Source organism: Peribacillus sp. NPDC094092, assembly GCF_050279365.1.
Lineage (GTDB): Bacteria > Bacillota > Bacilli > Bacillales > DSM-1321 > Peribacillus.
The window spans coordinates 115,344-173,014 of the sequence record NZ_JBNNUC010000005.1 but is presented as its reverse complement, the minus strand read 5'-3'; the positions used below and the strand labels follow the sequence as shown (position 1 = coordinate 173,014).

The following is a 57,671-nucleotide window of genomic DNA, read 5'->3' as shown; positions in this document are numbered from 1 at the left end:
CATGAAATTTGATAGTAATCTTTCTGACTGTCAGGAATGCTTAAGAGTGAAGGATGATTTTATGAGGCAGCTTTTAGAAAGATTAAAAAAAGTGGAGCCTGCTATATCATTTCTATACTAAATAGGGAGTGTATTAAGCATCTTGCATTAAATTTCGACTATTAGTAGTGTAGGGGGAAATGGAATGGCAAACAAAGATTTGAATAGGGACTTGAAAGGTCGTCATATTCAGATGATCGCTTTGGGCGGAACTATTGGTGTCGGTTTATTCATGGGTTCTGCCAGCACGATTCAATGGACAGGTCCGTCGGTAATGTTAGCTTATGCGATCTCTGGGATTTTTATATTCTTAATCATGCGTGCAATGGGGGAAATGTTGTATTTAGAGCCAAGTACAGGTTCATTTGCAACATTTGGTTACAAGTACATTCATCCATTGGCAGGGTATATGACTGCATGGAGTAACTGGTTCCAGTGGGTTATTGTCGGGATGGCGGAAATTATTGCAGTTGGGACGTACATGCAGTATTGGTTCCCTGATCTCCCGGCTTGGATTCCGGGTCTAATCGCAATGGTGATTCTTGGAGCGGCGAACTTAATTTCCGTTAAATCCTTCGGGGAAATTGAATTTTGGTTTGCACTGATCAAAATCGTAACGATTATTTTAATGATCGTTGCAGGATTTGGACTTATTTTCTTTGGAATCGGTAATGGAGGGGAAGCCTTAGGATTATCGAATCTTTGGGAGCATGGTGGCTTATTTACAGGTGGTTGGAAGGGCTTCTTCTTTGCTCTCTCACTGGTGGTTGCCGCTTATCAAGGTGTAGAATTAATCGGGATTACGGCTGGTGAAGCTAAAGATCCTCAAGAAACGATAACCAAAGCGATTCAAAGTACCATTTGGCGTATTTTAATTTTCTATATCGGTGCGATTTTCATAATTGTAACCGTTTACCCTTGGGATCAATTAAGTGCGATTGGCAGTCCATTTGTTGCCACTTTTGCGAAAGTTGGTATCACGGCAGCAGCTGGAATCATTAATTTTGTCGTAATCACGGCTGCTATGTCTGGCTGCAATAGTGGAATTTACAGCGCAGGACGTATGCTGTACACATTAGGGATGAATGGCCAAGCGCCAAAATTCTTTGCGAAAGTATCTAATAGCGGTGTACCTCTATTCGGTACGTTCGGAGTGATAGTCGGGTTAGCAATTGGGGTTGTTTTAAGTTATATTGCACCAGAAAATTTATTTGTTCATGTATATAGTGCGAGTGTACTTCCTGGTATGATTCCGTGGTTTGTCATACTGATCAGCCAAATTAAATTCAGGAAAATTAAAAAAGCTGAAATGCACAATCATCCATTCAAAATGCCTTTTGCACCTGTTACAAATTACCTGACCATCGCTTTCTTGATCATGGTATTAATCGGTATGTGGTTTAATGATGACACACGCATATCATTAATGGTTGGAATAGGTTTTCTGGCTATCGTTGCCATTAGTTATTTCGCTTTTGGAATAGGGAAGCGTGTACAAGCCGAGGCTCAGACAATGGCTCGGAAGGAAGATAAAGTGGGTTAACCCATAATTCACTTGGTTTTGCAAAGGGGTGCTTCGGCAGCCCTTTTCCAATGTAAAAGGGTAGTTTAGTTTTCACAGGAGATGATAAAATGATAGTTGAAGTTGAAAGTTGTGCTATAGATATTGCTTGTTGGATATAAGAGGTGTATAGTGACCTTGGATATCCCGAGAGCAACTGAAAACAGTAAGTAAGGTTCTTGTTGAACTCCTTAGTTAATTAAAAGCTTTCTGGGCTATGATGAATGGGTTCAGGGCAATTTAGTTAATGACATCAGGATACGCTTCCGCCAAAGGTTAGTGTAAGTTAACTGCGATGTTATTACTTCTTAAGATGGAAAGTTAACAATCATAAGAAAAGGAGACATTGACATTGACAACTTCAAAGAAGAATTTGAGGACTTGCGAAAAGGGCCACAAATACCATAAATCCAGCGACTGTCCGACCTGCCCTGTATGTGAGCAAGAACGAAAACCTGACACCGGATTTCTTTCATTGCTTTCTGCACCAGCCAGACGGGCATTGGAAAACAATGGGATAAACTCTTTGCATCAGCTATCAACATATAGTGAAAAAGAAATCTTGAAGTTTCACGGTATGGGACCAGCTTCTTTACCTATACTTAGGGATGCTCTGGAGACAGGTGGGTTATCATTCAAGGATTAACCATTTAACCTTAACAGGAACGCCTTTTATGCCTGCTGGTTCCATACATTCAATTTCTTTCATCAAGTCATAGGGTCTTTATGTAAGGGATCGGGAACATCTTTTTTTATGGACATCATCCTTGTTAAACTGATAGTAACTCTAAAAAGTGAGGTAACGAAAAATCATGGGTTCCTATACTCCCTATCATGAATTCAATCGAAAAAAGTGGGCATCTTTGCGAAACCATACCCCTCTTCCTTTAACTGAAGAAGAATTGGATAACTTAAAAGGAATTAATGAAGAAATATCCATTGAGGAAGTAGAAGAGGTATACTTGCCCTTGACTCGTTTAATCAATTTATATGTTGAAGCATCTCAACAGCTTAATACAGCCACTTCTTCATTTCTAAAAACTACTGATAAAAAAGTACCTTATATCATTGGTATTGCCGGGAGTGTTGCTGTAGGAAAGAGTACGACAGCAAGGTTACTTCAGACCTTATTATCTAGATGGGATAATCATAGAAACGTAGGTCTTGTCACTACCGACGGTTTTTTGTACCCAAATGATCTTTTAGAAGAAAAAGGACTGATGAAAAGAAAAGGGTTTCCTGAAAGTTATGATACGCAAAAATTAATTAATCTTATCGGGGATGTAAAAGCAGGAAAAAATAAAGTGGAAGTTCCAATCTACTCACATTTGAAGTATGACGTTTTGCCAAATGAAGTGCAGACTATCTGTAATCCGGATATTTTAATAGTGGAAGGTATTAATGTTCTTCAAGTTGATAAGGAAAATCAAGTATTCGTCAGTGACCTTTTTGATTTCTCACTTTATGTAGATGCAGACGCAAATGATATAGAGCGGTGGTATGTTGAAAGGTTCCTTTTACTTCAAAAGACCGCATTTCAAAGTCCCGAATCCTATTTTCATCGTTATATTGACTTGTCTAAAGAACAAGCCATTAAACAAGCGACCCAAATTTGGGAAGAAATTAATTTGAAAAATTTACATGAAAATATACTGCCAACAAAAGGACGGGCAAAACTCGTTTTAAAAAAAGGATCGGATCACAAAGCCGAAAATATCTATTTGCGAAAATGATAACGTAAATAATGTTTTTTTATAATAATAATAAAGGGTAAAATTTCTTTTTAAGGGCCTATTCGATAAGTCTTAAAATTAAGAATATTTTCAATGTCCATACCTAATATTGGTTTAATTATCAGTAATTATTGGTATTGTTATAATATCTAATTATTGGGTGGAATTTATGATCCAAGTTAAAAAGGTAGTTGTTTAGCATTTTCAGGAAGGTCCATGTTTTTTCGGGAAATGGTTACAGAAACTTCTAATTCCACTTCCGATTTTGTCAATAAATGTGTATTTTCGTTGCTTTTTCTGATGTGTCAATATTATTTCGCTAACAGTTTCTTCCTTCAATAAGAGGGAGCTCCTGAAGAAATCTTACTCTTCGACCATCATGGCGGATAAGTTTAAGCTAAATTCTTAACAAAATCAATTTTTTAGCAAAAAAAGTAATAGTAGAATATTTTAATCTATGAAATAATAATAATAGATTATGATATAGTTATAAGGAGACAGAAAAGGTGTGTTCCTAGTTCGTGCCTGGCTTTTGGTGACACCTAAACAGGAGCGCCTACATCTTTTTTGCAAATATAGGGGATAAGGAAGGTTATAATGAGCAACATACAGAAACAAACAGACGTTATCTTAATTGGCGGCGGAGTCATGAGCGCGACTTTGGGATCATTACTGAAAGAGTTAGCACCGGAATGGGAAATCAAAGTATTTGAGAAGCTTGCAAACGCAGGAGAAGAAAGCTCTAACGAATGGAATAATGCGGGTACGGGACATTCTGCACTGTGCGAGCTTAACTATACATCCGAAAAATCTGACGGATCTATAGATATTAGCAAAGCAATTAAAATTAATGAACAGTTCCAAGTTTCATTGCAGTTTTGGTCGTATCTTGTAAACTGTAAGCTGATTGATAATCCACAAGACTTTATCATGCCATTGCCTCATATGAGTATGGTACAAGGGGATAAGAATGTAGCGTTCTTAAAGAAACGTTTTGAAGCGCTGTCAAAAAACCCTCTGTTCCAAGGTATGGAGTATTCCGATGACCCAGCAAAACTGATGGAATGGATTCCACTTATCATGCAAGACCGTCCATCGAATGATTCTATAGCGGCAACAAAAATTGATTACGGTACAGACGTTAACTTTGGTGCTTTAACACGCATGTTGTTTGACCATCTAAAGACTAAAAACGTCGATATCAAATATAAACATAGTGTTGATAATGTTAAACGGGCCAGCGATGGCTCATGGGAATTAAAAGTGCGTAATGTCGATACTGGCAGCGTGGAACGCCATAATGCTAAATTCGTCTTTATCGGAGGCGGGGGCGGAAGCTTGCATTTGCTGCAAAAATCCGGCATTCCTGAAGGGAAACATATCGGCGGATTCCCAGTAAGCGGATACTTCATGGTATGTAATAATCCTGAAGTTGTTGAGCAGCATCATGGAAAAGTATACGGAAAAGCTAAAGTTGGTGCTCCACCAATGTCTGTTCCGCATCTTGATACACGTTTTATCGACAATAAAAAATCGTTGCTATTTGGACCATTTGCGGGCTTCTCACCGAAGTTCCTAAAAACGGGTTCAATGTTCGATTTAATAACTTCCGTAAAACCGAATAATGTTTTAACTATGTTGGCGGCAGGTGCAAAAGAGATGCCATTGACAAAATACCTGATCCAGCAAGTTATGTTATCGAAAGAACAGCGCATGGAAGAGTTACGAGAGTTCATCCCGAACGCTAAGAGTGAGGATTGGGATTTAGTAGTAGCTGGCCAGCGTGTACAAGTCATTAAAGATACTGCAGAAGGCGGCAAAGGTACACTTCAATTTGGTACGGAAGTTGTCAGTGCATCCGATGGCTCGATTGCAGCATTGCTTGGTGCATCACCAGGTGCTTCTACTGCTGTTCACGTTATGCTTGAGGTAATTAATAAATGCTTCCCGCAACGTATGAAAGAGTGGGAACCAAAAATTAAAGAAATGATTCCTTCTTATGGGGAGTCACTAATGGAAAATTCAGAGCTTCTGCACGAAATTCAAACTTCTACTTCAGAGACGCTTGGTCTGAGCAAAAAAAAAGAGCTAGTTTATAGTTAATTTTTGGAAATGGAAGTAACGTTGAAATTAAAAACAACAGAACCTTTAATCAATCTTTGATTGAAGGTTCTTTTTTTGTTCGAAAAGGAAGGTTGCTGGGGCAGACTTTTTCTTATGACGAAAGGGCGGAGTATAGTTTAATAATGAAAAGGGATGCTAGTAGGCATCCCAAAAGATTCTAATGTGTATGTGAATTAATTTGGGAAATGGTCTCTTTATCGCAAATGACGAAAAGCTGTGCATCGTCAGGAATCCGTTCATCTAATTTTTGGTTTATGTTAAGATCGCCACGATCTGCTACCAGTGTGGCTCCTTTGTTAAGAAGATCTATGAACGCATCACGATAGGTTCGCCATTCATCTTGTTTAGAAATCTCATACATGGTTTCTTCATACTTTGTGCTCATAAGTTCAGAATACATATGAATGACTCCATGAGAAAATAATGATCGGACTGCAGCGTGGGAGATCATTTCTTGTGTAGGAATAAACTCATCCACCTTTACACGCTCGAATAAGCGAATATGCTTTTGATTGATCACTTCGGCGGTGACATGAATGGATGTACTCGTTTTTTCCTCAATGTCCGTTATGGCAGTGGCAACTAATAATGTCTTTCCATCGACAAGCAACGGGTCTTTCGTTGCATAATTATCTTGTGTTATTTGGTCAGCGAAAATGATAACGCCTTTTGCTCTAGGCAGATTTGCACGGAGTAATGTTTCTTCATCGGTAGCGTCCCCGCGAACATAAAACAGACGCTCCTCCAACATAGGAGCTTTTTCCAAGTTATCAATGATCACAAGATCAATGGTTTCATCGGATTTGAAAATTTCTTGGAGTGCCGATTTTGACTTATCACTCCATCCAATCAAAATGATATGATTTTTACCTGTATATTTCATTTTTCCACCAACTTTACGTTTTTCGATAAGATATACAGATTTAATGATTTTTCCAATGAAAAGACTAACAAGTCCAATACCCGTGATGTAAAGACCAATGGTAAATGCCTTTCCAAGGTCGGTGACCGGTGCATAGTCTCCAAAACCAACCGTAGCAAGGGTTGTAAGAACCCAGTAAACTGATGTTAAATATGATTCGAATGTCTGTGGCTCTATAGAATAAGCAATAAACGCAGCAATTAATATGTATAAAATGGCAAATGGTATAAAGATTCTACCTCTTACTTTAATCAGGTAATATATGATTTTTTTTACCGTAATTCTCATCATACCCATCCTAGTTTTCAAGTCATCATCGATTAAATTTATATTTCCCCAATTTAACAATTAATTAAACGTAAGTGCAAAAACTATTTTTTACCCAAGCAGGGAGCAAAAAGCATATAAAAGTGAGCCAAGTTCTTTAAAAATCTGTGATCAGCTCTTTTCTTATGCATAAAAAGGGCAGGAACGTTGAGAATTCCATTGAATCTTATTGCACCTATCGCAATATTGCTGCTTAAGCGACGAACCTTAATTCGATTCACAGGTGCGTTCGTATTCTTAAGGCCGAACAGTAAAATTACTGGCCGACCTTTTTTAATAGAATCTTTTATATCAGTAGCCAGGGCAGGACGAATGGGTGCGCTGGACTTTTGAAGGCTTGTTGGGACGTAGGATAAATTATTTGGGGTAGCATCTTCACAGAAAAGGATATTGAATTTATATGTTTCTAACAAAACAAATTTATATCTTTCGAGAATTTCGACATTATATTGACAATAATATAGTTACTCATTAGAATTGAAAATGATTCTCAATATGGTACTGGAGGCACCAATGTTATGTCAAAAAGAAGAAGCAGCAAACAAGTGTTATTTATATCCGCAATCGTTTTAATTTTATCAACGCTTTTACTTGGATGTACAAATGAATCAAAAGAAAATTCAACTTCAAATAAAGACAATAAAGACATGCTTACCTTTGCTTGGCCAAGGGATATAGGTGAAATGAATCCGCATGTCTATAATCCTTCTCAATTATTCGCTACATCAATGATATATGAACCATTGGTTAGCTACCAAGATGGGGGAGAACTGAAACCGCATTTAGCTGAATCTTGGGAAATTTCCAAGGATGGGAAGGAATATACGTTCAACCTGCGTCAAGATGTGAAATTCTCTGACGGTACAAGTTTTAATGCTGAAATTGTGAAAAAGAACTTTGATGCTATATTGAAAAATGTTGATTTACATAGTTGGTTGGGCTTTATTCCGAAAGTGGATCAAACGGAAGTGATTGACCAAAACACGTTTAAACTAACATTAAAAGAGCCATATTATCCTACTATTCAAGAGTTGGCCGTCGTTCGTCCAGTCCGTTTCTTAGGTGAGGCTGGATTCCCTAAAGATGGTGACACTTCTAAAGGTATTACAAAACCAGTCGGTACAGGTCCATGGATTTTGGAAGAATATAAAGCAGATGAATATGCTATTTTCAAACGTAATGAAAATTATTGGGGTGAACTCCCTAAAGTAAAGAAAATCAAAGTCAAGATCATTCCCGATGCTGAAACCCGAGTTCTTGCTTTTGAAAAGGGTGACCTAGACCTAATTTATGGTGAAGGCGTTATCAGTCTGGATGCTTTCAAACAATTAGAAACAACAGGTAACTATGAGACTAGTATTTCTGAGCCGGTTGCGACAAGACAACTAGTTATGAATACGAAGAAAGAGCAGCTTTCGGATTTACGTGTTCGTCAAGCGTTACAATATGGGTTTAATAAAAAAGCAATGGTTGAAGGAGTGACTTCTGGGTTGGAAGAGAAGGCAGATTTCATTTTACCGAAAAACTTCCCTTATACTTCAGACATTGATGTAAAAGCGATTGATTATAATGTCGAAAAAGCAAAAGCTTTATTAGATGAAGCAGGATGGAAGCTTCCAAAAGGAAAAAGCGTCCGTGAAAAAGACGGAAAACCACTTGAAATCGAGTTAATGTACGACTCTGCAGAATCGATTCAAAAAGCAATGGCAGAAACATTACAATCTGAGTGGGCGGCACTAGGAGTTAAATTAAATATCGTCGGAGTTGAGCTTACGGTACAAATTGAAAGATTTAAAGCTAATGATTTTGAATTGAATTTCTTTAGTAACTACGGAGCACCTTATGATCCACATACTTTCGTAAACATCGTTGGTTCGGAAGGATTTGGTTTTAACGAAGCCATTTCATCCTATCCGAACAGAGATAAGTTGTTGAAACAAATTGCAGATGTTCCTAGAACAACAGATGAAAAAGAACGTCAAGAACTTTACTCAACTATTTTGGTATCACTACAAGACCAAGGAGCGATTGTACCTATTTCTTATATTAAGAAAATAGCTGTTTACCAAAAAGATGTATCTAATTTTACATTCCCTGCTAACCGGGATGAACATCCATTCACAGGCATTAGCATCGAGAAGTAAGTTACAGGAGGGTTTTTCATGGGCACTTATATCTTGAAACGAATTATGGCCATAATTCCCATCTTTCTTTTGGCCACTCTTCTAACGTTTGGAATGATTCACCTTTCACCCGTGGACCCAGCTGAGGCATATTTAACTGCAGCACATATCCAATCCACAGATGAGATATTGGCTCAGAAAAGACATGAGTTTGGCTTAGATCAACCCCTCCATGTTCAATATGTAGACTCCATCATTAAGATATGCCAATTTGATTTTGGCATATCTTATGTTTCGAATAAACCTGTTTGGGACGAGGTTACATATCGAATGCCAGCGACCATTCAGTTAGCCATAGGTAGCATCATATTAGCTATCCTGGTCAGTGTCCCTCTTGGATTTTTGGCAGGCATAAAGAAAAACAGTGGTATTGACCATTTCAGTCGCCTTCTCTCTTTTTTCGGGGCATCCATCCCCTCTTTTTGGCTGGGTTATTTATTGATATTTTTCTTTTCTGTTAAACTCGACCTATTCCCTGTTGAAGGAATCGGGACTTGGCTACATCTAGTTCTTCCTTCCGTTACTTTAGCTTTGCCATTAATAGCTTTGTATACTCGACTATTACGTGCTAGCGTTCTTGAAAATTTACAGGAGCCTTATGTACTTTTTGCTCGCACAAGAGGAATTCATGAAAAAGTCATTATGGGAAAACATGTATTGAGAATAGCCATATCCCCAATGATCACTGGATTAGGGATGAATTTAGGAAAGCTGCTGACAGGAACCATTATCGTCGAAGCGGTCTTTTCCTGGCCAGGATTTGGCCGTTATTTTATTGAAGCTATTTTTAATCGGGATGTTCCTGTCATTCAATGCTATGTGCTTTTAGCAGCGGGACTATTCATTATCAGCAACTTGGTTGTTGACCTTATTCAAATGTGCATCGATCCACGCATCTCCAGAAAAGGGGGGCAACGTCAATGATAACAAGTATTCGCATTATGATAAGAAGTCAGAAAGTGTTTGTCCTTTGTTCAATAATACTGAGCTTCCTATTTATCATCACCATTTTGGCTCCTTGGATTGCACCTAATGATCCTATTGCTGTCAATTTAGCTAATAAACTACAGCCCTCTTCCTTTCAGTATCCATTGGGAACTGATCATTTAGGAAGATGCACGTTATCACGCATCTTATATGGAGCTCGCATTTCGTTAGGATTTGCCACATTAATCTTTATTTCATCTTTGGGCATCGGTTTGATTGTTGGAACCATTGCTGGTTATAAAGGTGGTTGGGTGGACCAGGTGCTAATGAGACTTTGTGATGGTGTGATGGCATTTCCGAATCTTTTGCTCATTCTTGGACTTGTTGGTATATTGGGACCTGGCCTTAAACAAGTCATCTTAGCTTTGATGCTTGTGCAATGGGTATATTACGCAAGGATCTTCCGAGGAATGGTACTTAGCCTGAGAGAACAAAACTATATAGCGGCAGCTAAAATAAGCGGTTCATCTCAATGGAAGATAATAAAGAAACATATTGTTCCAAATGTTCTCCCGCCGCTTGCTGTTATGGGTACATTGGAAATGGGCTGGGCGATCATGGATATATCCGCCATGTCGTTTCTAGGTTTAGGTGTGCAACCCCCTACACCAGAATGGGGGGCAATGATTCATGAAGGGAAATCTTATATTCGGACGAATCCAGAATTAATGCTATATCCAGGTTTGATGATCATGCTCGTTGTCATCACCTTCAATTTATTAGGTGAAGCGCTATCAGAACGTTTTGGAGTCAAACGTCGTTAATGAAAAAGGAATGAGAAGATTGAAAACAGAACGATCGAATGTATTAACAGTCAGCGATCTACATGTGCAAGTACAAACAAAAAAGGGTGCTTCCACCCTCGTTCAGGATATTAATTTTGAACTGGAAAAAGGGAAGGTGCTGGGGCTTGTTGGGGAAAGTGGGAGTGGCAAAACCGTTACGAGTATGTCCATACTACAGCTTCTTGATCGGAAAACAACGACGATTGAAGGCAGCATTACCCTCCAAGGACGTGAATTGAATGGGTTAGACCATAAAGAAATACGTGGAATCCGTGGCAAGGATATTGCCTTTATTATGCAAAATCCGATGAATTCATTTACGCCTGTTTTTACTATTGGCAATCAATTTATCGAAACGATCAGGTCTCATACCTCATTGAGTAAGCAAGAAGCAAAAGAGCTTGCCATCGATGCGATGCAAAATGTAAACCTGCCAGATCCCGCGAAACTATTAAAAAGCTATCCTTTTCAATTGAGTGGAGGTATGCTTCAACGCGTGATGATTGCAATGGCTGCATGTTTACATCCTTCCGTTATTATTGCTGATGAGCCGACAACTGCACTCGATGTTCATAACCAATTACAAGTACTTCGCCACTTGGATAAAATTCGTTCTGAATATGGAACATCCATTTTACTCATTTCTCATGATCTGGGAGTCATTTCTGAAATGGCAGATGATGTAGTCGTCATGCAACATGGCAGAATTGTAGAAACGGCAAATGTATTTGAACTATTCGATAATCCGCAGCATGAGTATACAAAGAAACTGCTAAATGCCCGACTTACCTTAAATCTTGAAGAACCTATCGCCCATATGTTGTGATATATAGTTAGCATTCTTTTGAGGGGTGAACAAATGAGTTTATTACAAGTAAAAGCAGTAACTCATAGCTATAATTCTCATACGTTTTTTAAATGGAAAGACCATTCTAAAAAAGTGCTCACTGACATTTCCCTCTCTATTGACGAAGGAACATGTTTAGGACTGCTTGGTACGAGTGGAGCTGGAAAAAGCACATTAGGTAAAGTGATTCTTGGCTTAGAACGTCCACAGCAAGGACAGGTTCTGTTTCAAGGGCATGATATCTATACTGCTGATAAGCTTATTCGGCAAAAGATACGCCGAGATCTACAGGTTGTTTTTCAAGATTCGCATTCATCTGTCAATCCACGAATGACGGCCGAACATATTATAGGCGAGCCATTAGAAAACTATGAAAAACTAACCGTAGCCGAACAAAAAAGAACGGTCATTGAGTTATTGGAAAGAGTGGGCCTAAGTGAGAAGGATTTAAAAAAATACCCACACCAATTTAGCGGTGGACAATTGCAAAGAATTAATATTGCCAGAGCTATTTCTCTTAAGCCGATGCTGATCGTCTTAGACGAATCCGTAAGCAGTTTAGATATGGTTAATCAAACACTAATTTTAGAATTATTAAGCGAGTTGAAAAAAGACTTCGGCTTATCTTATCTTTTTATTACCCATGATATTAAAGCGGCCTATTCAATCGCTGATACTTTGGGTGTACTGGAAAAAGGAGAATTAATCGAACTTTACGATTCTAAAAGTCAGTTTTTTTCGTCAGAACACCCTGTCATTAAACAGATGAGGGGCTCTATCCTTGCTGGGCATCCGCGTTTTCGTTCTCTGCCGACGAGGGCTAACAAGACCTAGTCTGGAATCTATATTTATTGATAAGAAGGCCTCGATTTCTGTTTCATAATCGAGGCTATTATTATTTTTTCTGAAGAACATATGGGAGGGAATTTGGATGAATCATCGAACATACCTTGCTTTAGCCATCCCCTTAACGATTTCAACGATGACAACCCCTTTATTAGGGGCTGTGGATACTGCAGTTGTTGGTCAGCTTCCAGATCCGGCGTATATTGGGGGAGTTGCAGTAGGTAGCGTTATTTTTAATACTTTATATTGGTTATTCGGATTTTTGCGAGTTAGCACTTCTGCGTTTACCGCTCAAGCTAATGGGGCAAACGATCAGGCTCAGGGAGCACTCGCTTTGTTTCGCCCTTTTTTATTAGCTGTCATTGTAGGTCTTGGTTTTATCCTCCTGCAATGGCCGATTGAATATGCGGCTTTAAAACTAATTGCTCCTGATTACATTGTTAGCAAATTTGCAGCGGAATATTTTCGAATTCGAATTTGGGGAGCGCCCTTCACTTTGATGAATTATGTCATTCTTGGTTGGTTGATGGGCATGTCGAAGATTAAAGCATCTTTATTCTTACAAGTGTTCATGAATGTTCTAAATATGGTTCTTGCCATTTTGTTTGTTCATGTATTTTCTTTGGCCGTAAAAGGGGTGGCTATGGCAACTTTAATCGCAGAAATCACAGCCTTCTTAATTGGCTTACTCCTTTTATTGAAGGCATCACCGATTCGATGGAAAATGCCAGCTGTGGGAACGCTTATAGATTCACATTCCATGAAAAAGATGTTTATCGTTAACCGGGATTTATTTATTCGAACGATTTGTTTATTAGCTGTTTTTAACTTGTTTACAGCAAAAGGTGCTACTTTTGGTACAGAACTATTGGCTGCCAATGCTGTATTGATTCAGATTCATTATATTATGGCTTATTTCTTTGATGGGTTTGCGAATGCATCTAGCATTTTAGTAGGTAAAGCGATTGGTTCAAATGATGAAAAATTATATAAAAAGACGCTCACCTTGTCCTGGCAATGGTCAATTCTATCCGCTTTCTTCATTGCATGTGCCTATGCGATATTTCAAGAACAGATTATTGGACTCTTCACGAATTTACCTAGAGTGATCGAGCTTTCGAATACATATGGAGCTTGGCTAATTATTTTCCCATTCACAGCCTGTTTCGGACTCGTCATTTACGGTGTCTTCACGGGAGCGACTGAAATTGTACCGGTCCGAAACTCTATGATTTTCGCGTTGATGGCGTATATTATTGTACAAGTCACTGCAACCCCGATCTGGGATAATCATGGCTTATGGCTCGCCTTCATCTTCTTTAGTTTGGGTAGATCTGGTTTTTTAGTTATGTATATCCCTAGACTGAACAAGAAAATTTTTCATGTTAAACAAGAATTGTGAATGCCCCTCCTTAATGAGGAAGGATAAAAGGTTTAGTTATTCTATTAACAGGGAGAAGAGTTCAATAAGAAAAGCTAACCATCCAGATTATAAGGCGTTGTTTTGTAATGGGATTGTTTTTTGAAAAAAGAGAAAGTACAAGAATCATTAATGCTTCCACTAACTTTTTTATTTGTTCAAGATTACTAATGTTTATCAGAAAAAGGGCTGCCCGGAAAGTCGTCGAATTCCTCCGACATTAGGACAGCCCTTTAACTGAGCCTCATCTTTCTTGTTGCAATTCTGCATGCTTCCAATGACCGTATTATAAAGGGGTATTTCCTATTACTGGTGGCATGATCGGCCATTTTATAGTGAAGGATTCCATATCCTTTTTGAATTTCCATCACTGAAACAATATTAGGAAAAACATCCATAAAAATTATTTGGAGAAAATATTATTTATTCTAAAAATTCATATAATAATACTTTATTCTTATGCTATATTATAGGGAGAATTATTTATTATCACGTATAATCTAAGAATTGGAGTGATTTGAATGAAGAAACTTGGTTTACTGAGTATGTTTTTGATTCTAACTATCTTTATCTCGGCTTGTGGAACCAATGAAGAAAAAAATGCAGGTGAGGAAAAGGAACCTGAAAAGGTATATAAAGTTGGTGTGGATACGACTTATCCTCCTTTTGAATTTAAAGAGGGGAATGAATATAAAGGCATTGATATTGAATTGATCAATGCAATTGCAAAAGACCAGGATTTTAAAATCAAATTGTCTCCAATGGATTTCGGCGGAATCATTCCGGCTATGCAAGCCAATCAGCTGGATGTGGCCATTGCGGGCATGAGTATTACAGAGGAAAGAAAAAAGGTAGTGGATTTCTCAACACCTTATTTTGATGCAGGATTAACAATAGTTGTTAAAAAAGATAATACAAGCACTAAAACGGTTAAAGATCTTAAAGGGAAAACCATTGCAGTCAAAAAAGGAACAACAGGTGCTAAATATGCTCAGGATAATGCTACGAAGCTAGGAATTAAAGTAGTTCAATTCAATGATAGTCCAGCGATGTTCCAGGAAGTGGCCAACGGTAATGCGGATGCTCTTATAGAAGATTACCCGGTTATCTCCTATGCGATCGCCCAAAAAGATCTTGGATTGAAAATCGTAGGTGACCGTTTGAATGGTGACCAATATGGAATTGCTGTATTAAAAGGACAAAACAAGGATTTATTGAAGAAAATAAATGATGGTCTTGCCAATCTGAAAAAAGATGGCACATATGATGAAATTATTAAAACGTATCTTGGTGAATAAACAATAGATTAAAGTTCGATAGGCGCGCTTATGGCGCGCTTTCTTTTTCAAAGGGGTGAAAGAAATGGATATAATTGTTGCGGCATTGCCTATTTTATTAAAAGGACTTCAGGTGACACTTTATATCTTTGTGATTGCCATTATCCTAGGGTTTTTGATTGGTTTACTGGTCGCTTTGCTGCGACTTGCCCCCATCAAGGTCTTGAACTGGATTGCAAAGGTTTATGTGGATGCGATACGAGGGACACCGTTCATCGTTCAGCTGTTTTTTATCTATTTTGGAGTGAATTCACTGAATTTGATTTCTTTGGACAGTACAACAGCTGGAATAATTACCGTTGCCATCAATGCAGGTGCATATTTTGCTGAAATAATAAGGGCGGGGATACAATCCATCGATAAAGGACAAACGGAAGCGGCAAGATCCATCGGGTTCACGGGTACTCAAACGATGAGGTATGTCGTGCTGCCGCAAGCCTTTAGAAGGATGCTCCCTACCATTACGAATCAATCGATCATCAGCTTGAAAGACACTTCGCTATTATCCGTCATTGGCATTGCCGATTTAACCCAGCAAGGTCAGATTCAAGCTTCGGCAACCTTTGAAGCATTCAAGATTTGGCTGGCAGTTGGTGTTATTTACTTTATCATCATCTATTTGTTAACCCTAATTGCTAATTTCATAGAAAGGAGGGTACAAGTTCGATGAGCATCATTACTGTAAAAAACCTGAGAAAATCATTTGGAGCTGTCGAGGTTTTAAAAGATATTAATGCAGAAGTGCAGGAAAAGGAAGTAATTTGCGTAATAGGCCCTTCTGGATCTGGAAAGAGTACATTTCTGCGTTGCCTGAATCTCCTAGAGGAAATTACGGGCGGTGAGGTGGTCATTAACGGACATGATATAACCGATCCTAAAAAGAAAATCAATATAAACAAAGTACGGCAAGAAGTTGGGATGGTTTTTCAACATTTCAATCTATTTCCTCATAAAACCGTCCTTGAGAACATAACATTGGGCCCTATTAAAATTCGTGCCACCGAGAAAGCGGAAGCAGGAAGGTTGGCGCTTGAATTATTGGATAAGGTTGGCCTTAAGGAAAAAGCAAATAGCTATCCGGGGGAACTTTCCGGGGGACAAAAACAGCGGGTCGCCATCGCAAGGGCATTAGCGATGAATCCGAAAATCATGCTATTTGATGAACCGACTTCTGCGCTTGATCCTGAGATGGTCGGCGATGTTTTGGAGGTAATGAAACAACTTGCCAAGGAAGGCATGACAATGGTCGTCGTTACACATGAAATGGGCTTTGCCCGGGAAGTCGGGGACCGGGTCATATTCATGGATGGAGGGTATATCGTGGAAGAAAATGAGCCGAATGAATTATTCGGCAACCCTCAGCACGAAAGAACGAAAGCCTTCTTGAGCAAAGTGCTTTAATGGGATGACTGTAGGGAGCGGGAGTCAGTCAGGCCCTGGTTATTAATATCATCGGGCAAGCACTAAAAAAACCTATGCATTCGCCATATGCATAGGTTTTTTTCTTATTTACTTGGCACCATAACTAATCAAGTTCGTCATGATTCGATATCCGCCTGGAACCTGGCCTTGAATTTGCCTGTATAGGACAAGGTTGGTGTAGAGGTAGGTGCCATTGCCGTATTTAGCCATGAGGATTCCGCCATCAAATGGTTCTTCATTTGGATCGGCCATGGAAATGAATGTTTCAAACCGTTCATCCCATTCCATTGGGAAATACAATCCTCTTTCTTGGACCCAATTGCTCCAGTCATCACTTGTTATTTTATTTGGATAGTTAAAGAGAGCCGATTCTGGTTTCAAGACGTTTACCGTGGCATTTTCATCGGTTACCCGCCAGCGAATGGAAGGATTCCCAAGGGTAAGGGGGTATGGGGCTGTCTTCAGGGCATCCCACCCATCACCCGGTTTATGGTACTGAACGACGAGATGACCGCCGTTTTCCACATATTCAAGTAAGCGCGCGTTATTTGCCTTTAAATCTTCCCTTGATAAATAAGCGCGGATGCCTGTAACGATCGTGTCATATTGACTTAAATCACCTTCAGCTAAATCAGCTGCAGTTAACTTCGTAATGTTCAGACCTGCATTGCTTAAATAATCTGCCACTTTATCGAATCCACTTTCAATGTACCCCACTTTTAATGAAGCTGGCTTCAAAAGCTCAAATGCAACGGTATTGATAGCTGCTGGGTATTGGTAATAGAATGTTCCGATATGGTCATAGGAAATCTCCTGAATGGTCGAATCAAAGGTTTTCCCATTGACAGTAGCAGCTGCCTTAACCTGATATTCACCATTTTGAATTGCTTTCGGCGGTCTGAGGGTGAATTTTACTTGTTTTTCTTCTGACTTTCCATTAAATGATACAGTGGCATTTTTGGGATGAACTCCCCAGTTTTCAGGGACTTTTAAAGCGACCTTTACTGATGTTTTTCCTTCTGTGTAGTTTTTCAAGGTTACGGTCACTGGGATTTCTTCTTTTACATCTGCTGTATTTACGACGGTATCTTCAGGAGATAGGGTAAGGCCAACGTCGGGAAGGACAGCGATCGTTCCATCCAATTCTTCCTGGATGGCGGTTTTTGTGCTGCCGTATTTATAAGAAATGCTCGTTGTAATGGTTGATTCATCGTAGGCATGGTAATAGGCTGCATTTTCAGGGACTTCAACCAGGTAAGTCATCGTCGCTGATTTATTTGGTGCCAGATTGACATCTTTAGCTTTTGTTTTGATCTTCCATCCTTTAGGCACGTTCAATGCAGCAGCTACTTTTTTCAATGTTTGTTTCCCGTTATTTTTCACTGTAACGGTTACATTCGTCCTTTGGCCTTTTGTAAGGATCTTTGAAGCCGCGTTAGCTTGAACTTCAAGTCCTGAAGAGACATAACTGACGTTTTGCAATTGCTCTTCTTTTAAAGAGAGTTTATGGAGCAAGTCGTTTTTAATGGCAAGGCTTAGCTTTGACTTTTTGACTTGCGCAGTAATTGAACGAACATTGGAGAGAGCTGTCTGGGATTTTGTAAAAACACGTTCTTCATTTGGATAAGCCGCAATAACAGCGTCCAAATTCCGTTGCAGGTATTTAAATCCATCTTTCAATTTTGAAGCTGAGTGAGGGAGTTTTTCAGCCCATTCAGTAAAATTGTAAGGCACACCTGCAAAAAGGTCCGACTGATTTTTTGTATCAACGGCGCTTTGCTTCAAATTAAGATGGATCTGGCGAGGTGCTGCAGGGATATCAGAACCCATGCCTTGGCTTTTATGCAAATAGCGAGATTGTTCTCCAAGCTGCGGGTAAGTCATATTGTATATTGGGTCAAATTTACCAATTTCAATCGAAGTGGTTGCTTGATCTGCCGAGGAAACGGGCAAATATAGCTTTTTCACTTGCCATACCGATAGACCTTGTTTCAATTGTTGTGGAAACACGGTTGGGTCGGCGGCATCCTTGAAGGCACGTTCACTTAAGATTGTCATTGTTCGGTGATGTCCATGCTGGGTATCATCATTTTGAAAGGAGGGCATCAATATATCCGGCTGATATGTTCGAATAAAGCGGATTAGCCTTTCATAGGTGAGTTCCTCGCCCCATTTTTCCAATGTTTCCTCTGGTGTTTTAGAGAAGCCGAAATCATAAATGGGATCTGAGGTCGTTTCACTTAAATGATAGGCCTTAACCCCGGTGATTTTTGCAGCTTCTATCATTTCCCTCGAACGGATGATTCCAAGAGCATTGTCCAGTTCATCCCCGATTTCATTTTGTCCGCCTTCACCACGGTTTGCAATCAGGCTGGATGTCTTAACCCCTAACCCTCTCGATAGATAAGCGAGAAAGTCACTGCGTTCATCATCCGGATGGGCACCGCTGTTCAAAAATGTTACGGTCGTCTCGAGCGGCTTGACCGAATTCCATAACTCAACGTTGGCTTCCTCAGGATTTGCAGCGCTACCTCCAAGCGGCAATAATGCAAGGACCAACAAAAGGGAAAGCAGCGATAACAAAGCTTTTTTCATTATTCTTTTAACCCCCTTCAATTTTATAAAACACCTAAAAAAATGTAGGTTAGTAATATTTTCTAACTAACCAGGCGAAAAAAACTTATCTAATAAATAGCACTATTGGGTATAAATGTAAATGATGCGAAGTAACTATTAAAAATTGAACATTTTAAAAGTTCAGAAAAATAACTTGTGTACAGGGTTTATTTAAGTTATATTTTTACTTAATTAGGAAGATTTACTAACTAAATAATGTAAGGCCGTGATGTGATGAGTTTTAAAAGACCACCCAGTCATCAAAAATATGTCAATAAGAAAAGAGTCATTCAATGCATCAAGGAATGTTCGCCCATTTCAAGAGCTGAAATCGCCGTTAAGCTTCAGCTAAGTAAACCAACTGTTTCTCTGGCTGTGGATGAACTTATACAGGAGAAATGGGTATTTGAGAAAGGAATAGGTGAATCCTCCTCTCAAGGCGGGAGAAGGCCTATCCAGCTCTTTTTTAATGAAAAGGCTGCCTATATCATTGGGGTCGATATAGGCGGGACGAAAGTGAAAATCATTTTAAGTGATTTAAGCGGCAACATTCTTGCCGACACTAGTTTTTCAACTAACACCTATTTACAATCAGGGCTTCTTAAACAAATGGCGGTTGAAACGGAACGGTTAATTGCAAAGAATCAGATTGCGAAAGACAGGATATTGGGAATGGGGGTCGGGATCCCTGGTATAACGCAAACGGCAAGCGGATTGGTAATAGAGGCACCGAGTTTAGGCTGGGTACAATATCCGTTCATAGCCGAAGCGAAACGGTATTTTGATTTCCCCATTTTTCTAGACAATGATGTAAACGCGGCTGCGCTAGGTGAACAGTGGCTGGGCAATGCACAAAATAAGCGGAATTTGCTGTTCATTGCGGTAGGCACGGGGATAGGAAGCGGCATTATCTTGAATAACCAGTTATACAGGGGGGCTTCAAGTGCAGCTGGGGAAATGGGATATATGGTAACGGACAAAGAGGATATAAAGCGGGAATTCAAACCGATTTTCCATAGATACGGCTATTTGGAAAGTGTCGCAGGAGGAAAGTCGATTGGCAGTCATTTTACAAGGGAGGTTCTCAAGGATCCCCATCATTCTTTATACGAACGGGCCAAATCTTCCGAACTATCGGGGGAGGATGCATTTTTGTCAGCAAAAAAAGGAGACACCACAGCCATGACCGTCATAAATGAAGCCATCGAGCATCTGGCCTGCGGCATTGTGAATGCGGCAAGTTTACTAAATCCAGAGGTGATCATTTTAGGAGGTGGTGTTTTAAATTCATCTGAATACATTTTACCTAGAATTCAGGAGATCGTTGATCGATATCTTCCTAGTTTAGTAGAAATGAAAACTTCACAACTTGGAGAAAACGCAGGAGTACTTGGAGCGGTATCCCTTTTCTTAAGGGAACACGATGGCATTTTGAATTTTCGTGATGAGGGGGAGTATTAATGAAAAATAGGAAAAAGTCGCTTGTTTCAGTATTGGCCTTATCGGCAGCGTTATTGATTTCGGGATGTAACGGTGCAGATACGAAAACGAATTCGGATGCTGGCGGTGCCAAGGGAAAAAAGGGTGAGCTGGAAGATAAGATCGTTGTTTATTCACCGCATGGCAAAGATATTTTATCAAAATTCGAAAAACAGTTCGAGGATAAGTATGGTATTGACGTTGAGTGGCTTGATATGGGGTCTCAGGAAATCCTTGACCGCGTTCGATCAGAGAAAAGTAATCCACAGGCAGACGTATGGTGGGGGGCACCTTCCACGAACTTCAATCAAGCAAAGAGTGATGGGCTGCTGGCTGCTTATAAGCCTAGCTATTCCAATAGTCTGGATGAAGGATTCCACGATCCGGAATGGTATTGGACTGGAACGAGCCAGACACCGGAAGTCATCATGTATAACAACAAAGAACTATCAAAAGACGAGGTACCGAAAGATTGGGATGAGCTGATTGATCCGAAGTGGAAAGACGAAATCATCATCCGTTATCCGTTAGCCTCCGGAACGATGAGGACAATTTTTTCTGCGATGATCTATCGTACGTATAAGGATACAAATGATCCAAAAGAAGGGTATGACTGGTTAAAGAAGCTAGACCAAAACACAAAGGAATATTCAGCAAACCCGGAAATGATGTATAACAAGGTGGCCAAAGGAGAGGGCTCACTTTCCGTTTGGGCAATGCCGGATGTTGTCATGCTTAAGGAAAATAAAAATTATCCATTCGAGTTCGTCATTCCAGAAAGCGGAACACCAGTATTGACAGAAGGTATCGCCATCGTTGAAGGTGCCAAGCATCCAAAAGCGGCAGAAGCCTTTTATGAGTTTGTGAATTCACCGGAAGCCGCAAAAACCTTGGCAGAAGAATTTTACAGGATTCCGACCAGAAATGATGTGAAGGATTTACCTGAATGGATCACGGAAACGGAAATTAAACCGATGGATATTGATTGGAATGCATTCGAGGAAAAAGGTGACGAGTGGATGAAATATTGGGACGAAAATATTAAAAGTGGAGATAAAGAAATTAAAGAATAAGGAAGTGTCGTTGGGATGGCGTCAATAAAAATAGAGAATGTCCAAAAAGCCTTCGGGAAAACGATAGCTGTCGACCATTTAAATCTGGAAATCAAAGAAGGGGAGTTTTTTACCTTTCTTGGACCGAGTGGCTGCGGTAAAACGACAACGCTTCGGATGATTGCCGGTTTTTATTATCCGACAAAAGGTGTCGTCCGATTTGGCGACAAAGATATGACGCGTGTACCTCCGGAGAAAAGAAATACTGGCATGGTTTTTCAAAACTATGCCCTCTTTCCCCACATGACTGTTTTTGAAAATGTAGCATTTGGCTTGCGTGTAAGAAAAGTTTCTTCTGCTGACTTAAAGAGGAGAGTGCTGGATGCCCTCCAAAAGGTCAGGCTGGAGAGCTACTCGAATCGTCAAGTTAGCCAGTTAAGCGGAGGACAGCAGCAGCGGGTGGCCCTTGCGAGAGCACTGGTCATTGAACCGGAAATATTACTGCTGGATGAACCATTAAGTAATCTTGACGCCAAGCTTCGTGATGAAATGAGGGTGGAAATCTTAAGGCTGCAGCGTGATTATAAGATTACCACCATTTATGTCACACATGATCAGGCCGAGGCATTATCGATGAGTGATCGAATCGCTGTGTTCAATTATGGTGTATGTCACCAGGTCGGGACGCCGGCAGAAATTTATAATCAGCCGACCAATGATTTTGTGGCGAGTTTTATAGGCGAGATTAATCTATTGCCCATTCAAGTCGAAAACGTTCAACAAGAGAAAATACTTGTTGCCCTTAAAAACAGTGAACAACCGATTAAATTGAATGTGGAAAACCAAGCTAGAGAAGGAATTTCAATTTTACAGACTGATGAGGACCTTGCTGTTTCGATTCGTCCTGAAGCAATCAGAATTCTGGATGTAGCCGAAGAAGGAATGAATATCTTTAAAGGTCAAATAAATTCCGTCCAATTCTTTGGATCTGTCGTGAATGTCATGGTGGATGTTCAAGGCGTGTTACTAAGGGTGGACGTATTCAACACTCAGGATTTTGGATACTTTCATCAAGGAAAGGAAGTGTATGTCCAGCTTCCTGAGAAACAGCTGCGTCTTATCCCTATCATAAGCGGTGATGCCCCATGATTAAAAATCGTGATACGAGATTGACGATTTTGCTCCTTATACCAGTTGTTATGGTGCTCGTTGCGTATGTTCTTTACCCATCGTTGAGGACCTTTATCGAAAGTCTGCAAAAAGACGGAACGATATCCCTTGGAAATTATCAGGACTTCTTCGTGCAGGAATCGAAAACGAACCTAGAGGCGCTATGGAATTCCGTTTATATATCCTTATTGAGTGTATTGGTCAGTGCCTTGATTGGCATTCCGCTCGCATTTATTTTTAACCGTTATGATTTTCCCGGCAGAAGCTTCTTTTCATCGGCAGCGATTTTGCCGATTGTCCTTCCATCATTGGTAGGGGTCATGGCTTTCATGTTTTTGTATGGAGAATCGGGATTGATTCCAAATGCCATCAAGGATCTGTTTGGACTCGATAAAGTTCCATTTAAAATTGGCGGGGTATCGGGAATCCTTATCGTGCATGCCTATACGATGTATGTCTATTTTTATATGACCGTATCCGCTGCAATCAATAAAATAGACCCATCCCTTGAAGAAGCTGCTTATAATTTAGGTGCAAATAAATTCAAGGTTTTTTGGAAGGTGACATTTCCATTGTTGACACCTGCCATCGTTGCCGCTTCTTTGCTTGTTTTCATGATATCAATGGCTTCATTCAGTGCCCCGTTTTTATTGGCTGGCGGATACAGGGTGTTGAGCCTGCAAATTTATTTTTCAAAAATAAATGGTGATATGGAAATTGCCGCTACACAATCCGTCATTCTATCCATCGTTTCGATTTCATTTCTATTATTCATGCGTTGGTATCAGAATAGGAAAGATTATCGAATGGCTTCGAAAGGGATTGGGGCACACAGGAGTGAAGTGAAGAACCCGATCATGAAATGGGTGATGGTCGTAACGGGCATCATTGGTGTAATTATTTTGCTATTACCGCACTTTACGATTCTTTTGCTTTCACTTGTGCCGGATGGAACCTGGACTTTTCAAACGTACCCAACAGTATTTAATGTGGAAAATTACAGGCTTTTGTTTGAAGATCCCAATATCTTCAAACCGTTACGAAATAGTTTATTGATGGCGGTTATTGCAACGTTGGCAAATCTGGTGTTCGGGGTCATAGCTTCCTATGTGCTTGTCAAACGGAAATTCGTCGGGAAAAGCTTTGTCGATATTCTTGTCATGATTCCTTGGGCGTTGCCTGCAACGGTCATAGGGATGAACTTGATATTCGCATTCAATGAACCTAGCGTTTTTTCTTTCGGTCAAATATTGGTAGGGACATTTTGGATTTTGCCTCTTGCCTATTTCGTCAGACATATTCCACTCGTTGTCCGCTCGACTAACGCCGTTCTGGAGCAGCTCGATGATTCGATTGAAGAAGCAGCCAGAAATTTGGGAGCGAAGTGGTTTTATACCTTCAGAAAGGTCATTTTTCCGATTATTATGCCAGGCGTTTTATCAGGTACATTATTGGCATTTATCGAATCCGTGGGTGAATTCCCGACATCGGTCCTGTTGTATACGATTTCAAACAGGCCCATATCCATTGAAATCATGAATCAGCTTCGAATGTTCAATATGGGGCAGGCAGCTGCCTATGGGATGATTCAAATCACGCTGATTGTAATCGTTCTCTTTATTTCAAACAAGTTTTTTGGAATCAAAGCGGAAAAAGCTTTATAATTTGGGGGTTTAAAGATGAGCAGGCTTGAAGAATTTATCAAAGATGAAGGTAGTGTCTTTCCAGGAAAAACATATGCTAGAGAGCTTCTGATGCCTGTTTTTAATGATCAAAGAGATTACTTATTTCATGCAATGTTCGATATTCATCGGGCGCATGTCATCATGCTTTCGGAACAAAAGATCATTAAAGAAGAAGAGGCGAAAACCATGCTTGATGGGATTCGGAAAGTGGCCAAAACAGATCTCAAGCAGTTAACCTATCAGCCCCAATTCGAAGACTTATTTTTCATGATGGAGGCAAAGATCGGTGAGGAAATCGGTCATGAACTTGCAGGGAAGATTCATATCGGCCGCAGTCGTAACGATATGGGAGTCGCGATGTACCGGCTTGTGTTGAGAGGTCATCTGCTCCAATTGATTGGCTATGCAAGCCATTTGAGTGAGGCATTCTTGGTGCAGGCTGAAAAACATACAGAAACCTATATAACTGGTTACACGCATACCCAACCGGCTCAGCCGACTACGATAGGGCATTACTTCTTAGCCATTTATGATGTGCTCCAACGGGATATTGGCCGGTTATGGGCAGCCTATGAAACGGTTAACCAATCTCCTTTGGGCGCTGCCGCGTTAACGACCACCGGTTTTCCGATCAGTAGGAACCGTACTGCGGAACTGCTTGGGTTTGATTCGGTGATCGAGAATTCCTATGACTCGATAGGCGGGGCGGATTATTTATTGGAAACCGCGACGGCCATCATGACGTGCATGGTCAATACAGGGAGATGGATTCAAGATTTCCTGCAGCATGTGACAAGGGAGTTTGGTACATTTCATGTGGCCGATCCTTATGTTCAAGTGAGCAGCATCATGCCGCAAAAAAGAAACCCAGTTTCCATTGAACATTCCCGTTCGATTGCTAGCAGTGCGTATGGTGATGCACTCGCTGCAATGAATATGATCCACAATACACCATTTGGTGATATCGTCGATACGGAAGATGATTTACAGCCGCATTTATATCGAGCTTTTTCGAATGCAGGACGTGTAATGAAACTAATGTATGCCGTCATATCGACGTTGAAAGTTAATGAAGAACATGCAAAGAAAATGGCTGCAAAATCAAGTATAACGGTTACTGAATTAGCGGATACCCTCTCAAGAGATTACGAAATATCATTTAGAAAAGCTCATGCCATCGCCAGTCATATTGCAAAACGGTCGATTGGTGAAGGGAAAGAGCTTTATGATTGGGATACACAAGACATCAACAAGATCATCAATGAATTCGTTGCAGTCAATTTAACTGAAGACGAATGGAAAAAGATCATCTCTCCCGAATACTTTGTGGAGATTAGAAGCGTTCAAGGCGGACCCAGCCCGAAAGAGGTTACGCGGATGATTGTAAATAGAAAACAAAAACTGGATCAACAGCTGCATGAATATAAGGGAATCGTTAAAGCGATGAATGACGGCAGGAAGGCTTTAGTGGATTACAAAAAATGAATTTTAACGGGCATGAAATTCACGAGTATTTGCTCCAAACCCATGAAGAAAAGAAAGGCTCAGTCTTTTGACTGAGCCTTTCGTTGTTCTTCTATTGTTTCATTAGCCAAAATAACCAGCATAAGAGAGTGTTTCATATATCGTTAACGGATTTAGGTTCCAAACGAACTGTGTGCTTTCTGAAAGCAAGACTTACCGTGATCATCACAATGAAATTGACCGCCAAGGCGATGATTCCCACATTCAAATCTTTCGCTGCTTGCGGGAAGGATGGAAACAAGGTTCCTATAGTTGAAGAGCTGAGTGTAATGCAGATTACAATGAATAATCCGGTGATGATGCCTGCGATTGCACCATATTTATTGATGGGATTATTCTTCTTCAGACTAAAGAGAAGGGACGGGAATAGCTGTGTGATGAGACTGTATCCCATAAGAATTAATGCTGACATCGTTTCGCCGCCGTTTAAGGTGAAGTAGACGGCTATAAGGGCAATGACCGGAACAAGGAACTTTGCCAATCGTACAACGTGGCGATCGGATACTGCAGGTGCAAATGCCTTATAGACGTTTTTCGCGAGCAGTGTAGCGACGCTCATCAATAGCATGGATCCCGGCACCAATGCGGTCAACAATCCAGCTCCGCCGATTATGCCTATAAACCATGGATCAAAGGTCTCGATCGAAAGGCGAAGCAATGAGAGGTCTGCATCTGCCCCCACGAGTCCTGGCACTTTCAATATAGCTGTAAACCCAACGAAAAAAACGAATAACAGCATGAGTGTATATAAAGGGCTAATGATGGCATTTTTACGAAATACCTTGCCGCTGCGTGCTGAATAGACTGCACTGAAAACTTGTGGCCACATATAGAAACCGAATACGAGCAATATTACGGTGGAGATGAACCATGATAAGCTAAGTCCCTGGTCAGGGAACTTTAGAAAACCAGGTTTGGCCGCATCAATCGCTTCAAACATCGGCTGAAATCCGCCAAAGTAATGGATCGGCAGATAAATCCCCAAAAATCCTATTATGGCGACCATCATGATATCTTTAATGACCGCTGTCCAAACTGAACCGTGTATACCGGAGATCATCACATATAAGGTAAGACCGATCGCCCCCATCCAAACTGCCTGGGACATTGAGATGGCACCATAGGATGCTTCTGAGACAATGATTCCCAACCCTTTCAGCTGCACGACGATCACTGGAATCATCGACACGACACCGACAAGTGCAGCCAAAATTCCTAAACTGGGACTCTTATATTTGCTCACAAAGAAATCGGATTGGGACATCAGTTTATTTTCTTTGGCATATTTCCATATTTCCGGAAGGAGCCAATAGGATAATACGTAAGACAAAGTAATGTAAATTAGAACATATAGAGCGGGTGCGCCCTTGCCATATGCCCAGCCGCTGCCGCCAAGGAAGGAGAAGGTCGTATAGATTTCCCCGGCCATCAGCAGAAAGACGAAAATCGCACCAAAGCCGCGTCCGCCCACCGTCCATTGTTCCAAGTCCATATCTTTTCCTTTTGAAGAGCGTATCCCTAAAAATATCGATAGAAGTAAAAATGCCAAAATGATTAAGAGAGCAATATTCATTCCTGGTCACCTTCCCGATTCCTGGGATCCAGCTTATACATGATGCCCAATATGGCAGAGGTAAGGACCACCCACATCGCCATCCAGAACATATTGAAAGGCATCCCTAATACATATGGTTCTATTTTATTAACAAAAGGTAGAAATCCTAGTATGCCTATAAAAGGAACTAGAGTAAGGATATATAAAATCTTCATTAAACAAACCCCTTCGTTTTAAATAAGTGAAACGTCCATCAATGGGGTTTATTCTTGAATGCCACTGATGGCTGGGTGAACCAAATCGGGAAGGGAAATTCATGCAAGACGGATTTTCCTTCTTTTGAAAAGGTCCGATGATATCTATTAGCTTACACTATTTTGATATAAAATTTAATGCAGATGGCTGATATATTTTAGCAAAAATGCGCCAATTGCCTATTCTTGATGTGTTTCATAGACGGATAAAGCCTTGAATCCGAATCGAATTCAAGGCTTTATTCCATTAGCTCTATTTTTTCCGATAGTTATATAGTATCACCAAGAGTATGAACCAGATCGGGGTCAAAAGCAGTGATAGTCGTGTAGCTTCGGCGAATAGCATGACTATAAGGATGAATAGGAATAATCCTAAAATGGCGTAATTGATAAAAGGTGTAAAAGGAGCCTTGAAAGTCGATTCGTCCCTTAGGTCAGGCCTAGTTTTCAAATATTTGATATGGGAAATCAAGATAATGCTCCATACCCAAATGAAACAGATGGCACTGATGGTCGTCACGACGGTAAATGCCTGTTCCGGTATCAGCTTGCTCAATAATGCCCCTATCGATACAACGATTGTGGATGTTAATAAGGCATTGCTTGGAACAGCCTGCTTGTTTAATTTTTCCAGTTTAGCAGGAGCTTCGCCATTCCTGCTTAACGTATAGAGTATTCGGCTTGTTGAAAATAAACCGCTGTTGCATGCAGAAGCAGCGGATGTCAAAACGACGAAGTTGATGATTCCTGCAGCGACAGGAATGCCGATTAACGCAAAGACCTCTACAAATGGGCTGCTCGTGGCATCAAGTTGTGTCCATGGGTTGACACAGAGAATGACGAATAGGGCACCAACATAGAAAAGTAAAATCCGGACAGGGATTTTATTGATGGCAGATGGAATGTTCTTTCTCGGGTTCGCCGTTTCCGCTGCGGAAACCCCGACCAATTCGACGCCGACAAATGAGAAGACGACCAACTGTAAAGATAATAGGAATCCGGACATGCCATTGGGGAACATGCCCCCATGATTCCATAGGTTCGTAACGGAAACCGTACCAGTATTGGTATTGAAGCCGATTATCAAAAGAATGATTCCTACGATGATCAAGACAATGATCGTGATTACTTTAATGATGGCAAACCAGAATTCCAATTCGCCAAATAACTTAACGGTCAATAGGTTCAATCCTAATAGGATGACTAGGCATACTAGAGCCGGAATCCATTGAGGAATATCGAACCAATATTGCATATAGACACCGACAGCTATGATATCGGCCATTGCTGTCATGATCCAACAGAACCAATATGTCCAACCTGTCACGAATCCAGCCCATGGACCGACATATTCGGTTGCAAATTCAGTGAACGATGCATAACCTGCATTGGATAATAGCAATTCGCCCAGCGCCCTCATCACAAAAAACAGGGCAATCCCTATTATCAGATAGGAGAAGATAATGGAAGGTCCAGCCAATTGAATGGCTTTTCCGGATCCTAAAAACAAACCGGTGCCAATGGTTCCTCCTATTGCAATCAGTTGTACATGTCGATTTTTTAAATCTCTTTTTAATTCCTGTTTAGCCAATTCTTACGCCCCCGTCTTTTATAGTCTTGTTAGTGAATGATTTCAACCGGCATGGTCTTGGAGTTAGGGACGTGATTTTTTGCCCTGCTTGCCTATTCCATTGGTTTTCAAGAGTGTAGTTTTAAAGTCCAATCATAAAATGGACAATAAAAAAAGAGATTGGATACTACCAATCTCTTAAAAGGTTCAGAATAACAATTCTATCATTCGTTACTCTTCTGTCCTTTTGCCTGAGATTGTGAATCCTTCGGCGCTGCATCTTGTACAGTCTCTCCAGAAGCTGCTCCTGCTATAGTGTCATCCATAGCATTCATCGCTTGCTTGTATGCGGTTGTAAGGAATGTCTGTCAGTGATAATCTCCCACTGTTGGATCATTCATTATGCTTATAAAATAATATTGGAATTCTATCATCTATTTTTTCGTAGGTCAACAATTTTTTTTGAAATAAAACAGGCATTATCCGCCGTTTAATTGTGGTCTGTATTTAACGTAAGGTTTAAGAAGAAGTTCTCTTTTTGAACGATCACTATTATAAAATACTGAATATCATTTTTTTAAAATGATATTCTTAGATTAGAAAAATCGACAAGATATTATTGGTAACTGTTTTTTTCAAAAATACAATTGTATTTTTACAGAATATTTACTATTATAAGATAAGAAAACATAATTAAAGTGTTATGTAATATTAATTACGATATAGCATTCCTAATGAAAAGAGAGTGTTCGTGGCAAGGATGGAAAAGCATTACCGATATTGCATCTGGGGGAGTTAATCATGTCGAACAAGGAATTAAAGAGAGGGCTGGAATCAAGACATATTCAAATGATAGCTTTGGGCGGAACCATAGGGGTCGGGTTATTCATGGGTTCTGCAAGCACTATCAAATGGACCGGGCCCTCTGTTATGCTTGCTTATGCAATCGCAGGTATTTTTATATTTTTCATCATGCGTTCCATGGGTGAGATGCTATATTTAGAACCGACTACAGGTTCTTTTGCAACCTTTGCAAGCAGCTATATACATCCATTGGCAGGTTATATGACTGCTTGGAGCAATTGGTTTCAATGGGTAATCGTCGGAATGTCCGAAATCATCGCTGTTGGGTTGTATATGCAATATTGGTTCCCGGAGTTACCTGCGTGGATACCAGGTGTGGTCGCCATGATCATCTTGGGGGCGGCAAACCTCATTTCCGTTAAATCCTTCGGTGAATTTGAATTTTGGTTTGCGCTTATAAAAATCATAACGATTATATTGATGATCATTGCCGGCCTTGGCCTTATCTTCTTTGGAATAGGGAATGGCGGGGATGCTATTGGATTATCGAATCTTTGGGCAAATGGCGGCTTCTTTACGGGAGGCTGGACGGGATTCTTCTTCGCTCTTTCCCTTGTCGTGGCTTCCTATCAAGGCGTTGAGCTTATCGGCATAACAGCCGGGGAAGCGAAAAACCCAACCAAGACCGTAACAAATGCGATCCAATCAATCATATGGCGCATTTTAATTTTCTACATTGGAGCGATATTCGTCATCGTGACAGTATTCCCTTGGGATCAACTGGATGACTTAGGCAGTCCGTTTGTTTCCACCTTTGCCAAAATAGGTATCACTGCAGCGGCAGGCATCATTAATTTTGTCGTAATCACTGCGGCAATGTCTGGATGCAACAGTGGGATTTTCAGTGCAGGACGCATGCTTTACACACTGGCATTGAATGGCCAAGCCCCGAAAGCCTTTGCTAAAGTATCTAAAAATGGAGTGCCGGCATATTGCACGATCGCCGTACTTTTAGGATTGGGCATCGGGGTTATCCTGAATTACCTTGCACCGCCGCAATTATTCCTTTACGTGTACAGTGCGAGTGTTTTGCCCGGGATGATTCCATGGTTTGTCTTACTTATCAGTGAGCTTAAATTCAGAAAGGTGAATGCTGCCGAAATGGAGAAACATCCGTTCAAAATGCCATTGGCCCCTTTCAGTAATTATGCGACAATTGCCTTTTTACTGATGGTGCTGGTCGGTATGTGGATCAATCCTAGCACAAGGATTTCCTTGATTGTCGGCATCGTTTTCCTAGCCTTGGTCGCAGCAAGTTATTACATGCTGAAAATGGATAAACGGACACCATTGGATGTTAAATCCGATGATGAGATTTCAGGATAAGGTAAAAAAAGCCCTTCTCTTAATTCGAGAAGGGCTTTTTTTGTCTTTTTGAATCAATTGTGGCATTCACGAGTAAATTCACAAAATTCACGAGTAAACCGGCAAAATTCACGAGTAAAGCTAATTTGACCCCATTACAAGGAAGGCCAGCAGGGGGAAGGTGTCTTCCTGCCAGGTTATTTCATAGGATGTAATATATTTACCCGAGGAAGGGGTTATCTTTTTGGAAAGAACAAAGCTTACCGGGCGTATCGTTACACCTAATGATGCTGAGTATGAGCATGCCAGGATAAATAATAACTTAAGTTTTGCTAAATTCCCCAAGGTTATTGTGTTTTGTCAAAATTCCAATGATGTGTTGAATTCATTGAAGTGGGCCCGGGAAAATCATGCACCTTTCCGGGTTAGGAGCGGCAGGCATAGCTATGAAAATTTTTCATTAGTGAATGGCGGTCTGGTCATTGATATTAGTGAAATGTACAATATCAAGGTCAACCGTGAAAAAATGATCGCCAAAATTGAAGCCGGAGCTGATTTAGGGCGAGTATATAATACGTTATGGAACTATGGCACGACGATTCCGGCAGGGACCGAAAGCAGTGTTGGTGTTGTAGGTCTTACGCTCGGCGGTGGAATAGGTATGTTAACTAGGCGCTTTGGACTTACTTGTGACAATCTACTTGAAATAGAAATGGTAAGGGCGTGGGGAAAGAGGGGCGCCAAACTCATTAAAGCAAATAGGAAAATCAATAGTGATTTATTTTGGGCCTGCTGCGGGGGAGGAGGGGGGAACTTTGGCATAGTCACTTCTCTTACTTTAAGGGTACACCCCGTATCAAGGGTATCCATTTTCTCCGTCACATGGGAATGGGAAGATTTCGAAGCGGTGTTTGAAGCCTGGCAGGATTGGGCGCCTCAAGCTGATGAATGCTTAACTTCAGAAATAGAATTCAAGGCAAAGGAAGCGAACGAAATTATTGCTAAAGGGGAATTTGTTGGAACGGCACATAGATTGAAGCAGCTATTAAAGCCTTTGACAAAAACTGGTTCACCAATAAATGTCATGATAAAGGAAGTGCCATACATTGAAGCAGTAAGGTTCTTTGATTATCCGGCTGGAAATCAACCGGCGTATCGAAAAAGGTCAGGATCTTTCATTGAAAAAGCTTTTCCACAGCAAGCCATCATGACCATGAAACATTTTTTAGAAAATGCCCCAAATGAAAATGCAGCCATTTGGCACCAATCCCTGGGAGGAGTTGCGGGCCTTAAAGATCCAAAGGAGACAGCTTTTTATTATCGTGATGCCATCATCGCCCAGGAGTATCAGGCTACATGGACCAATCCAGAGGAAGAGCGGCTAAACATTCGTTGGATCAAGGACCTGAGGCATGCCTTGTTGCCATTTACTATCGGTGACTACGTGAATTGGCCGGATACTCTCATCAAGGATTGGCCAACTGCGTATTATGGAGAAAATTTTGAACGGCTTCGGGAAGTGAAAACGAGGTATGATCCATGCAATGCGTTTAAGTTCCCTCAAAGCATACCGCCATTAAAGAAGTGGCGTTGAAAAGCTTGGATGCATCAAAAACATTCGTTATAAAGGCCTATTCCTAAATTTGGATATAGGCCTCTTTCTTCTTGTTTTCAATCAATTAATCGAGATAATACTCAAAATCATTCTGTTTGCTGAGCTTGTACTGTATTGTAAACCTGATTTACGGAAGATTGGGCTTGGGCGATTTCTTGAGCAGCTTGTTTAATGGCTTCTTGTGCCAAAGTTGGATCAGAGGAGGATTTTTCAATCGCTTGTGAAAGTAAGGTTTGCGTAAGGGTAACGTTTGCTTTTGCTTGATTTAATTGATTGATATCAATTTGTTGTTGAGGCATGTAGTTTCTCTCCTTATGTCATTATTGGAATTACTCCATTAGGATGACCTTTCTTTTCTTTTTTATAAGGAGAAAAAATTGATAATTTAGACAGGATGGGCAGCTTTGAAATGTTTTGAAATAGAAAAAAATCTAATTGAATAAACAACAAATTCGTAAAAAAGATACACCCTTAGGATTGAAATGGGGCAGAAAGAGAATGGAATTATTAGAATCCTTAAATTTTCATCGCATAATTAGTATTACGTTCCGGAATATCTTAATTATGAAAACGTAAAAATATATCATGACTTTTTGATTGTTCAGTTAAATAAATTATACTTTACTTATTGGTTTTATCAGATTAAAATCGGAGAAAGAATTATTATAAGAGGATGAGCTGATTAGACAACCGAAAGCTCCTGAACGCGATAAGCGAACAGGGGCTTTTTGCGTTCATTTCGGAAAAAGGAGTTGGCAAGATGAATATTGATCATATTGAAGCTTTTATGTATGTTGTTCACCTTAATAGTTTTCATAAAGCCGCAGAGGCAATGTTTTTATCACAGCCAACGGTTTCTGCAAGAATTAAGACGCTTGAGAGTGAACTCGATTCAGTACTATTTGAGAGGCAAGGGAGAGGGATTATTTTAACTGAAAAAGGGAAAGCCTTCATTCCATTTGCGGATCAAATTATTCGTACCTTTCACCAGGGGAAAAAGCAGTTGAAAACAGGAAGCGAACTGGAGGAAATCACGATAGGGGCTAATATCATTACATCGCAATACTTTATTCCATTTGCTCTTCCTCTATGGAAAAAGGAAAACCCCAATTTGCGCTTTAAATTTATTTCAGCAACAAATGATGCATTAATGGAAAAATTGCTTCAGAAACAGGTTGATTTAGCCTTTATGAAGGATATTACACATAGTGGTCTGCAAAATTACAAAACCCTGGATAATTCGATTCGTTTAGTCGTGTATCCAGAACATCCATTTCAACTTCATACTGAGCTAAAAGTTCAGGAATTAGCAATGGAGCCGTTGGTATTTTTTGAGTGTGGTGCGTTTGACTGGAACCACGTTCATAAAATTTTTGAAGTTTCTAATGTAGAGCCGCGCATTGAATTTCAGGTCGATCACCTGGAGGTGGCGAAATCGCTAATTCTTAGCAGAAGCTGTATCGGCTTTTTACCGTACTTATGTATTAAAAAGGAGTTAGAACAGGGAACTTTGGTTGAAGTGGATGTGTCACATTTAATCAAGATAAAGCAGCACATCTATCTGACGCATTTAAATCACGGGATGGAAACCCCTTTATTATGGAAAGACATTCTTTTATCAATTCGGGAATTTGAGAAAAGCCATCAGCAATTACAGATACTATCGAATTGATAGATATTTTCTATCAATACAATATTTTTTTCTATTAGTAAAACCATTGCCAATAGCATGTTTTAGGTGATAGGATATGTCAAAATATAATTATTCGCATAAGTAAACTTTGAATTAAAGCGGAGGAGAGAATATGAGTTATAAGCTTGGCATTTTAGATCAGAGTCCGATATTTCCAGGAACCTCAGCATTTGATGCACTACAGCAAACCATTAATCTGGCCAGACATGCAGAAGAGTGGGGGTATACCCGTTTTTGGGTATCGGAACATCATCATGCCGAACAGCTGGCGGGGTCCTCCCCGGAAGTATTGATTTCTTATTTATTAGCCCAGACAAAATCGATTCGGGTAGGGTCCGGAGGTGTTATGCTTCAGCATTATAGTCCATATAAAGTGGCGGAAAACTTTCATGTATTATCGAATCTTTCGCCAGGAAGGGTAGACCTTGGCATCGGAAAGGCACCAGGTGGGCTCCCCTTATCAACGAAGGCGCTACAGTTTGGAACTGTGAATGATGGAAAAGATTTCGAAGAGCGGTTATCTTTCCTGCAAGAAATAATCGAAAATTCAGTTAGTGAAACCCACCCGCTTGCAGGCATTCAAGCGACACCGCTACCTTCCAAAAAGCCTAAGATGTATCTGCTTGGTGCAAGTGCTGACAGTGCCAGGCTAGCAGCCGATCTTGGGATAGCTTATGTATTTGCTCGATTTATCAACAGTGATGAGACTGTATTTGAAGATGCTGCACGCATTTACCAAAGTATCCATCCAACTGGTAGCTTTAAGGTATCGGTTTCAGTGATTGCTGCTCCTTCACAACAAGAAGCGGAACAGTTAACAGGTGATCAGAAGATTGTGAAAGTGCATCTCAAAAGCGGTCGTTCTGTCACGCTCCAAACACTAGCGCAAGCAGAGTTATTTGGAAAGCAGTCTGGGGAGCCTTTCGAAATAGAAGAACAGGATTCCAATATTATCGCTGGAACTCCTTCTTATGTAAAAGAAGTCTTAGCAAATTTACATGAAAATTACGGGGTAGATGAGTTTATCCTGCATTCGCCAATTTTAAAGGAAACAGAAAGGTTCAGATCTTTTCGATTATTGAGTCCACTTCAATTAGCCTTATCTGAAGAGAAACACGTTACAAGCCAAAATTAAAAAGTCGATGAAGCTATAAACCGATTAAATAAAGGAGGAGTATTGATGACTGAGCAGAGAAAGTTGAAATTTGGAGTGCTTATTCATGGAGTTGGAGGGAGTATATCCGGTTGGAGACATCCAGACATTCAAGCAGATGCCAGTGTAAGTCTTGAATTTTATAAGGAGCAGGCCCAGAAGGCTGAAGAGGGTAAGTTCGATTTACTTTTCATTGCTGACGGATTGTTTATCAATGAGAAGTCAATTCCGCATTTTTTAAATCGATTTGAACCACTGACCATTTTATCCGCACTCGCTGCTTTCACATCAAGAATAGGGCTTGTCGGAACAGTTTCCACCTCATACAGTGAGCCATTTACAGTAGCTCGGCAATTTGCTTCACTTGATCACATCAGTCAAGGTCGTGGCGGATGGAACCTTGTTACTACCCCTCTTGAGAGTACGGCCTTGAACTATAACAAAACGATTGAAGAACACCCTGATCATGCCAAACGCTATCGGATAGCATCAGAATATATACAAGTCACAAAAGGACTTTGGGATTCATGGGAGGATGACGCGTTTACTCGGGATAAAGAGTCCGGTGAGTTTTTTGATCCTTCTAAAATGCATCGATTAAAGCATAAAGGAGAATTTTTCTCCGTGCAAGGACCACTCAACATTGCCAGATCCAAACAGGGGAGACCTGTCGTTTTTCAAGCTGGTTCATCAGAAGCTGGGAAAAATTTTGCGGCTAAAGAAGCGGATGCAATATTTACTGGTCAACCAACATTGGAAGATGCAAAGATTTTTTATCATGATGTAAAAAACAGGGCTATTGCATTCGGGAGAAATCCTGATGAAGTTGTTATTCTGCCAGGTATCGCGCCAATCATTGGTTCAACTGAGGAAGAGGCGGAACAAAAATATCAAGAACTAGCTAACCTTGTTTCTATAGATAAGGCGCTTGACTATTTGGGACGTTACTTCGATCATCATGATTTTTCCCAATATGAGCTGGATGCACCTTTCCCAAATCTCGGAAACATCGGAAAAAACAGTTTCCGAAGTACGACTGATCGAATTAAACAGGAAGCGAAGGAGAAAAAGTTAACGCTCCGACAAGTAGCACTTAAGGAGACAACACCCCGGACTTCTTTCATTGGAACTCCGGAGAAAGTGGCGCATTTGATTCAGCAATGGTTTGAAGAGAAGGGGGCGGACGGATTTATCTTTACTTCAAGTGTTCCAAATGCTTTAAGTGACTTTGTAGACTATGTGGTACCTATCCTTCAAAAAAGGGGAATATATCGTACAGAATATGAAGCAGAAACCTTAAGAGGCAACTTGGGGCTGCCATTCCCGGAAAATCGATATGCGAAAGAAAGCATTAATCAATGATTTTATAATCATTTAAAAATTGAAGGAGGAATAAGAAATGGGAGAGGCATTATCTGTCGTCGTTTGGTCAAAACAAGGATGTCACTATTGCGAAGAGGTTAAACAATACTTAAAAGAAAAGGAGATCGCTTATCAAACGGTGGATGTTACCAATCATGATGATCGGCGGGATATTTTAGAAATTAAATATGGTGTTCGGTATGTGCCCATTATTGAAATTGGTCGAGGTAGTGTATATGAGAGCGTTACGGAAATTGGAATTCCTCATCTTGAAAAAGTACTTAAACGTGTACAATAACAAAAAAACACGCGTTTAAATCTGATTCTCTAAGTATGACCGATTGAAAATAAGGAAAATTGCAGAAGTAAATCCGACTATTCTTGTGTAAATAATATGTTATAAAAACGGGGAGTCAATCATGACACAGTTAATCCGTCTTGCCACAGTAAAGGATGCTCGAGAAGTGCTAAACGTCACACTTCGGGCTTATGAACCAATCAGAGAATTGAATATCAACTTTCTTGCCGCGACAGCTGATTTGCAGCTAGTGACGAATAATATTAGGCGGAATCTCACTTATGTTTTAGAACAGGAGGGCCAAATTGTTTCCACTGTGACAGTTCGTCATCCTTGGAATGATCCTGATCATTTCAGTCCGTATCCATTCATTTGGTGGTTTGCAGTCGATCCCCTATACAAACAAAAAGGTTTTGGCTCGACTTTGTTAACCTGGGTGGAAGAAAATGTACTCCGGAAACAGGTGAAAGCGCCGGCTGTCTATTTGGCGACAGCCGATCGTCATCCTTGGCTTGTCTCCATTTATGAAAGAAGAGGTTATGAGATTTTTGCTGAACGAGACCATGATGGAGAGAAAATTGTGTATCTTCGCAAAATTCTAGATGAAACACTGTATCGCATTATTGAAAATAAAGAACCGATTGTCAGTAATTAAAAATGTACGGGGGAATTGAGATGAAAAAAACATTACTAATTGTTATGGCACTGCTACTAACTTTTTTAGGAGCTTGCTCTTCAAAAGAATCAACCAGTACTGCAAAATCTAGGGATTCAAAAGATAAAAAAGTTCAGAAAATCATTGTTGGAACTGGGACACAATTTCCTAACATTTGCTTCTTGGATAAGAATGGTAAGCTGACAGGGTATGATGTCGAGTTGGTTCGCCAAATCGATGAAAAGCTGCCTGAATATGAATTTGAATTTAAAACGATGGAATTTTCTAACCTATTATTAAGTTTAGAAACGAACAAAATAGATTTTGTTGCTCATCAAATGGAAGTGAATGATGAACGGAAAGAGAAGTTTCTATTTAATAAAGAACCATACAATGTCTTTCCGCTTCAAGTTACAGTTCATCAGGACAACAATGATATTCATTCCATTAAAGATCTAAAAGGAAAAAAAGCGATAGTGAGTGCAACGAGCAATTCTGCTGTTTTTCTTGAAAAGTATAATAAAGAAAATGATGCCGGTATTGAAATTGTCTATTCTGGCCAAGGCGCAGATGATACGAAGAATCAAATCAAAACTGGTCGGGCGGATGCTACGATTACTACACCATTTGCAGTCGACTTCTTAAATAAACAAGCAGATGCACAGCAAAAGGTTGTGGGTGAGCCGCTTCTTAATTCAAAAGTATACTTTTTGCTAAGAAAAAACGAAACGCCTTTACAGAAGAGAATTGATGAAGCACTTGTGGAACTGAAAGAAGAAGGGGTAGTTAGCGAACTAAGTAAAAAGTGGCTGGGCGCAGACTATTCAGTGGGATTTTAATTAGATAGCAGTAAGCGCGGAGGTGCTAAAGCATGGGGAAAGCATTCGATCCTTCATTAATCGTCGATTTCATTCCGACGTTACTATATTATCTTGGAGTAACATTGCAAATTCTGGCAGCATCCATTTTATTAGGAATGGTCATCGGGATAGCGGCAGCAATCCTGCGATTATTTCGTATCCCTGTTTTGAATCAATTTGTCATATTGTATATTTCATTCATTCGGGGAACGCCTATTTTAATACAATTATTTCTAGTTTTTTATGGACTGCCAGCAATCCTGTTATTCATTAATATTGATATTTCAAGAATGGATGCTGTGTATTTTGTCATTATTACGTATGCATTGAGTAATGGGGCCCATTTCGCTGAAATATTTAGAGGAGCGATTAAGGCTGTCGATTATGGGCAAACGGAAGCAGCCTATTCCGTAGGCATGAATAATAGTCAAAGTTTTTTTCGGATTGTGCTTCCTCAGGCAGTAAGGATTGCTTTTCCGAATATCGCAAACTCTATTATCGGATCCTTGAAGGATACCTCACTTGCCTTTACCATCGGCGTGATGGATATGATGGGTCGGGGAGAGACGCTGATTGCCGCAACTGCACATGCTCTCGAAGTCTACCTCTCATTAGCCGTTATCTATTATGCAGTCGTGCTATTGTTCGAGAAGATATTCAGGCTTTATGAAAACCGCATTAATCGGCATCAACCTGTTGATGTTTCTGTTACTGGATAACAAAGGGAGGAGGGAAGGACTTGTCGATTGATATATTATTCATTTGGACCGCTTTTAAGGAGATTATTAGAGCACTTCCGCTCACACTCATCTTAACGATTCTTCCTCTTCTTGCAGGTTTTATTATCGGTCTCACTGTTGCCTTGATTAGGATATATAAAGTGAAATTTCTAAGTAGAATGGCAAATGGCTATGTTTCATTCTTTAGAGGAACACCGATTATCATGCACATCATGCTCATTTATTTCGGTTTTCCATTATTAATCGATCAAATTTCTAAAAAGTTTGGTTTGGGTATTCAATCTAATTCCATTCCGATCATTTTATTTGTATTAGCCGCCTTATCGTTGAGTGCCGGTGCCTATTTATCGGAAATATTCAGATCGGGAATTATCAGTGTCTCCAATGGCCAAATGGAGGCAGCCTATTCCGTGGGAATGAATTCGTTTCAAGCCATGACGCGAATTGTTTTGCCACAGGCCATTGCTCAGTCCATCCCGAATTTCACGAATATTTTCATTGGATTCTTGCATACATCATCCATCGCTTTCATTGTATCGCAAAAAGAAATGACAGGAGCAGCCAATATAGTTGCATCCACGAATTTGAAGTTTTTGGAGTCTTTTATCGCAGCTGGTTTAATTTATTGGGGCCTCACAATCATTGCAGAGGGGCTTTCGTTTTTAATTGAGAAAAAGGCCACTGCCTATAATCGAGGAGGAGTACAATGATTCTTTTAAAAGATATAAAAAAATCATTTAACCGGCAGCCCGTCCTAAAAGGAATCAATTTAAAAATAGGCAAGGGAGAAGTAGTTACCATTCTTGGACCGAGTGGATCTGGGAAAACAACCTTGCTAAGGTGCTTGAACTTTCTGGAGAAACCAGATGAGGGAATTGTTCAAGTGGGAGATATAAAGGTGAAGTCCAAGAAGGCGACCAAAAGGGAAATCTTATCCCTTAGAAGACAATCGGCAATGGTTTTTCAGCATTATAATTTATTTGCTCATAAAACTGTTTTGGAGAATGTAATGGAAGGGTTAATTGTTACAAAAAAATATAAGAAAGCTGAAGCGAAACGGGAAAGTGAGCTGCTGTTGGAAAAGGTAGGTTTGGGAGATAAGCATGACCATTTTCCTTCGCAATTGTCAGGAGGGCAACAACAACGCGTTGGAATTGCCAGGGCACTTGCTTTAAATCCAGAGGTCATTCTATTTGACGAGCCGACGTCGGCACTCGACCCTGAGTTGGTTGGGGAGGTGCTTTCTGTCATAAAAGCAATTGCCCTGGAGGGCATCACGATGGTGATTGTGACCCATGAAATGAGTTTTGCTAAAGAGATATCGGATCGCGTTCTGTTCATGGATGGCGGAATCATTGTTGAAGAAGGGTCACCATTGGAGATTTTCCATGCTCCAAAGGAAGAGCGAACACGGCAATTTTTAAACCGGATATCAAGAGATTTTTCCGTACCGTTTTTAGAAGAAAAGGCCAATTAAGGAAGGGGCCAAGGGAGGACGTATGACCAATACAATCGTAGTCGATGAATTGATCGAAGAAGATAAAGAGACGGTGCGCCGCTTATTGGTAGAAAGTTATCAACAATATGAACATGAATATTCGAACCCGGAAGCTTGGGAAGGATATTTAAAAAATATTAAATCTTCCGTGGATAATCCACATGTTGATAAGGTGTTGGTTGCAAAGTGCAATCAGGATATCCTTGGTACATTACAGCTTTTCCAATCATCAGAAAAAGCATATGAAAAGCCGGAACTTGGGATTTTTTCACCAATCATTCGGTTGTTGGCCGTTCATCCCGAATCAAGGGGACGCGGTATCGCACAGGAATTATTAAAAGCTAGTGTCAATTATGCAAAATCGCAAGGTGCGTCCAGTTTGTATCTACATTCTACAGATAAGATGCATAAAGCCATTAAACTATATGAATGGTTTGGCTTTAAACGAGATCGAACGAAGGAATTTCAAAATCATGATATTTTAGTAAAATGCTATCGCTTAGATCTATAGAAGGAGGAGACTGTATGAGTCGGGAGCTTGAAAAGCGCTTAATATCGATACGGCGCCATTTACATCAATTTCCGGAATTATCAAATGAAGAATTTGAAACGACAAAATCTATACAAACGTGGCTCGAGGAAGAGGGCATTGAGATCCGTCATACAGGATTGAAAACAGGTGTTTTTGCAGATATAAACGGTGGCAAACCCGGACCTACAGTAGCCATAAGAGCGGATATCGATGCACTTCCGATTGAGGAACGAACCGGGCTGCCATTTGCTTCGAAAGTAAAAGGAGTGATGCATGCTTGCGGCCATGATTTTCATACGGCAGCAGCAATAGGTGCTGCTTACCTTTTAAAAGAATGTCAATCGGAGTTGTGCGGGACAGTGCGATTGCTTTTTCAACCCGCAGAAGAATTTGGAGGCGGAGCGGTGCATGTGATAAAAGATGGTCAAATTGACGATGTGGCGGCTGTGATTGGACTCCACAATAAACCCAATTTGCCTGTCGGCACCATTGGTATAAAAGATGGTCCATTAATGGCGGCAGTGGACCGTTTTCATATTGTTCTTCAAGGGAAGGCGAGTCACGCGGCCATCCCTCAACATGGAAAAGATCCAATAGCGGCAGCGGCTCAGCTTATTTCCGCTCTTCAAACTATCGTCAGCCGGAGTGTATCCCCATTAGATAGTGCTGTGGTGAGTGTTACGAGAGTAACAGGTGGAACCACCTGGAATGTTATTCCAGGTGACGTCACACTTGAAGGAACGATACGAACCTTTGAATCTACTATCAGGAAAGAATTAAAGAATAAGTTTTATTCGATTGTAAATCATATCGCTGCTGCCTTTTCACAGGAAGCTGCGATTGGTTGGTTTCCTGGACCACCCGCACTTCATAATCATCCAGCTGTCACAGAGATGGCGCGCAGGTCTGCATTGAAGCAATCATTAAACGTGATCAGCCCAGAACCTTCAATGGGTGGCGAAGATTTCGCTTATTACCTTCAACATATTCCCGGTACATTTGCCTTTTTTGGTACAAACGGAAATGAAGATTGGCATCATCCAGCTTTTACTGTTGATGAAAAATCCATTATTAAAGCAGCTCATTTTTTATCTGGAAGTGCAAAGGATTTATTATCTAACCATGGTAAGTGGTGAACATATTTGAATTAGGTGCCAGACACGATTTCGTGCCTAGTTCAAGTTCAGCCCTTTCCTGCTTGGAATCCTGGATATTTGGTCATTCCGCCATCAGCATATAAGGTCATTCCCGTTAAATAGCTAGATTCGGCGGATGCTAGCCAAGCGGCACAAGCGGCAATTTGTTTCGGTTTTCCGATATATCCCATCGGTATCAGGTCGATGACTTCTTGTTTAGCTTTTGGGTCATTGAATTTTTCGGCATTGATGGGTGTGTCGATTGCACCGGGTGAAATATTATTAATACGAATCCCTTTGGGAGCATATTCAAGTGCAAGGGTTTCAGTCATCATCTTCACTCCGCCCTTACTTGCTGCATAGTGGACAAAATGGGGCCAAGGTATCCGGTCATGAACGGATGACATGTTAATGATATTGCCCTTGATACCATGATCGAGCATGTAACTGATTGCTTCCCTGCTTGCGAGGAACATCCCCGTAAGGTTCACATCGATGACTTTCTGCCAATCTTCCAGTGTCAATTTTTCGCTGGGCACTTCGTTTTCAATACCAGCATTGTTGATCATGATGTCGATCGTACCAAAGATGTCCGCAGCGAATGAAAGCAATTTCTTCACATCCGCTTCCTTTGAAACGTCGCCTTGAATCGCTGCGGCTTTCCCGCCTGCAGCTTCGATCGTTTTGATGATTTCCTCATGGTCACCATTTTCAGTGTGATAATTCAATACGACATGTGCTTTTTCTTTACCGAACCTTTCGGCCATGGCTTTTCCCAACCCTTTTGCCGCCCCAGTAATGACTACCACTTTTTTCTCTAAATCTTCATACATCATTTATCGCTCCTTTTACTATTCTTTTGTAAAGCCGATCATTACTCCGCCAGCAATTACGAGTACACACCCGATGATGACGAAGGCCATTTGCTTTTTGGATTTTTTCTCTCCTAAAAGAAAGATGCCGCCTAAAGTGGAAATCACGATTCCCATTTGGGAAAATGAGAATGCGATGGCAACGCCCACTTTTGGGTTAGCGAGCAGGAGACCGATATTACCGACTGCCCACATCAATCCGGTTAAAATATTTCGCCTAGCATACTTATTAAACGGTTTATGTTTAATGGAAAGGAGCAGGGCAGCCAGGAACATGCCGATTGCTTGCGGCAGGATCGCCGACCATCCGTCAACTTCATTCCATCTGACAACAATGACATATGTAACATAACCCACCGTAGAAATGGCAAGGTAAAGAACCCCTTTTTTCATGCTTCCTGCTTTTTTGTTATCACCATCACCATAGCTCGTCAGCAAGACACCTGTAATCAAACAGATTATTGCAACAATTCCGATGATGATTGTAATCTTGTCATCCCATTCCTTGAAAATGATAACCGCAAAAAATGTATTTCCTAGAATTTGCAGTCCTGTTGAGATGGGAACGGTTTTCGATACACCGATTTCCTTGACGCTATTGAATTGAAATAACTGCCCGAATGCCCAGCCTATCCCGGAAATGATGCCGACAATCCACACTAGACTGCTCCATTCCGGCGGATTGATGAAAGACATCATGATGGCGAACAGTAATGAACCGATTGTAATGCCAAGTGTTTGATTATAAGAGTTGCCCCCGAGTTTTTCGGAAACAAGCACTAAGCTGCCCCATGTCAATGCAGGGAGTAGCGCAAAGAGAAAACCTTCCACAAAATTTCATCTCCTAAACTAAAAAACAATGTTTCATATAAAATAGGTAGTTAGCAAGCTATTGAATGTATTTAGAGTTTTCCCTTTACACGGAAAAGAAAAACATGGTTTTAATTTACCAATTTGTCATTTTATTTTTCAGTGTGGAAACAATGAAATAATAAGTTGTTTATGGTACTTTTAATTTAAAAATAGTTAGGAGAAATAGTATGACAACACTGAATGAATGGTTTGAAAAGGGGATTCCTGCTAAAGATTTTGTAACTTCGATGAAAGTTCATAAAGAAAACTTACAATCGATTCAGGAGAGTTTTTCCATTTCTGCAGAGGACCAAGGTTTTTTTGATGAATTAAAGACGAAGGAACTTCGAGCCATTGTCATTACTGAAGACTGGTGCGGAGACGCGATGATGAATATTCCTATATTGCTGAATATATCCGAAGCGGCAAATATTGAAACTCGCATGGTATTACGAGATCAAAATCTTGAACTGATGGATCAATACTTAACGAATGGAACAGCGCGTTCGATCCCCATTTTTATATTCATTGATAAAGATGGGGAAGAAAAAGCTGTTTGGGGACCTCGTGCACCAAAAGTACAAGAGTACGTAATGGAGTTGAGGTCTGACCTGCCGGCCAAGGATGATGAACGTTTCGAGGCAGAGCAAAAAGCAGTTATTAAAAAGATAACTGCGGCTTTTGCCGAAGAAAAACCCCTGTGGGACGAAGTATACACCAGTATCAAGGCAGCATTGGGGAACTGCTGACAGCGGGTATGGCACTTTTTGACCTGTCCAAAAAGGGTGGTAAGCCCATTTTAGAGTTTCTTCCATAGTGAATGGCTGTTTCAAAACGGAGACTGCAACCCTGAATGGTTGAATATATAGATACGTTTCCATCTATGGAATTCACCGTTCTAGAGTCCTTGGTTTTGGAACAGCCTTTTTATCTTTTATGATTCTGGAATAATTGTAACCCCGATTGTTCGAATTGGAGAGTCTTGTTTAGCACTTTGATTAGTAGCTTTGTAGTATTTTAACATTAAATCGTTCAATTCATTTTGGAAGTTAATAAAGCTTTCATCATCAAGCTTTAGTTCTAAAAGGGAAAAGGTTGAACCATCTTCCGCGCAGTCTCTTTCTTCTAATTTAGTAAGATAGTTTTGATATTGAGTCATAAGGGATAACTGATAATAAGAAAAATAGTTCACCTTCTTCTCATTAGAAGATTTTTTCCATTCTTCCCCGCTAAGTCGCGCTTCTTCTTCATTTAAAACATAGTATTTTTCGGAAACGGATCTCACTTTTTTCTCTTTTACAATGCGAATGACCCCTGAATCCAACAGAACCTGTATATGCCTATATAAGGTTGCTTGGGGTACATCTTTAATGATTTTTAACATTTCCAATGGTGTTAAGCCATTTTCCCTGTTTCTCATTAAAGCTTGGGTAATCTTTATTCTTACAGGATGCATTAAAATTTCAGCTTTATTAATCATCTAATTCTCCTCACATTGGAAATTATAACTGGATAATTTAAATCAATTTTAATGTTGGTCATGAATAATACGTTTAATTCTTCATATATTGTAATGTTTGAATCATTTTCATTTTAATAAAAATGACACGGTTCGAAAAATAATATTACCGAAATATTTTTTCGAAGTAAATAATAAGCCTTTTCAAATAAGTGTAAAAAAATAATGTCATCATGAAATGAAATTTAATAAATAACACTATATTTTTATTATTATTCATTGTGATAATATTATCATTATAAATAACAATAAAAACTAAAACAATATTTTATTAAAGAAAAAAATAGGTGCAAAATTCCATTTACTATGTTATCATTATCGATAATGATAATAATATTTCGTTTACAAAGGAGTGGTATATATGGAATTGCATTATGGCTGGAACGAATTGAAAGATATTGATTTCATGTCTATTCTGCCGATTGTTTTACCGGTAGTTGCTATTGGAATGATTTTAGTGCTTATAGCATTAATTGATTTATACAGAAATCGAAAGACGAGGAAAAATGTTTTATTGTGGACACTCATCATTATTTTTGCAAATACGATCGGTCCAATTCTGTACTTCGTTATTGGAAGAAAGGACAGTGAAAGAATATGAAATTAGAGATTAAAAATGTTACAAAAAAATTCAAAGAAAAAACAGCGGTCAATAATTTTTCAATGGAACTGCAATCAGGGGAATGTGTTGGTTTGATAGGGCCGAATGGGGCTGGTAAATCGACACTAATAAAAGTGATATCAGATATTATAGATCCAAGTATGGGAGAAGTATTGCTTGATGGCAAGAAAATTTCAAAAATGAAAAAGGAGATTGGTTATTTACCACAATACCCTAACTTCTTTCAATGGATGACTGCCAAAGAAACCCTTACTTTCATGGGCCAGCTCTCAGGTATCAAGAGGGAAGAATTATTAAGCGGCATTCCAGAGATATTGTCGAAAGTGGGGTTGAGCGGGGAAGAGAATTCCAAGGTGCGGACTTTTTCAGGAGGGATGAAACAAAGGCTTGGAATTGCACAGGCACTGTTACATAAACCGGCATTGATTGTCATGGATGAACCGGTCTCGGCATTGGATCCAATCGGCCGGAGAGAAGTGTTAAACATCATAAAAGAGATAAAGAAAGATACGACAATTTTATTATCGACGCATATATTAAGCGATGCAGAAGAAATATGTGAGAGGTTTGTCATTATAAAAAGTGGTGAAAAAATTGAGGACACAACAATGTCGGAATTATTAAACAGGAATAGCGGAAATAAAATCAATGTCGACATAACCTCTAAAAGTCAAAAATGGATTGAAAACGTTAAAAGCTTGAACTTTGTCAAAGGTGTAGAGGTAATGGGAAATAAATTGAAGATAGAAGTGGAAAATATTGAGTCGAACAAGAATATGTTACTGGCAAATGCTTTGGAGCATAATGTTGATCTTGTAAGGTTCGAAATAGATAACGATACATTGGAAGAGATATTCTTAAAATTGGTGGTGGAAAAATGAATAATTTTGCCGTTTTAGCTAAAAAGGAATTTGTTCAGATGTTACGTGAATATAAAGTGATTTGGCTGCCGCTTGTATTTATATTTTTAGGAATAACTCAACCAGTCGTAAGCTATTATTTACCTTCAATATTAGAGGCACTGGGCGGGGGCCAAGGGATCACCATTGATCCAAGCATGGCTGCCCAAAAAGGCGGCGAAGTCCTTGCTAGTACATTGGGGTCTCAATTCGATCAGCTAGGGGTCATGATCATCATCGTTTCCATGATGGGAGTCGTACAATCCGATAAAGCAAATGGAATGCTTGCTTTCATTCTTACAAGGCCGGTGACGGTTGGATCTTATATAAGCGGGAAGATCATTTCCAATTATCTTTTTGTTGCCTGCAGTGTAGCATTGGGATATTTGGTTTCATATCTGTATGTAGTTTTTTTGTTTACGAATGTTGATTTTGCGGATTTAGTAGTCGCTTTGCTGTTCTATCTGCTGTGGGTCCTATTTATCGTTTCATTCACGACGATGATCAGTACCATATTTAATAGTCAGGGGATCATTGCATTAATTTCGATAGTATTTCTCCTCGGTTGTAGAATCATAGTTGGGTTAAGTCCGGTTATAGACAATGTAAATCCGGCAAGCATGAGTAAACACGCCATGGAAGTACTGATTTTAGGCACAGTCAATTCACAGGCGATTTGGGGTGCAATAGCGGCACTTGCGTTAACGGCAATAACGATATTGGTAACGAACATATGGATCTCAAAAAAGAAATTCAATAACGAGTAAGTTAGGGAGGGAAATGTGTTAATCATGAAGTGATGGGAGGATGATAACTTTGTTAAGCATCACAGATTTAGAGAAAAGCTACTCGGCCAAGAAGATTTTGAATGGTGTAAATCTAGAAATCAAAAAAGGGGAAATCTTAGGTTTTATAGGAGCAAATGGTGCAGGGAAAACAACGACGCTGAACATTATTACGGGCATTTTAGATTCTGAAAATGGAAAGGTTGAAATAAATGGCCTGTCCAAAGAAGACGGCATAGAATATAAAAAACAATTTTTCTTCATCCCTGATACTATCAATGTTTTTAACAATGTTTCGGGATTTGATTGGATTCGTTTCTTGATGAACCTATATGGAAATGATGACAAAGATAGTTTAGGGAAATATATCAATCGGTTTGGGATGCAGGAGTCCATAAAAAAGCCAATGGGAAGTTATTCTTATGGAATGATGCATAAGGTATCCCTGATAGCGGCTTTTACCATTAATCCCCCGATCATCATTATGGATGAACCGTTAAATGGATTGGATCCCAACGCCGTTTTAGTTTTTAAGGGGTTAATCAAACAATATGTTGAAACGGGCGGTACAGTGTTTTTCTCGACGCATCTGCTGGATGTGGCAGAGAAAATTTGTAATACAGTGGCTATTTTAAAAGAGGGGAAAATCATCCTGCATGATGAAATACAAAATATAATAGGTGAAAATTCATTGGAATCTACCTTTATGGAGGCTCAGGTATATGAAGGAAAAACTTCAGTTAACTAGATTTTTCATTTCTTCCTTCTATAAAATGCCCAAGCAAACAATGTTGCAGGCTGTACTGATAATAGCCGTTTTCTATATGTTTTTGCAGCTGACTGTCGTAAACGCCTTTGTTTATTTTCTTGGAGATACCGAGGTCTTCCTGTTTTATAATGTAACGATTTCCAGCATTCTCGTCTTTGCATTGGTTTGCTATTTGTCCACATCACAAATATTTGCTTATTATGAATTTAAAGTATTGGCGCCTCTGCCACTCACCTATAAAGAAATATCAAGGGCTAAGGTGTTAAGTAGCTTATGGGTACCCATCATCTTATCAATGGTAATCCAGGTGCCAACAATAGGCTTCTTGATAGTCGATCTAAAGTTTATGGAAGCGTTTAAATTATTCATATTTTTACCGATTGTCAATGGTTTAACGGCCTTGCTCCTGCTTTTTATCTTATCGTGCATTAATAGGTATTATTATAGATTCAAAAATAAAGTAGCATACTTACTAGTGAACATTGCTGTCATTCTCATGCTTGCGATTATTTCCATTGTCTATTTTGCTGGAAAATCATCGATTGCCATATCAAAGGTCATCTCGGAAATAGATTTGAATTCTATTGAAGGGCTAAAAAACTCGTTGGAATTCATCATGAGACATATGTTTGAAACTGCAAATATGATTCCAGTGATTAAGTGGATACTGGGTGCTTTTGTATCAAATGAAATAACCGTTCAATTTATTATCATTTATATTGCGATACTAGTAATTGGTTTCCTATTGTATTCATTTATTATAGAAAACATTTCCGTTAATTATTTCAAAAATGGATTATTGGGAAATAACAAAGCGAATATGAAAAATTCAAAGGTTAATATATCAAAAAATCAATGGAGTAACTATTTACAAAGAGAGATATGGATCATTAAGTCTGAAGCATATTTTAAGATGCAAATCGCTTTAGGTCTTTTATTGCCGCCAGTCTTTTCACTTGTCATGTTATTGCTGATTCAGAATGAAGTCTTCCCGAATTATTTGAATATAACGAAAGAGGGAGTCTTTGATAAATATTTTTCATATTCGATCCTTTTCTTGTGTTGTATAAATAATATAAGCGGAACCCCATATTCAAGGGAAGGGAAATATCATTATTTACTGAAAAGTGCCCCTTTTGATGAAAAATATGTTTATTTTTCTAAAGTGATATTTTCATCAATAATAGGAATTATAGCCGTATTGATCAGCTTTATGATATTTGCACTTTTTGGCTATTGGGAAATGGAAAATGCAGTCATGTTATTAATTACTTCTAGTTTAGTGGTTTGCTATAATCTTTTAACACCATTATATGATATGAAAAATCCAAGTATAGAATGGGAGAACCCATCCGCTGCCATTAAATCAAACCCCAATGTATTAATAAGCCTGCTTTATGGATTGCCATTATTAATCATGGTTACGGCCATTCATTTTGGTTTGGTTTGGTTCAGTGTCCAACCCATGATGGGAGCTCTCATCATATTAATGATCGTAATAGCGATCAATTCCGTTTTGATTAATAGATTGAAATATAATTTATGAAAGACGTTATATTAGAAAAGTATATAAAGGATGTACAGAAAATCGGCACTAAATAAATTTAAAAAAGGAGTGTCTAATTATGGGGAAGCACCATGATAGAGATTTTAAAATTTATGCTGCTCGATTAGTATTGGAAGAAGGCAGAAAACCTAGGGAATTGGCTGAAGAACTTAATATCTCGACACCTACATTAAGAAATTGGGTCAATATCTATAAAGAAGCAAATGAAGAGGGCCAAGCGGACTCCAGTGTTGGTTTTTCAGGTCTCAGCCTTAAAGAGGAAAAGGATAAAATCATTAAAGATTTACAGGAAGAGAATGAGATATTAAAAAAGGCAATGCACATTTTTACGAAACAACCAAAATGATCGAACAGCAGTAAAGCCATATTTTATTTTTCACAAATTATAGTGAAAAATAAAATATGGCTTTTTTTAATTAGAATATTTTTCATTTCATGCACATTTTTTAAATTATTTCATACTAAATTCCCTATGAAAATACTACTAAAGAGGGAAAATAATGAAAAATGGTAAAGTTATTATGTAATGTAGATAATTTACAAATTTTTAATGGACTCGGTAAAATTGTTGTGATAAAGTGTTATCGATAATGATAATAGGTAATAATTAACCTAGAAAATGAAATAATTGTTTAAAAAAAGAAATTTTTTAGGAAAAAAATGGAGTAATATTGCAGGTTTTCAGAAAAAAGAGAGGAGGGAAATTATATTTGATTGAATATTTTATGAATAAGAAAAAAATTTATAAATCTTACATCAAGTTTTATGAAGCAGATTCAGTCAATTTGGACTATATTGATGATATTTTCAACGAAAAGGAATGGAAGTATCTTAATTTGCAAAATGGCAAAAGGAACATCGAAGCAAAGAAAAGTTTGTACTTTGGAAAAAAAGCAATTATGGAGTTTTTAGATATAGGATTGGATGAAATAAAGAATGTATCACTGTTGAAAGGAGTCCTTGGACAGCCGATTATTGTCAATAATCTGTTCTTATTAGTGAACATGAACATCGGTATATCCATCACTCATACGGATAAAACATTCGGAATATTGATTTTTGATCAACTGCATCCAATGGGAATCGATATTGAAACTAAAACGAAAACTGATTCTGCATTTTTAGAGACCTATTTAACGGAATCCGAGAAAAAAATGATTAAGGATAGTGAAGGGCTTTTAAGTAAAGAAATTTTCTTTAGTGCAAAAGAAAGTCTATCAAAAATACTAAAAACGGGATTGACCTCTCCACTGGAAATCTATGAGATTTCCAAGGTTGAAGTGGATCATGATAATATCTCACTTTTCTATAGGAATTTTTCCCAGTACAAATCAACGGTTGTACTCGTGGATGATGAAATAAGAAGCGTTACCTTTCCAATAAATTCTACGAAAATAATTGAGGGGGAATACCAATGGAGTTAAAAATGGAAGCAAATGCTGAATTTAAAAACAATAATAAATTAGTACAATATCTTTTTAAAAAAGAGGATAGAGTTCATAAGTTAATATTTTCGTTATTGATACTCAGTGTGATTGCAGGTATCGAAACGACGCTTTTGTTATATTCTGCGGATCAAAAAGGGATGAATGTATTAAATGGCATGTCCATTTCAGAAATCGGAGCCATGAGTTTTGCCATTAACACAATTGTAATGGGTGCCCTAGGATTATTGGTTACTTTCATCATTCAAATATTAATTGTGTGCCTATTATTTTTAATTTTAAAAGAAAGACCGGTAAATATTAAAGGAATTTGCCAAGCTGTCATAAATGCTGGGATATGCATCGTCATTGGATCTGGTGTTAATGCCATAATCGCTTTATTGGTTAAGAGCAAGGAAACGACATTTACTAGTTTATCCTTACTCGTGCATGATAAAAATTCCATCCTTCACACCTTCATGGCCGAGTTTGAATTATTTTACATTGTAAGTTTAATCTTATTCAGTTTTAGTCTGGAAAAGTTGGCACTCGTCAAAAGAAGAAATGCAATAATCATAACGATTGTAATAGCTTTAATTTCTTTAGCTTTTCATATGTTGACAGTCGCATCAGGCACATATTTAAAATAATGGGGGAAAATGATGAAGATGATTTCTTTAGCGAATCTATTTGAAGAAAGTGTTAGGGAATATGGGGACAATATTGCAGTTAGAAATAAGGATATGCAATTTACATATAAAGAAACGAATATCTTGGCAAATAAAATGGCGCTGTACATAAAGGACAAAGGGATAAATAAAGGAGATAACGTCGGAATCTATATTGAAAAGTCGGAGCATGTTTTATTTTTAATCATAGCACTCCTTAAATTGGGGGCTACCTATGTACCTATCGACCCTAAAAGTCCCGAGGAAAGAGTAAAGCATATAATAAAGAATTCAGAATTGAAGTTATTGATTGGGGATAAAGTCCGGATTAGCGGCATTGATTGCCATTATGTAACCCTCGATGAAGTGATAAAGAATTCAAAAGATATGGCAAGTGAGAATTTCCATACTTTGATTGATCCAAAGGATCCAGCCTATATCATATTCACATCGGGCTCTACAGGAAAGCCTAAAGGAGTTTGCGTTTCACATGAAAATGTCATGAACTTGTTTTTAGGGTGCGACGGTTTGTTCGAGTTTAATAATAAAGATAAATGGACATTTTTCCATTCCTACGCATTTGATTTCTCCGTCTGGGAGATGTGGGGGGCTTGGATATATGGCGGAGAAGTTGTAGTGGTTTCATTCGAGGAAAGCAGAAATCCAATATCCTTTGTGGATTTATTAATCAGTACACAAACAACCGTTTTCAATTGTACACCAAGCGCTTTCTTCGAGGTGATTGGTGAGCTCTTAAACCGACAAAATGAATTAAGTTTAAAATACATCATTTTTGGAGGGGAAGCATTAAACTTCAAGAAATTGACGCAGTGGTTTTCTCCCGAAAATGGCAGGCTTCCAAAGCTAATAAATATGTACGGAATAACTGAAACCACCGTTCATGTAACATACAAGGAAATCGCTAAGAGCGATGTGGAAAAAGGAATTACGAATATCGGAAAAGTCTTGCCCCACCTTGGGTTCAAGGTAATGAACCAAAATGGAGAAGAAGTAACTGGAGATGAAGAGGGCGAGTTATACGTTTCAGGAAAAGGTGTTTCGCTAGGCTACTATAAAAATACCATGATGAATCAGAAGAAATTCACGGATATTGATAATGTTCGCTACTATAAGTCAGGGGATGTAGTGAAAGTTTTGGATGATGGTGATCTGCAATATATCGCCAGGAATGATGAGCAAGTGCAGTTAAGAGGTTTTAGGATTGAATTAGGGGAAATAGAGAGCTCATATAATGATTTGAAAAACATCAAGAATGCAGTCGTTACGATGGATAAAGCGTTTAATGATGATATGCATCTATTCTTATACTATGTTGCTGATGAAGAATTAGCTGCCGATTATTTGAGGGAAAGTGTAAAAAGCTCATTGCCAGCCTATATGATACCAAGTTTTTTTATCAAGGTGGACAACATCCCCCTAACGGTAAATGGAAAACTGGATAAATCCTTATTACCCAAAATCGTCATGAAAGACAGTGGAACTCCAACGAATATCAAGAGTCCAGTGGATGAAGCAATCAGTGAAAAAGTAAGGGAATTGGTTGTTAGCATCATAGGCAATAGGGGTATAAAAAATAATCAGTCCTTACTTGAATATGGAATGAACTCATTATCGATAATGAGATTAATTGTCAAAATTAAAAATCAATTTCAAATTGAAATGGCTCCTTCAGTTTTATTGGAGAACGATACGATTATGAAATTATCCCGAGTCATAGAGATTCGCCAAAAAGAAGAGGTAAAGCAAGAGGATACACCGATCAATATTCATGGCAGAAATACATACCCTTTAACCTATGAACAAGAAAATTTGTGGTTCATTCACCAAACCAATGCAGACAAATCGTTATATAACATCGTTTTTTCATATGAAATATCAGGTGAAGTGAATGTAGGAAATCTGGAACTTTCTTTAGATAAACTAAGCAATAAACATCAAATTTTAAAAAGTGTCATTAGAGAAGATGCTGGAATGGGCATCCTGGCTTTCGATGGGTCGATTCATCATGATATTACCTATTTTAATGTTTCGGATAGTCCTTTAGACATGAAGGAAGAAAAAATAAATCGCTTGGTGAAGGAAGAAACGGAACGGCAATTTGATTTAGAAAATGGACCCCTCATATCAATTGCGCTAGTGAAGATAAATGAATGTGAATATCAATTACTATGTAACATCCACCATATTATTTTTGATGGTTGGTCGATTCCATTAATGATCAATGATTGGTTTGCCATTTATGAGGAAATCGAGAATGGCGAACGGAATGATAGAGAAAACCAATCAATCCAATATGGGGATTATGCTTTATGGCAAAAAAATTCGCCAAATTATGTAAGTAGTAAGGATGATGAGTTCTGGAGTAATGAAATAACTGCATTACGGCAAAAGTCCTTTTTACAATATGATCATCAAAAAAACGGAGAAGGTAAAAGCACTTCCGATATGATCAGCTTTTTGTTACCTAAAGAAATTCAAAGCAACCTGGAAATTCTACATAAAAAAACGAAATCGACTTTGTTCATGAGTTTACTTACCGCCTATCAAACCTTTTTATCGGTTTATTTTGATGAAGAGGAAATTGTCGTCGGAAGTCCTTTGGCAAAGAGAAACCATGTGGATACTGAACAATTGATAGGATATTTCGTCAATACTTTGCCCTTTAAATTGAATGTATCCCAAGAAGATTCATTTGAAGAAATTTTGCGGAAAAATACAAAAAATATTGCAGGTGTTTTTGACCATCAAAATTTACCTACTAAGGAAATTTTGAAATATTTATCAGCAGAAAGAACCATGGAAAATATGCCATTGTTCGATACAGTATTTGTCCTGCAAAATAACCAAAAAGAAAAGCTGGCATATAGAAATTTCACGTTAAAACCGAAAAAAATCAATACCTTTAAAGCAAAATTTGATTTAGTTGTTCAGGCAGAAGAAATGGATGGGGATGAATTATTCATTTCGTTTGAGTTCAACAAATCATTATTTAATAAAGCGACGATTCAAAGAATGGCTAGTAATTTTCAGTATTGGCTGCAAGAGATTACAACCGGGGAAAGCAAGAAGATAAAGGACATCACCTACTTAGAGCCTGCACAGTTACGTTCGATAATCGAAATGGGTACAGGCAATGTAAATCAAGAAGTGGAAGATCATCGGTTTGAAGATGTAATTGCTAGGTTTGAGAATAAAGTGAGTGCGAATTTCAATGATGTTGCCATTGTTCATGGTGATGACCATGTGACATATAGCGAGTTAAATGCCCGGGCAAACCAGGTTGCGCACCGATTATTCCGGAACCATATAAATGTAGAAGATAGAATTGGGATTTTTATGGATCGATCGATCCATATGGTCACGGCCATTTTAGCCATTATGAAAGTTGGGGCGGCATATGTCCCTTTGGACCCGTCACAACCAGAGTCACGGCTGAAACATATGATTGAGGATTCTCAAATCACATATTGTATAAGTAATGAATCGGGACTTTCAAAGTATCCCGGTGATGAAGGAAAACTAATATGTATTGAAGACATACTAAATGAACGGGAATTTGAATGCGAAGAATTCGTTTCAAGAAAGATATCGGAAAGTGACCTGGCCTATATCATCTACACCTCAGGAACAACGGGTAAACCTAAAGGGGTCATGATTGAACATGGAGGGTTGGCAAACCTCTGTAATTGGCATATCAATTATTATGCAGTCGACAAAAAAGATGCAGCAGTACTAGTTTCGAATACATCTTTTGACGCTTCCGTTTGGGAGATATTCCCTTACCTGACAAATGGGAATAAACTTCTGATATTGGATTACTATGATTTATTGGATGTAGAGATCCTTTCGGAGAAGTTAGAAAAGGAGAACGTCACACTTGCGTTTTTTTCAACGGGACTGCTCGAGCAATTATTTATCAACGATATGAAATTTCCGGAATCAATCAGAGCCATTTTGACAGGGGGAGATCGTTTAAAAACGATACCCGATCATTTGAATTTTGATTTATATAATAATTACGGGCCAACTGAGGGCACTGTCGTTTCGACAGCATATAAAGTACTTCCAAGTGATGATACGGTGATCCCGATCGGAATGCCGATCTTAAATGCAGAAGCATATGTGTTCAATTCCAGGATGAAACCCACTCCAAAGGGCCAAATAGGCGAGCTGTATATCGGCGGGAAAGGCATTGCAAGAGGATATATAAATAATCCGGAGAAAAACGTTGAAAGCTTCATCCCAAATCCGTTCAATCCTTCAAGGAAGCTATATAAAACTGGAGATTTAGTTAAGTATACCGAGGACGGAAATTTACTATTTGCAGGCAGAGCGGATGACCAAGTGAAAATCAGGGGATATCGTATCGAACTTGGCGAGATCAGTGCCGTTCTAAATAAATGCACAGGTATAAAGGATTGCTTTATAGCGATAAAAGATGAATCTAAGGCAAAGAAATTCATCATTGCTTATTATATCTCCGACAATGACCTGGAAGAAAATTATATACGGGATTATATGAAG

General features: G+C 39.2%; 50 protein-coding genes and 1 riboswitch (1 of these 51 only partly in view). Of the genes, 41 read left to right on the top strand and 9 right to left on the bottom strand.

The annotated features are described in order from the left end of the window. Window positions 1–184: 184 nt before the first annotated feature. The 4 genes from ACQKNS_RS21455 to ACQKNS_RS21440 all read left to right on the top strand — a co-directional run bounded on the left by ACQKNS_RS21455 (window position 185) and on the right by ACQKNS_RS21440 (window position 5,436). Entirely contained in the window at window positions 185–1,582 is a 1,398-nt protein-coding gene (locus ACQKNS_RS21455) for an amino acid permease (protein ID WP_427645282.1), read from the top strand. Window positions 1,583–1,952: 370 nt separating this feature from the next. Next, window positions 1,953–2,246 carry an RNA polymerase alpha subunit C-terminal domain-containing protein gene (locus tag ACQKNS_RS21450; RefSeq protein ID WP_427645281.1) on the top strand — a complete coding sequence of 98 codons (294 nt, stop codon included), beginning with the start codon at window positions 1,953–1,955 and terminating at the stop codon, window positions 2,244–2,246. A gap of 166 nt (window positions 2,247–2,412) precedes the next feature. Then, complete coding sequence (gene coaA, locus ACQKNS_RS21445; protein ID WP_427645280.1) at window positions 2,413–3,333, top strand: type I pantothenate kinase; 921 nt, start codon at window positions 2,413–2,415, stop codon at window positions 3,331–3,333. Between the two features lie 597 nt (window positions 3,334–3,930). Continuing rightward, on the top strand, window positions 3,931–5,436 hold the full coding sequence (locus ACQKNS_RS21440) for a malate:quinone oxidoreductase (protein ID WP_427645279.1): 1,506 nt from the start codon (window positions 3,931–3,933) through the stop codon (window positions 5,434–5,436). Between the two features lie 178 nt (window positions 5,437–5,614). Here the strand turns inward: ACQKNS_RS21440 and ACQKNS_RS21435 are convergent, their stop codons facing one another. Continuing rightward, entirely contained in the window at window positions 5,615–6,667 is a 1,053-nt protein-coding gene (locus tag ACQKNS_RS21435; protein ID WP_427645277.1) for a potassium channel family protein, read from the bottom strand. A 557-nt stretch (window positions 6,668–7,224) separates the two neighbouring features. On the opposite strand from ACQKNS_RS21435, the gene nikA reads away from it, so the two are divergent. The 9 genes from nikA to ACQKNS_RS21390 all read left to right on the top strand — a co-directional run bounded on the left by nikA (window position 7,225) and on the right by ACQKNS_RS21390 (window position 16,512). Then, complete coding sequence (nikA, locus tag ACQKNS_RS21430; protein ID WP_427645276.1) at window positions 7,225–8,850, top strand: nickel ABC transporter substrate-binding protein; 1,626 nt, start codon at window positions 7,225–7,227, stop codon at window positions 8,848–8,850. An 18-nt stretch (window positions 8,851–8,868) separates the two neighbouring features. Then, window positions 8,869–9,813, top strand: coding sequence for a nickel ABC transporter permease subunit NikB (nikB, locus tag ACQKNS_RS21425; RefSeq protein ID WP_427645275.1), 945 nt, complete (start codon window positions 8,869–8,871; stop codon window positions 9,811–9,813). After that, window positions 9,810–10,640: a nickel ABC transporter permease subunit NikC gene (nikC, locus tag ACQKNS_RS21420; RefSeq protein ID WP_427645274.1), complete on the top strand. Its 831-nt coding sequence runs from the start codon at window positions 9,810–9,812 to the stop codon at window positions 10,638–10,640. Before nikB ends, nikC begins: the two co-directional genes overlap by 4 nt. Before the next feature lie 10 nt (window positions 10,641–10,650). Then, entirely contained in the window at window positions 10,651–11,487 is an 837-nt protein-coding gene (gene nikD, locus ACQKNS_RS21415; protein WP_427645273.1) for a nickel import ATP-binding protein NikD, read from the top strand. A 33-nt stretch (window positions 11,488–11,520) separates the two neighbouring features. Beyond that, entirely contained in the window at window positions 11,521–12,342 is an 822-nt protein-coding gene (nikE, locus tag ACQKNS_RS21410) for a nickel import ATP-binding protein NikE (protein WP_427645272.1), read from the top strand. 97 nt (window positions 12,343–12,439) lie between these two features. Next, window positions 12,440–13,756 carry an MATE family efflux transporter gene (locus tag ACQKNS_RS21405; protein ID WP_427645271.1) on the top strand — a complete coding sequence of 439 codons (1,317 nt, stop codon included), beginning with the start codon at window positions 12,440–12,442 and terminating at the stop codon, window positions 13,754–13,756. A 539-nt stretch (window positions 13,757–14,295) separates the two neighbouring features. Continuing rightward, a complete protein-coding gene (locus ACQKNS_RS21400; protein ID WP_076370949.1) occupies window positions 14,296–15,072 on the top strand; it encodes a transporter substrate-binding domain-containing protein in 777 nt (258 codons plus the stop codon). A 64-nt stretch (window positions 15,073–15,136) separates the two neighbouring features. Continuing rightward, window positions 15,137–15,781: an amino acid ABC transporter permease gene (locus tag ACQKNS_RS21395; RefSeq protein WP_427645270.1), complete on the top strand. Its 645-nt coding sequence runs from the start codon at window positions 15,137–15,139 to the stop codon at window positions 15,779–15,781. Further along, a complete protein-coding gene (locus tag ACQKNS_RS21390) occupies window positions 15,778–16,512 on the top strand; it encodes an amino acid ABC transporter ATP-binding protein (protein WP_427645269.1) in 735 nt (244 codons plus the stop codon). The genes ACQKNS_RS21395 and ACQKNS_RS21390 overlap by 4 nt, the downstream gene beginning before the upstream one ends. 108 nt (window positions 16,513–16,620) lie before the next feature. Here the strand turns inward: ACQKNS_RS21390 and ACQKNS_RS21385 are convergent, their stop codons facing one another. Continuing rightward, entirely contained in the window at window positions 16,621–19,128 is a 2,508-nt protein-coding gene (locus tag ACQKNS_RS21385; protein WP_427645268.1) for an NEW3 domain-containing protein, read from the bottom strand. Between the two features lie 255 nt (window positions 19,129–19,383). Between ACQKNS_RS21385 and ACQKNS_RS21380 the strand changes: the two genes are divergently transcribed. The 5 genes from ACQKNS_RS21380 to argH are packed head-to-tail and all read left to right on the top strand — an operon-like array spanning window position 19,384 to window position 26,020. After that, window positions 19,384–20,610 (top strand): ROK family transcriptional regulator, encoded by a 1,227-nt coding sequence (locus ACQKNS_RS21380; protein ID WP_427645267.1) that lies wholly within the window; start codon window positions 19,384–19,386, stop codon window positions 20,608–20,610. Continuing rightward, the gene (locus ACQKNS_RS21375; RefSeq protein WP_427645266.1) at window positions 20,610–21,701 is read left to right on the top strand and encodes an extracellular solute-binding protein; all 1,092 of its coding nucleotides are present in this window, start codon (window positions 20,610–20,612) and stop codon (window positions 21,699–21,701) included. Before ACQKNS_RS21380 ends, ACQKNS_RS21375 begins: the two co-directional genes overlap by 1 nt. A gap of 15 nt (window positions 21,702–21,716) precedes the next feature. Beyond that, on the top strand, window positions 21,717–22,829 hold the full coding sequence (locus ACQKNS_RS21370; protein ID WP_427645265.1) for an ABC transporter ATP-binding protein: 1,113 nt from the start codon (window positions 21,717–21,719) through the stop codon (window positions 22,827–22,829). Next, window positions 22,826–24,514, top strand: coding sequence for an ABC transporter permease (locus tag ACQKNS_RS21365; protein ID WP_427645264.1), 1,689 nt, complete (start codon window positions 22,826–22,828; stop codon window positions 24,512–24,514). Before ACQKNS_RS21370 ends, ACQKNS_RS21365 begins: the two co-directional genes overlap by 4 nt. A 15-nt stretch (window positions 24,515–24,529) precedes the next feature. Beyond that, on the top strand, window positions 24,530–26,020 hold the full coding sequence (argH, locus tag ACQKNS_RS21360) for an argininosuccinate lyase (protein WP_427645263.1): 1,491 nt from the start codon (window positions 24,530–24,532) through the stop codon (window positions 26,018–26,020). Window positions 26,021–26,153: 133 nt separating this feature from the next. On the opposite strand, the gene ACQKNS_RS21355 is transcribed toward argH, so the two are convergent. The 3 genes from ACQKNS_RS21355 to ACQKNS_RS21345 form a co-directional block, all read right to left on the bottom strand. Next, entirely contained in the window at window positions 26,154–27,632 is a 1,479-nt protein-coding gene (locus ACQKNS_RS21355) for a sodium:solute symporter family protein (protein WP_427645262.1), read from the bottom strand. Further along, complete coding sequence (locus ACQKNS_RS21350) at window positions 27,629–27,829, bottom strand: DUF3311 domain-containing protein (RefSeq protein WP_427645261.1); 201 nt, start codon at window positions 27,827–27,829, stop codon at window positions 27,629–27,631. Before ACQKNS_RS21350 ends, ACQKNS_RS21355 begins: the two co-directional genes overlap by 4 nt. Window positions 27,830–28,121: 292 nt before the next feature. Continuing rightward, a complete protein-coding gene (locus ACQKNS_RS21345) occupies window positions 28,122–29,459 on the bottom strand; it encodes an amino acid permease (RefSeq protein WP_427645260.1) in 1,338 nt (445 codons plus the stop codon). A 208-nt stretch (window positions 29,460–29,667) separates the two neighbouring features. Further along, a riboswitch (glycine riboswitch) is annotated at window positions 29,668–29,746 on the bottom strand. Between the two features lie 493 nt (window positions 29,747–30,239). Here ACQKNS_RS21345 and ACQKNS_RS21340 point away from each other — a divergent pair. Then, window positions 30,240–31,628, top strand: a complete 1,389-nt coding sequence (locus ACQKNS_RS21340; RefSeq protein ID WP_427645259.1) for an amino acid permease — start codon at window positions 30,240–30,242, stop codon at window positions 31,626–31,628. Between the two features lie 223 nt (window positions 31,629–31,851). Next, the gene (locus tag ACQKNS_RS21335; RefSeq protein WP_427645258.1) at window positions 31,852–33,201 is read left to right on the top strand and encodes an FAD-binding oxidoreductase; all 1,350 of its coding nucleotides are present in this window, start codon (window positions 31,852–31,854) and stop codon (window positions 33,199–33,201) included. 107 nt (window positions 33,202–33,308) lie between these two features. Here ACQKNS_RS21335 and ACQKNS_RS21330 read toward each other — a convergent pair whose 3' ends face one another. After that, complete coding sequence (locus ACQKNS_RS21330; RefSeq protein ID WP_323598820.1) at window positions 33,309–33,521, bottom strand: hypothetical protein; 213 nt, start codon at window positions 33,519–33,521, stop codon at window positions 33,309–33,311. Window positions 33,522–33,982: 461 nt separating this feature from the next. Here ACQKNS_RS21330 and ACQKNS_RS21325 point away from each other — a divergent pair, with 461 nt between their 5' ends. The 11 genes from ACQKNS_RS21325 to ACQKNS_RS21275 all read left to right on the top strand — a co-directional run bounded on the left by ACQKNS_RS21325 (window position 33,983) and on the right by ACQKNS_RS21275 (window position 43,149). Then, entirely contained in the window at window positions 33,983–34,894 is a 912-nt protein-coding gene (locus tag ACQKNS_RS21325; RefSeq protein ID WP_427645257.1) for a LysR family transcriptional regulator, read from the top strand. A 133-nt stretch (window positions 34,895–35,027) separates the two neighbouring features. Further along, window positions 35,028–36,050 (top strand): LLM class flavin-dependent oxidoreductase, encoded by a 1,023-nt coding sequence (locus ACQKNS_RS21320; RefSeq protein WP_427645256.1) that lies wholly within the window; start codon window positions 35,028–35,030, stop codon window positions 36,048–36,050. Window positions 36,051–36,095: 45 nt separating this feature from the next. Next, complete coding sequence (locus ACQKNS_RS21315) at window positions 36,096–37,430, top strand: LLM class flavin-dependent oxidoreductase (RefSeq protein ID WP_427645255.1); 1,335 nt, start codon at window positions 36,096–36,098, stop codon at window positions 37,428–37,430. Between the two features lie 37 nt (window positions 37,431–37,467). Beyond that, window positions 37,468–37,728: a glutaredoxin family protein gene (locus ACQKNS_RS21310; RefSeq protein ID WP_141992636.1), complete on the top strand. Its 261-nt coding sequence runs from the start codon at window positions 37,468–37,470 to the stop codon at window positions 37,726–37,728. Between the two features lie 121 nt (window positions 37,729–37,849). Further along, complete coding sequence (locus ACQKNS_RS21305) at window positions 37,850–38,383, top strand: GNAT family N-acetyltransferase (RefSeq protein WP_427645254.1); 534 nt, start codon at window positions 37,850–37,852, stop codon at window positions 38,381–38,383. 20 nt (window positions 38,384–38,403) lie between these two features. Further along, window positions 38,404–39,222, top strand: coding sequence for an amino acid ABC transporter substrate-binding protein (locus tag ACQKNS_RS21300; protein WP_427645253.1), 819 nt, complete (start codon window positions 38,404–38,406; stop codon window positions 39,220–39,222). A 32-nt stretch (window positions 39,223–39,254) separates the two neighbouring features. Continuing rightward, complete coding sequence (locus ACQKNS_RS21295) at window positions 39,255–39,962, top strand: amino acid ABC transporter permease (RefSeq protein WP_427645252.1); 708 nt, start codon at window positions 39,255–39,257, stop codon at window positions 39,960–39,962. A gap of 20 nt (window positions 39,963–39,982) precedes the next feature. Further along, entirely contained in the window at window positions 39,983–40,693 is a 711-nt protein-coding gene (locus ACQKNS_RS21290; protein WP_427645251.1) for an amino acid ABC transporter permease, read from the top strand. Further along, window positions 40,690–41,460 (top strand): amino acid ABC transporter ATP-binding protein, encoded by a 771-nt coding sequence (locus tag ACQKNS_RS21285; protein WP_427645250.1) that lies wholly within the window; start codon window positions 40,690–40,692, stop codon window positions 41,458–41,460. The genes ACQKNS_RS21290 and ACQKNS_RS21285 overlap by 4 nt, the downstream gene beginning before the upstream one ends. A 22-nt stretch (window positions 41,461–41,482) precedes the next feature. Beyond that, window positions 41,483–41,992, top strand: a complete 510-nt coding sequence (locus ACQKNS_RS21280; protein ID WP_427645249.1) for a GNAT family N-acetyltransferase — start codon at window positions 41,483–41,485, stop codon at window positions 41,990–41,992. 14 nt (window positions 41,993–42,006) lie between these two features. After that, complete coding sequence (locus tag ACQKNS_RS21275; RefSeq protein WP_427645248.1) at window positions 42,007–43,149, top strand: amidohydrolase; 1,143 nt, start codon at window positions 42,007–42,009, stop codon at window positions 43,147–43,149. 47 nt (window positions 43,150–43,196) lie between these two features. Here the strand turns inward: ACQKNS_RS21275 and ACQKNS_RS21270 are convergent, their stop codons facing one another. Both ACQKNS_RS21270 and ACQKNS_RS21265 read right to left on the bottom strand, forming a co-directional pair. After that, complete coding sequence (locus tag ACQKNS_RS21270) at window positions 43,197–43,982, bottom strand: glucose-1-dehydrogenase (RefSeq protein ID WP_427645247.1); 786 nt, start codon at window positions 43,980–43,982, stop codon at window positions 43,197–43,199. Window positions 43,983–44,000: 18 nt separating this feature from the next. Then, window positions 44,001–44,852: a GRP family sugar transporter gene (locus ACQKNS_RS21265; protein WP_427645246.1), complete on the bottom strand. Its 852-nt coding sequence runs from the start codon at window positions 44,850–44,852 to the stop codon at window positions 44,001–44,003. A 209-nt stretch (window positions 44,853–45,061) separates the two neighbouring features. Here ACQKNS_RS21265 and ACQKNS_RS21260 point away from each other — a divergent pair, with 209 nt between their 5' ends. After that, window positions 45,062–45,622 carry a thioredoxin family protein gene (locus tag ACQKNS_RS21260; protein WP_427645245.1) on the top strand — a complete coding sequence of 187 codons (561 nt, stop codon included), beginning with the start codon at window positions 45,062–45,064 and terminating at the stop codon, window positions 45,620–45,622. Between the two features lie 185 nt (window positions 45,623–45,807). On the opposite strand, the gene ACQKNS_RS21255 is transcribed toward ACQKNS_RS21260, so the two are convergent. Beyond that, entirely contained in the window at window positions 45,808–46,353 is a 546-nt protein-coding gene (locus ACQKNS_RS21255) for a helix-turn-helix domain-containing protein (protein WP_076371013.1), read from the bottom strand. A gap of 400 nt (window positions 46,354–46,753) precedes the next feature. On the opposite strand from ACQKNS_RS21255, the gene ACQKNS_RS21250 reads away from it, so the two are divergent. From ACQKNS_RS21250 to ACQKNS_RS21210, 9 genes are all read left to right on the top strand, one after another. Further along, window positions 46,754–46,993: a PLD nuclease N-terminal domain-containing protein gene (locus ACQKNS_RS21250; RefSeq protein ID WP_427645244.1), complete on the top strand. Its 240-nt coding sequence runs from the start codon at window positions 46,754–46,756 to the stop codon at window positions 46,991–46,993. Then, window positions 46,990–47,895, top strand: coding sequence for an ABC transporter ATP-binding protein (locus tag ACQKNS_RS21245; RefSeq protein WP_377452464.1), 906 nt, complete (start codon window positions 46,990–46,992; stop codon window positions 47,893–47,895). Before ACQKNS_RS21250 ends, ACQKNS_RS21245 begins: the two co-directional genes overlap by 4 nt. Beyond that, window positions 47,892–48,680: an ABC transporter permease gene (locus ACQKNS_RS21240; protein WP_427645243.1), complete on the top strand. Its 789-nt coding sequence runs from the start codon at window positions 47,892–47,894 to the stop codon at window positions 48,678–48,680. The genes ACQKNS_RS21245 and ACQKNS_RS21240 overlap by 4 nt, the downstream gene beginning before the upstream one ends. Window positions 48,681–48,729: 49 nt before the next feature. Next, window positions 48,730–49,446, top strand: a complete 717-nt coding sequence (locus ACQKNS_RS21235; protein WP_427645242.1) for an ABC transporter ATP-binding protein — start codon at window positions 48,730–48,732, stop codon at window positions 49,444–49,446. Beyond that, complete coding sequence (locus tag ACQKNS_RS21230) at window positions 49,421–51,013, top strand: hypothetical protein (RefSeq protein WP_427645241.1); 1,593 nt, start codon at window positions 49,421–49,423, stop codon at window positions 51,011–51,013. The genes ACQKNS_RS21235 and ACQKNS_RS21230 overlap by 26 nt, the downstream gene beginning before the upstream one ends. Window positions 51,014–51,092: 79 nt before the next feature. After that, window positions 51,093–51,380: a transposase gene (locus ACQKNS_RS21225; protein WP_427645240.1), complete on the top strand. Its 288-nt coding sequence runs from the start codon at window positions 51,093–51,095 to the stop codon at window positions 51,378–51,380. Between the two features lie 364 nt (window positions 51,381–51,744). After that, window positions 51,745–52,458 (top strand): 4'-phosphopantetheinyl transferase family protein, encoded by a 714-nt coding sequence (locus ACQKNS_RS21220; RefSeq protein ID WP_427645239.1) that lies wholly within the window; start codon window positions 51,745–51,747, stop codon window positions 52,456–52,458. Then, entirely contained in the window at window positions 52,449–53,108 is a 660-nt protein-coding gene (locus tag ACQKNS_RS21215; protein ID WP_427645238.1) for a hypothetical protein, read from the top strand. Before ACQKNS_RS21220 ends, ACQKNS_RS21215 begins: the two co-directional genes overlap by 10 nt. Before the next feature lie 12 nt (window positions 53,109–53,120). Next, a protein-coding gene (locus ACQKNS_RS21210; protein ID WP_427645237.1) for an amino acid adenylation domain-containing protein crosses the window boundary here: on the top strand, window positions 53,121–57,671 show its 5' portion. It continues 2,988 nt past the right edge of the window; 4,551 of the gene's 7,539 nt are visible here — the first part of the coding sequence; the start codon lies at window positions 53,121–53,123; the stop codon falls past the right edge of the window.

Coding starts and splice junctions, on each gene's coding strand:
- ACQKNS_RS21300 (WP_427645253.1), top strand. CDS start 38,404: ATGAAAAAAACATTACTAATTGTTATGGCACTGCTACTAACTTTTTTA.
- nikD (WP_427645273.1), top strand. CDS start 10,651: ATGAGAAGATTGAAAACAGAACGATCGAATGTATTAACAGTCAGCGAT.
- ACQKNS_RS21305 (WP_427645254.1), top strand. CDS start 37,850: ATGACACAGTTAATCCGTCTTGCCACAGTAAAGGATGCTCGAGAAGTG.
- ACQKNS_RS21355 (WP_427645262.1), bottom strand. CDS start 27,632: ATGAATATTGCTCTCTTAATCATTTTGGCATTTTTACTTCTATCGATA.
- ACQKNS_RS21260 (WP_427645245.1), top strand. CDS start 45,062: ATGACAACACTGAATGAATGGTTTGAAAAGGGGATTCCTGCTAAAGAT.
- ACQKNS_RS21380 (WP_427645267.1), top strand. CDS start 19,384: ATGAGTTTTAAAAGACCACCCAGTCATCAAAAATATGTCAATAAGAAA.
- nikA (WP_427645276.1), top strand. CDS start 7,225: ATGTCAAAAAGAAGAAGCAGCAAACAAGTGTTATTTATATCCGCAATC.
- ACQKNS_RS21365 (WP_427645264.1), top strand. CDS start 22,826: ATGATTAAAAATCGTGATACGAGATTGACGATTTTGCTCCTTATACCA.
- ACQKNS_RS21400 (WP_076370949.1), top strand. CDS start 14,296: ATGAAGAAACTTGGTTTACTGAGTATGTTTTTGATTCTAACTATCTTT.
- nikB (WP_427645275.1), top strand. CDS start 8,869: ATGGGCACTTATATCTTGAAACGAATTATGGCCATAATTCCCATCTTT.
- ACQKNS_RS21375 (WP_427645266.1), top strand. CDS start 20,610: ATGAAAAATAGGAAAAAGTCGCTTGTTTCAGTATTGGCCTTATCGGCA.
- ACQKNS_RS21405 (WP_427645271.1), top strand. CDS start 12,440: ATGAATCATCGAACATACCTTGCTTTAGCCATCCCCTTAACGATTTCA.
- ACQKNS_RS21320 (WP_427645256.1), top strand. CDS start 35,028: ATGAGTTATAAGCTTGGCATTTTAGATCAGAGTCCGATATTTCCAGGA.
- ACQKNS_RS21285 (WP_427645250.1), top strand. CDS start 40,690: ATGATTCTTTTAAAAGATATAAAAAAATCATTTAACCGGCAGCCCGTC.
- ACQKNS_RS21280 (WP_427645249.1), top strand. CDS start 41,483: ATGACCAATACAATCGTAGTCGATGAATTGATCGAAGAAGATAAAGAG.
- coaA (WP_427645280.1), top strand. CDS start 2,413: ATGGGTTCCTATACTCCCTATCATGAATTCAATCGAAAAAAGTGGGCA.
- ACQKNS_RS21240 (WP_427645243.1), top strand. CDS start 47,892: ATGAATAATTTTGCCGTTTTAGCTAAAAAGGAATTTGTTCAGATGTTA.
- ACQKNS_RS21295 (WP_427645252.1), top strand. CDS start 39,255: ATGGGGAAAGCATTCGATCCTTCATTAATCGTCGATTTCATTCCGACG.
- ACQKNS_RS21250 (WP_427645244.1), top strand. CDS start 46,754: ATGGAATTGCATTATGGCTGGAACGAATTGAAAGATATTGATTTCATG.
- nikC (WP_427645274.1), top strand. CDS start 9,810: ATGATAACAAGTATTCGCATTATGATAAGAAGTCAGAAAGTGTTTGTC.
- argH (WP_427645263.1), top strand. CDS start 24,530: ATGAGCAGGCTTGAAGAATTTATCAAAGATGAAGGTAGTGTCTTTCCA.
- ACQKNS_RS21255 (WP_076371013.1), bottom strand. CDS start 46,353: ATGATTAATAAAGCTGAAATTTTAATGCATCCTGTAAGAATAAAGATT.
- ACQKNS_RS21310 (WP_141992636.1), top strand. CDS start 37,468: ATGGGAGAGGCATTATCTGTCGTCGTTTGGTCAAAACAAGGATGTCAC.
- ACQKNS_RS21325 (WP_427645257.1), top strand. CDS start 33,983: ATGAATATTGATCATATTGAAGCTTTTATGTATGTTGTTCACCTTAAT.
- ACQKNS_RS21315 (WP_427645255.1), top strand. CDS start 36,096: ATGACTGAGCAGAGAAAGTTGAAATTTGGAGTGCTTATTCATGGAGTT.
- ACQKNS_RS21215 (WP_427645238.1), top strand. CDS start 52,449: ATGGAGTTAAAAATGGAAGCAAATGCTGAATTTAAAAACAATAATAAA.
- ACQKNS_RS21395 (WP_427645270.1), top strand. CDS start 15,137: ATGGATATAATTGTTGCGGCATTGCCTATTTTATTAAAAGGACTTCAG.
- ACQKNS_RS21275 (WP_427645248.1), top strand. CDS start 42,007: ATGAGTCGGGAGCTTGAAAAGCGCTTAATATCGATACGGCGCCATTTA.
- ACQKNS_RS21370 (WP_427645265.1), top strand. CDS start 21,717: ATGGCGTCAATAAAAATAGAGAATGTCCAAAAAGCCTTCGGGAAAACG.
- ACQKNS_RS21330 (WP_323598820.1), bottom strand. CDS start 33,521: ATGCCTCAACAACAAATTGATATCAATCAATTAAATCAAGCAAAAGCA.
- ACQKNS_RS21435 (WP_427645277.1), bottom strand. CDS start 6,667: ATGAGAATTACGGTAAAAAAAATCATATATTACCTGATTAAAGTAAGA.
- ACQKNS_RS21385 (WP_427645268.1), bottom strand. CDS start 19,128: ATGAAAAAAGCTTTGTTATCGCTGCTTTCCCTTTTGTTGGTCCTTGCA.
- ACQKNS_RS21230 (WP_427645241.1), top strand. CDS start 49,421: ATGAAGGAAAAACTTCAGTTAACTAGATTTTTCATTTCTTCCTTCTAT.
- ACQKNS_RS21225 (WP_427645240.1), top strand. CDS start 51,093: ATGGGGAAGCACCATGATAGAGATTTTAAAATTTATGCTGCTCGATTA.
- ACQKNS_RS21350 (WP_427645261.1), bottom strand. CDS start 27,829: ATGAAGATTTTATATATCCTTACTCTAGTTCCTTTTATAGGCATACTA.
- nikE (WP_427645272.1), top strand. CDS start 11,521: ATGAGTTTATTACAAGTAAAAGCAGTAACTCATAGCTATAATTCTCAT.
- ACQKNS_RS21440 (WP_427645279.1), top strand. CDS start 3,931: ATGAGCAACATACAGAAACAAACAGACGTTATCTTAATTGGCGGCGGA.
- ACQKNS_RS21455 (WP_427645282.1), top strand. CDS start 185: ATGGCAAACAAAGATTTGAATAGGGACTTGAAAGGTCGTCATATTCAG.
- ACQKNS_RS21270 (WP_427645247.1), bottom strand. CDS start 43,982: ATGTATGAAGATTTAGAGAAAAAAGTGGTAGTCATTACTGGGGCGGCA.
- ACQKNS_RS21340 (WP_427645259.1), top strand. CDS start 30,240: ATGTCGAACAAGGAATTAAAGAGAGGGCTGGAATCAAGACATATTCAA.
- ACQKNS_RS21390 (WP_427645269.1), top strand. CDS start 15,778: ATGAGCATCATTACTGTAAAAAACCTGAGAAAATCATTTGGAGCTGTC.
- ACQKNS_RS21245 (WP_377452464.1), top strand. CDS start 46,990: ATGAAATTAGAGATTAAAAATGTTACAAAAAAATTCAAAGAAAAAACA.